This is a genomic window from Sorangium sp. So ce426, from assembly GCF_051475585.1.
GTDB lineage: Bacteria > Myxococcota_A > Polyangia > Polyangiales > Polyangiaceae > Sorangium > Sorangium cellulosum_B.
In genome coordinates this window covers 4,579,623-4,637,293 of sequence record NZ_CP150341.1, presented here as the reverse complement: position 1 = coordinate 4,637,293, position 57,671 = coordinate 4,579,623, and the positions used below count along the sequence as shown (strand labels likewise).

The following is a 57,671-nucleotide window of genomic DNA, read 5'->3' as shown; positions in this document are numbered from 1 at the left end:
AGCGCCACGATATCGATGCGCGCAGGCCGCTCACCCGCCGACGCCCCCAGATCGACCGCGCCCTTCGCATGGGTCACCCACCTCTGTTGCGCGTCCTCGGTCTGGATCTCGAACCGCAGGGAGCCCGCCTCCTCGCGGAGGACGACATCGACGCTCCTCGGCTGCTCGTCGACGATGACCGGCTGCAGCCAGACCACATCGCGCAGCGCGTGCGGATGACCGGGCGCGGCTTCGGCGACGGCGGCGCGCGCCATCTCGAGGTAGCCCACCCCCGGCAGGATGGAGCGTCCCCGAACCTTGTGATCCCGCAGGAGCGGCTCGGCGGACACGAGCGCCTTGCGGAACACGAGCCCGCGCGTCTGCTGCAGGCTCCGCGCCGGGACGATCCGATCGAGCAGCGCGTGGAGCCGCGCGCCAGTGCCTGACGCCGAGGACGGTACCTCGGGCAGCCAGTGCCGCTCGCGAACGAAGGGGTAGGTCGGAAGCGACACCCTGCGCCCCCTCGCGCCGCCCGCGCTCCGGCGCACCGCGTCCCAGTCCACCTCGACGCCGCGGACCCAGAGCTGCGCCAGCTTGTCGAGCTTGCGCTGGCGCGCGATGGCTCGGACGAGCTCGGCGCCTTCCTCGCCCTCCAGCAGCAGCTCGGGTCGCCCGGCCTCGCGCCGCGCGCTGCCCACGTACACGGCCGCGACGCCCGTCGCGCCGCGGCCGTGCTGATCGAGCTTGTCGCGGAGCTCGCCCAGCGTCGCGGCGACCACCGCCATCCGCTCCTCCATGACCTCGCGGCCCACCTGGAGCGTGTAGGCGATGTCCGCGAGCGCGAGCCCCTCCCACGCGGGCGCCGTGGTGGACCCGCCCTCGAGCGGCGCCACGCCTTGCGCCACGAGCCCTCGCGCGAGCGCCTGGATCGTGGCCCGATCGGCGAGCAGCGCCGGATCGATCCCGTACGTCTGGGCCACGCGCTCGATGAACAGGGTCAGGGAGACCGGGCCGAACTCGTACTCGTTCAGCGGCTCCTCCGGGTCGAGCTCGGCAGGCGCCACGCCGAGCGCGTGGGCCGCCATTGCGCGCAGCTCCCGCGCGAGAGCATCCGCGTGATCCGCGGCGAGGGGCGCCGCCGAGGCGCCGCCCTGCTCGGCGATCCGCTTGCCCAGGAACGCGGCGAGCTTGCGGGCGTAGGCGTCCAGCTGCTCCGGGGTGCGGGCGGACAGGACGACGACGTGCGGGCCGGGCTGCGGCGCGACGGCCTCGGGAGATGGCGCGACGTACTCTTCGAGGATGACGTGCGCGTTCGACCCACCCGCGCCGAAGGAGCTCACGCTGGCCTGCCGCGCGACGGCGCGCGCTGCGCCGCCGTCATCGATTACGGGACGGGACCAGGGCTCCAGCGTTCGCTGCACGTACAGCCCTGCATCCTCCAGCGCGAGGTGCGGGTTCAGCCGGTCGGCATGGATCGAGGGCGCGAGCGCGCCGTGCTTCATCTGGAGGAGCACCTTGGTGATGCCCGCGATGCCGGCGGCGGACTCGAGGTGTCCGATGTTCGATTTCACCGAGCCGACAGGGCAACGCCGGCGCCGGGAGGCCGGCGCGCCGAGCTGCTCGAATGCCGCCTGGAGGCCGGCGATCTCGATGGGATCGCCGAGCGACGTGCCCGTCCCGTGCGCCTCGATGTACCCGATCTGCTCCGGCCGCAGCCCCGCGTTCCGCAGCGCACGCGCGATCACCTCGGCCTGCGCGGCGGGGTTGGGCACCGTGTAGCCGTTCGTCCGGCCGCCGTGGTTGATGGCGGTGCCGCGGATGACCGCGTAGATCCGGTCGCCGTCGGCCTCGGCGGCGCGGAGCCGCTTGAGCACGATCGCGCCGACCCCCTCGCCTGGCACATACCCGTCGCCCCCCTCGCCGAAGCTCCGACAGCGCCCGTCGCTGGAGGCGAACTTTCCCTGGCTGAGGGCCAGGTACTTGTTCGGATGGAGCGAGAGGTTCACCCCTCCGGCGAGCGCGAGCTCGCACTCGCCCCGCAGGATGCTCGCGCACGCGAGGTGGACGGCCGTCAAGGACGAGGAGCACATGGTGTCCACGGCGAGGCTGGGGCCGTGGAAGTCGAGGACGTAGGAGACGCGGTTGGCGATCGACGCGTGGATCGAGCTCGGCGTGAAGCCCGAGCCGCGGTGGGCAGGCTCCAGGCTGAGCAGCTGGTACTGGGCGTACATGACGCCCACGAACACGCCGACGAGGCTGCCGCGGAGCGCCTCACGCGAATGGCCGGCGTCCTCGATCGCTTGCCACGCGATCTCCAGGAAGAGCCGCTCCTGCGGATCCATGATCTTCGCCTCGCGTGGCGAGATGGCGAAGAAGAGGGGATCGAACTTGTCGACGTCGTCGAGGAAGCCGCCCCACCGGGAGTAGCTCTTGCCCGCCTTGCGCCGATCGGGGTCGTACCATGCGCGGTGATCCCAGCGATCCGCGGGGATCTCCGTGATGCAGTCCGCGCCCGAGCGGATGCGCTCCCAGAACTCGTCCAGGTCGCTTGCCATGGGGTAACGGCCGCTCAGCCCGATGATGGCGATCCCCTCCTGCGACGGGTCGTCCTCTCGGCGCCACGCCGGCAGCGCGGCCGCCGCACTCGGGGGTCGCGCTGCTCCCACGGCGGCGGCCGACGCGGCGGCCGCCGCGGTTGCGGACGGCGCGCCGGCCGCGGCCCCGGGGGATGCCGCCTGACCTAGCTTGGCCGCCACGCGCGGCAGGCAGCGCTTGAGCAGGTAGCTCGCGAGCTCCGCCACGCTCCGGTGCTCGAACAGCAGCGTCTTCGGCAGCTCGCCGAAGTCGCGCTCGAGCTTGCGGGTGATGTTCATCACCATCACCGACTCGATGCCGTAGGTCTCGAACGCGGCCCGCGCAGAGATCTTGTGCTGCGGCAGCTTCATCTCCGCCGACAGCAGGGCCTTGAGGTGCTCCTCCAGGCGCGCGCGAAGCCCCGGCTCGTCCCCCTGAGCGACCCGGGCATCGGGCGCGGCGCGCTCGGCGGGCATCGCCTCGGGCGCGGCCGGCTTCAGCCCCGACACGATCCGGCCGTGATCGCCGGAGAGCACAAGGATCTGCGGGTGCGCCGATCGCAGCGCCGAGGCGAACGCGGCGAGTCCGTCGCGCGTGGCCAGCGGTGTCCATCCGAGCGCCTCCCGCATCCAGTCCTGGACCGCCTCGGGGACCTTCATGCCGCCCTCCTCCCAGAGCGGCCAGTTGATGGAGAGCGTCCTGCCGGACCGTCGCTCCTCCGCGCGGAGGCGCTCTCGCTCGACCGCGAAGTGATCGAGGAAGCTGTTGGCGAAGGCATAGTCGCACTGCCCGGCATTGCCGAGCGCTGCAGCGGCCGACGAAAAGAGGACGAACGCCTCGAGGGGTTCGTGCCGGGTCGCCTCGTCCAGCCAGAGCGCGCCGTACACCTTGGCGGCCAGGCATGCCCTCACCTCCTCGACGGTCTTGTTCGCGAGCAGCGCGTCGCGGACGTGGCCGGCCGCATGGATGACCCCGCTGAGCGCGCCGAAGCGGGTCCTCGTCGCAGCGACGAGCCCAGCCACCTCCGCGCGACTCGATACATCGGCCTGCAAATAAACGACCTCGGCCCCGCCCTCGGTCAGCGCGCGGAGGCGCGCTGCCCGCGGCGCGCTCAAGGCCGAGCGGCCGGACAGGACGAGCCGCGCCTCCAGCGTGCGCGCAAGGTGCTCGGCGAACGCGAGCCCCAGCTCTCCGGCGCCCCCGGTGATGAGGTACACCCCGCGGCGCCGGAGCGGCGCGGGCTCAGGGAGGTCGCCGTGCGCCGATGCGACCTCGTCCCAGGCCCTCTCCCACCGCCGGCCGTCTCGGTCGTAACGCACCTCCGCGCTCCCGTCAGCGGTACGGAGCTCGATCAGCAGGCGATCGAGCTGGTCGGGCGACAGGCAGGCGCCGGTGGGCTCGAAGGCGGGGATGGCCACGGCTTTGATGGCCAGTCGCGGGTCTTCGTGCCGGACACTCTTCGCGAAGGCGGCGAGCGCGCCGTAGGCGGGCCGGACCCCGGTCCCCTCTTCGGCGTGGACAAAGGCGAGCTGCACGGGCTCGGACGGGCGCGTCGCGGCGAGCGCCTGCGCCAGCGGCAGGACGGACAGGATGCCGCGCTCCAGCTGCACGGTCGTGTCGCCTTCGGGATGCTCGCGCGACCACAGGTGCAGCACTTCGGCCGGGCGCAAGCCGCGGCGCTCCAGCGCCCGGAGCAGCTGCCGGTAGTCGTCGAGGGCCCCGGGGCGGACGGAGAAGCTCCCATCGTGCCGCTCGGCGAAGCCGCGCCCGGGGACGACGAGCAGCGCTGGGCGCGCGGCGCCCGCGGCGTCGCTCCGCTGGCGCGCGGCGTCCACGAGCTCCCCGCCGAGATCGAAGATGAGGAGCGCGCCGCCGGGCGCCGCGTCGCCGGCGCCCGACGGCGCGGGCGGGCGCTGCCGCCACACCGGGCGAAAGAGCGAGCAGCTGGCGCCCGTCGCGGGCCGCGGGAGCGCCGCGCCGTCGAGGCGCTTCACCGCCAGGTCCATCATCGCCGCGAGCGGCGAGCCATCCTCGCTGTAGATCCGGATCTCGAAGCGCTCGATCGTCGGATCGGCGGGCGCCGCGCTCACGGCCCGGCGGGCGTGCGCGTACGCCGCGCGCTCGACGGGCCCGAAGAGCTCGAGCGTGCCGAGGGCGAAGGGCACGTAGGTGTCGCCCGAGGCGGCGCTCCGCGCCGCAAACAGACCGAGCAGGGCCTGAAGCGCTCCGTCGAGCAGCACCGGGTGGAGGACGCAGCGCTGAAGCTCCGGCGAGAGCTCCGCCGGCAGCGCGAGGCGCGCGAGCGCCTCGTCCGGCCCGAAGGCGAGCTCCTGGATCGACTGGAAGGCCGGCCCGTAAATCAGCCTGCGCTCGCGGAACTGCGCATAGCAGGTCCCCGCGGACCAGCGCGCCGGGCAGCGCGCCCGGATGACGTCGACGTCGACCCGCGGCGACGCGGTCGCTGGCTCGTCGCGCATCAGCTTGCCCGACGCGTAGACGTGCCTCGCGCCTCCCTCCAGCGCGCCCCACACCTCGTATGCGACGGTGTCGTGATCCGCCGCGAGGCTGACGCTGACCTCGGCACCCAGCTCAGGATCGACCGCCAGCGCGCTGGACCAGACGGCCTGGCCGATCCGGCGCACCGGCGGGAGCCCGGCGAGCTCGCCGGCGGCACGCGCCATCTCGAGCACAGCCACGCCCGGCAGCACGCGCCGACCATCGACGACGTGATCGGCGAGGAACGGCTCGTCGCCGCGGAAACGCGTCGTGAAGCGCGGCTCTCCCAGCAGCGACGTATTCTGCCCGATCAGCGGATGCAGCCGCGCTGGGGGCGCGCCCCCGGCGAGCAGGGCGCCGCCGGGGCTGCCGATCCAGCAGCGCTCCTTCACGAAGGGCCGCGGGGGCAGCGAGATCCGCCGCGGCTTCGAGGGAGCCGCGAGCTGCGCCCAATCGATCTCGACCCCCGCGACCCACAGCGCGGCCAACCCTCCCAGGTCGCGCGCGGCGAGCGCCGCCGCGCGGGCGTCGTCCGGAGCAGCCGCCTCCAGCGCGGCCGGCCGAGGCACGTCGGCGGTATTGCCCTGATACAGCCTCTCTACGGGCTGGCGCGTGACGTACGCGTCGAGCTTCCCGATGAGCTCCTCCACCGAGGAGGCCACGAAGGCGAGCCGCTCCGGCATGGGCTCCCTGCCCACCTGCAGCGTGTAGGCGAAATCGCGGAGGTAGCCGCTGCCATGAGGCGCTTGCAGGCGCGCCAGGCCGTCGCGCAGCGCCGTCGCGTACGCCGCAAGGCGCTCGCGATCCCTCGAAGACAGCACGATGAGCACCGGGGCCTCCGGGCTCGCGGCGGCCGGCGCTGGCGGCGCGTCGTACTCTTGAAGGACGATGTGCGCGTTGGCGCCGCCCGCGCCGAACGAGCTGATCCCGGCGATGCGTGGAGCGGCGACCTCCTCGCCGCCCTCTCGCAGCACGGGCTGCCGCCACTCGCTCAGCGTCCTCTGCACGCGGAACGGCGAGCCTTCGAACGAAATGTTCGGGTTCAGCCGCTCGGCGTGCAGCGAGGGCGCGAGCGCCCGGTGCTTCATCTGGAGCAGCACCTTCGTGATGCCGGCGACGCCCGCCGCGGACTCCAGATGTCCGATGTTCGACTTCACCGAGCCGATAGCGCAGCGCTGGGCGTCGTCGCCGCGGCGCAGGTCGCCCCCGGCCTGGAACGCCTTCGTGAGCCCGGTGATCTCGATCGGATCGCCCAGGGCGGTGCCGGTGCCGTGCGCCTCCACGTAGCTCACGCATCGGGGGTCGACCTTGGCCCTGCGAAGCGCCTCGACGATCACATCACGCTGCGCGTTGGGGCTCGGCACGGTCAGACCGTTGGTCTTGCCGCCATGGTTGAGCGCGGTGCCCTTGATGAGCCCATAGATGAGATCGCCGTCCGCCGCCGCCTTCCGCAGCGGCCTGAGCAGCAGCGCGCCGACGCCCTCCCCCGGCACGTAGCCGTCCCCGCCCTCGCCGAAGCTGCGGCAGCGGCCGTCGCTCGCGGCGAATCGGCCGTGGCTCAGGATGAAGTACTTGCTCGGGTGAACCGTGAGGTTGACGCCGCCGGCGATGGCAGCGTCGATCTCGCCGCGGCGGATGCTCTCGCACGCGAGATGGATGGCCGTGAGCGAGGACGAACAGAGGGTGTCGAGCGCGATGCTCGGGCCGCGCAGGTTGAGGTGATACGAGACCCGATTCGCGATCGACGCGAAGAAGGAGCCTGGGGCAACCACCTCGGCGCGGAGCGACTCCTCGAGGGCGATGAGCTGATAATGGGAGTACATGACGCCCACGAACACGCCGACCCGCTCGCGCGCGAGCCGGCCCCTCGTATGCCCGCCGTCCTCCAGCGCGTGCCATGCAGCCTCCAGGAAGATCCGCTCCTGGGGGTCCATCAGCTCCGCCTCCCTTGGAGAGATGTTGAAGAAGAGCGGATCGAACTGATCGACGCCGGAGAGGAATCCGCCCCACTTGCTGTAACTCTTGTCCCGCCGATCCTTGTCGTGGCTGAAGAAGGAGCGGTGATCCCAGCGGTCCGAGGGGATCTCGGTGATGCAGTCGCGACCTGCCCGCAGGTTCTCCCAGAACACATCGAGGCTCTCGGCCATCGGGTAACGTCCGGCGAGGCCGACGACGGCGATGGTATCGTCCTCGGTGAGCTGCTCGGTCGTCGGGCGGCTCCGCTCCGGCGCGGCGGCGGGCTGGGCGCCGGGCGTCACGGCAGCGGGCCACCATCGCGAGCGCGAGGGATCCCTCTCCGGCGTCGGCGCGGCCGGCTCCGGCGTCGGCGCGGCCGGCGCCTCCCCGCGGGCGTCGTCGCTCAGCCTGTCCGCGTGGTGCTCCGCCAGATAGCCGGCGAGCTCGGAGACGCTGTTGTACTCGAAGAAGAGCGTCTTCGAGAGGACGCCGAACCGCTCCTCCAGCGCGCGCGTCAGCGTCACGATCAAGATCGAGTCGATGCCGTAGGCCTCGAACGGCTTGCTCGCGTCGATCTTGTCAGGAGGCAGCTTGATCTCGGCGGAGAGCACCGCCTTCACGCAGGCCTCCGCGCGCTCGCGCGTCGCGCCGCCCCCGGCACAAGGCGGCGCCACCGACGCGACGCTCGCGCCGCCGACCGGGGAGCTGAACCCGAGCGCGGCCTTCATCTTCGGCGCGTCGCCGGAGAGCACCGCGACCTGCGCGAACGGCCCTCGCAGCGCGGCCTCGAGCGCCTCGATCCCGGCCCTGCGCTCGAGCGGCTCGAAGCCCATGACCTTGCGCGCCCACGCGATCGATCCCTCGTCGGCCGTCATCCCTCCGTCGCGCCAGAGCGGCCAGTTGATCGCGACGGTCCGGCCGGCGCGCGCGCCCCGCAGCCGCAACGCATCGCGGTGCGCCGCGAAATGGTCCTGGAAGCTGCATGCGAAGGCATAGTCGGCCTGACCCACGTTGCCCATCACGGCGACGATGGAGGAGAAGAGGACGAAAAGATCGAGCGGCTCGGCCTGCAGAACCTCGTCGAGGTACACGGTCCCATGCACCTTCGGGGCGAGCACCTCGGCCATTGATGCCCTCGTCTTGCGCGCGAGGAGCCCGTCCTGAAGCGCACCGGCGCAGTGAAAGACGCCGTGGATCCCGCCGAACTGGGCCCGGATCTTGGCCGCGAGCGCCTCGACCGAATCCCTCCGCGCGACGTCGGACGTCACATAGACGGGCTGCGCGCCGAGCGCGGCGAGCTCAGCGAGGCGGCGCTCCTTGTCGGCGCTGAGCGGGGAACGCCCCGTCAGGATCAAGGTGACCCTGGGGCACCGCCGCGCCACGTGCTCGGCGACCAGACCGCCGAGCCCTCCGAGGCCCCCTGTGATGAGATACACGCCGTCGGGGCGGAAGGGGTTCTCCTCGCCTGAAGCGAACCCGGGCGCGAGCTCGCGCGGCCGCCGCACCAGCCGGCGGCCGCCCTCGTACAAGACCTCTGCATCGGTGGCGGGCGCCCCGAGCTCTTGCCGCACGGCCTCCGACCAGGCGAAAGGATCCGCTGCGACGACGCCCACGGCCTTTCCCGCGAGCTTCGGATTCTCCAGGCGCAACGTCCGGAGCAGGGCGCCCGCGCCCGCGTAAAGCGCCGACGGCCCCGGCGCGCTGGCATCGTACAGATACAGCAGCGCAGTCTCCTGCGTCGGCCTGCGATCGAGGAGCGTCTTGCTCAGGCCGAGCAGCGAGTACGCGCCCTCGTCCAGCCGCGCGTCGATCCCCCCGACGGCGCCCACCGCTCCACCGCGCGACCAGGCGTGGACGATCACCGACGGCGAGAATCGTTGCCTCTCCAGCGCTCGGAACAGCCGCGCATAATCCTCGTCGCGCCCAGGATGGATCTCGAACGCGTGCTCTCCACGCTCATGAAACCCGTCCCCTGGCGTCACGAGCACGGCAGGCGCCGCGCCGTCGAGGCGAGCCTGGAGCGCGCGGCGGATCCCCTCGCCGGTGTCAAAGACGAGCGTGGGGCCGGCGTGCGCAGCGGCGGGCTCCGCGGGCGATGGCTCCCAGACCCATCGGCAATACATCAACGCCTGCGCTTGGTGCGCGCGCTCGGCGGGGGCGGCGGCGCGCTGCCGCTCGGCGTATAGCCGGAGCCCCTCCTCCGGAGACACCTGGCCGGACTTCACCATCTCAAGAATTCGTTTCGTCGCAGGATCCATCTCAACCATCGCGCACACCCGAATAGACGATCGTCTCACGTCACTGCGGAGCGCCCCCGGCCTGCCGTCACCCCGCCTCCACGTCGGCGGACCGAAGCCGCGCCGCTCCTACTCGCTCGAGCCGCGGAGGCGCTGGTACGCCTCCGCCACCTCCACGGTATTTCGCTGAACCTGCCGGAACAGATCGAGAATCGTGCTGTCCTGCGTCGCCGTGCCCGGGGTGCCCGCGCTGGCATCGCGGTGCTGCGGCCGCGCCCTCACCCCGTATTGACGTATCCGGACGAGCACCTGCCCCGCCTCGTCGAACAGCAGCACGTCGAACTTGTGGAGCCCGCCCTGGCTGCCGGCGGGCGTAACCAGCGCGTAGCAGCTCGACGGCAGCGGTCCGGCGATCGTCAGCTCGCCGATGCCGAACGGCATCGGCCGAAGGGCGCCCGGCGAACCGCGCTCGAGCAACCAGAGCGCAGACTGCAGGGCGCCGTCCAGGAGCCCTGGAGTCAAGACGTAGGCGGCATAAGCGCCGATCTGCGCCGGCGGCAGCTCCAGATGGGCGAGCACCGCGTTCTCACCCTGGTACAACCGCCGGATGATCCGGAACGTGGGGCCATAGTCCAGCCCCGCGCGCTGCAGCGCGAGGTAGCACGCCTCGCGGTCCAGCGATGTAGGGAGGCGGTCTCGGAGCCGCGGCAGATCCACCGACTCCAACGCGAGCGGCGCGGCCGCCTCGCCGTAGAGGATCCGCCCGCTGGCCCGGACGTTCCGCGCGGCGCCGGCATCCTCCGTCCACACCTCGTAGCTCGCTTGATCTCCCTGCGGGTGGAGCGAGATGGACAGGCGCTGCCGGCCTCCCGCGGGCACGATGGCGCTCACCCACACGACATCGCGGAGGCCGAGCGGCTTGCGCCCGGCGGAGAGCTCGCCGGCGGCTCGAGCCATCTCCAGAACGATGACGCCCGGCAGCACGTTGAGGCCTCCGACGACGTGATCGCGGAGGAACGGCTCGCCGCCGGAGAGCTCCGTGGTGAACCGCTGCTCCTCGAACGTCGACGTGTTCGCCGCGAGCAAGGGGTGGAGCGATGCGACGGCGGACGGGCCGCGGGCCCCGGCCCCGTGCGCCGCGTGCTCGGGGAGCCAGTAGCGCTCGCCGCAGAAGGGGTACGATGGCAACGCTACCTGCCTGCAGTCCTCTCCCTCGAAGAGCTCGGCCCAGGGGAGGGCAGCGTCCGCGATGTAGAGCGAGGCCAGCGGCTCCAGGCGCGCGCGGAGCTCGCCTTCCGTGAACGTACCGGCGCGAAGCTCGGCGAGCAGCTGCCTCCCGAGCGGCTCGTCGGCCGCGGCTCGCCGGCTCCCGGACGCCGGTCCGCCGCTCGAGGCAGCGCGCAGCTGTTGCACGAGATCCGACGTGCTCCGGGCCACCAGCGCGATCCGCAGCGGGTGCTGGGTGCGGTGGAGCAGCAGCGTCGAGGCCACGTCGCGCAGCCGCGGCGCGGGGTCCGCGCGCTCGATCCAGTCAGCGAGCCGAAGCAGCCTTTGCCGCAGCGCCTCGTGCGTTTTCGCCGACAGCGCCACGAGATACCAGGGCCGCGCGTCCAGGGCCCGCTCCCGATCGGGCACGTCGCTCGCCTCGCGGACGATCACGTGCGCGTTCGTGCCGCTGAAGCCGAACGCGCTGACCGCGGCCTGCCGCGGCGCTCCCGGAGGCACGTCCCAGTCCTTCAGCGTCGCGTTGACGTAGAAGGGGCTGCCGCGGAAGTCGATGAGCTCGTTCTCCCGCTGGAGGTGCAGCGAGGGCACGAGCTTGCGGTGCTGCATTCCGAGCAGCACCTTGATGACGCCCACGACCCCCGCCGCCGTCAGCGTGTGGCCGATGTTCGTCTTCACCGAGCCGATCGCGCAGTACTGGCGCCGGTCGGTGTAGGCGCGGAACGCGTCCGTGAGCGCCTGGATCTCGATGGGGTCACCGAGCCGCGTCCCCGTGCCGTGCGCCTCGACGTAGGTGATCGACGCCGGGTCGATGCCGAAGCGCTCGTAGACGTCGCGCTCCAGCGCCGTCTGCGACGGCGCGCTTGGCGAGGTGATACCGTTCGTCTTGCCGTCCTGGTTGATGCTCGATCCGGCGATCACGCCGTAGACGCGATCACCGTCGCGGCGGGCCGCATCGAGGTCCTTGAGCACGATCGCGGCGACCGCCTCGCCGGGCACGAAGCCGTCCGCCCGCTGATCGAATGTCATGCATCGGCCTTCGGGCGACAGCATCCCCGTGCGGCTTGCCATCACGTGGAACTCCGGCGTCGTGAGCACCTCGGCGCCGCCCACCAGAGCCATTTCATACGCGCCGTTCCGGATGCCCTCGCATGCGAGGTGCAGCGCTACCAGCGACGACGAGCACGCCGTGTCGATCGGCACGCTCGGCCCTTTGAGGTTCAGGAGGTAGGAGATGCGGGCCGCCAGGATGGAGCTCGACGTGCCCATGAACATGTGAGGGCCCGGCGGGACCTCGCGCTCGATGATGAGTCGCTTGTAATCACCGCCCGAGCACCCGACGAAAACGGCGCACCCCTTCCCGTCGAGCTTGTGCTCGGCGCAGCCGGCGTCCTCCAGGGCTTTCCACGACTCCTCCAGGAAGAGCCGCTGCCGAGGATCCATGAGCTCCGCCTCCTTGGGGGAGATGTTGAAGAACAGCGGATCGAAGCTATCGATGTCCGGCAAGAGACCCGCCCACTTGCTGTAGCTCTTGCCGACCGCATGCGGGTCGGCATCATAGAAGCGCGCCTGATCCCAGCGCGCGATCTCCTGCACCGAGTCGACGCCGGCCGCCAGGTTCTGCCAGAGCTCGTGAACGTCGCGCGCGCCGGGAAACCTGCCCGCCATGCCGATGACCGCCACGAGCGGCGGAGCGCTGGGCGCGCGCTGGACCACGCTGAGGCCCTCATCGCGCCGCACGCTCGGGGTGACCTCGGCCGCCGGCCTCCCCTTCCCTGCCCCGTTGCCGCCCCAAGGCAGCTCCTCGGGCAGGTGTGCCTGGTGTACCGCACCGCCGCCGTTGCGCCCCGGGCTCGCGGACAGGTGCTCCAGCGTCCGGGGCTGCCCGCCGCCGCTCGACCCGTTCGTGTGGCTCCCATCCCCTGGGCTACGGGCGGAAGCCTCGCTGGCGCGCTCGACAGCCGGCGACCCGAGCCGGATCGACGCGCCGAAGCGCTCGATCATGTGCGCCGCGAGCTTTCGCACCGTCGGGTAGTTGAACAGGTCGGTGCTGCGCAGCGTGATGCCGAACGCCTTGTTCAGCCGATCGACGATCGCCACCGACTGGATCGAGTCCACCCCCAGGCTGGTGTACGGCGCGGTCGGGTGGATCTCCTCACGGCCCACCTCGAGCACCTGCGCAAGCGTCGTGGTGGTCGTCTCCTCGACGCGTGCCCGGAGCTCGCTCTCCGTCAGCTGCGGGGGGCGCGCGCCCAGCTCGGCGTGCGCCGCGCGCGGGGCGGCGGATGCGCCGGCGCCCTTTGCCGCGGGCGGGGCGGCTGCGCCGCCGTCCTTCGCCGCGGGCTCGCTCTTGGCGGTCGCTGGCGCCGGCGACGCGCCGCGGGCGACGGCGCCTCCGAAGGTGTCGAGCATGTAGCCGGACAGCCTGCGCACCGTCGGGTAGTTGAACAGGTCGGTGCTGCGCAGCGTGATGCCGAACGCCTTGTTCAGTCGGTCGACGATCGCCACCGACTGGATCGAGTCCACCCCCAGGCTGGTGTACGGCGCGGTCGGGTGGATCTCCTCACGGCTCACCTCGAGCACCTGCGCCAGGATGTCGACGACGGCGCGCTCGATCTGCGATCGTGGGCCGCCGCCCGGGGCCGCGCCGGCGAGCGCGGCCTCCGCGGGCGCCCCCGGCGCCTCGCCACCTGCAGCGGCCGCTGGCTGCACGGCGCCGAGGAGGCTGCGGGCCTGAAGCGCCGACGCAGCTCGCGGCGCCTCCCGCCGCGACCCCTCGGCCACAACGCGCCGGACCAAGCCGTCGCTCTCGGCGACCAGCACGCTCTGCCCGAGCCCTCGGCCGCGCGCATCCGTCTGCCCGAGCGTCACCACGTGCGCAAACCCCTCCTGTCCCAGTACCCTGCGCCATGCCTCCGCGCTGAGCAGGGGCGAGGCCGGCAGCCGGAGCGCGTCATCTTCGAACAGCCACCACCCTTCCAGCAAACCGAAGGTGAGCGTCGTGAAGTCCTGGACCTCGGTGACCTCATTGAGGACGAGCCACCCTCGCGCCCGGAGCAGCGACTTGGCGTGGCCGAGCGTGCGCGCGATCTGCCGCGTCGCGTGGAGAACGTTCGTCGCGATGACCACATCGAAGCTGCCGGCAACGAAGCCCTGCGCTTCGACCTCGCGCTCGATGTCGAGGACCCGGAACTCCATGAACGGGAGCGATGCCACAAACCGCTGCTGGCCCTGGTTGATGAAGCCGGGCGAGATGTCCGTGTAGACGTACCGGAGCCGGTCGCCGTGGGCCCGGATCGCGTCGAGCACAGTCACGCTCGTGCCGCCGGTGCCCGCGCCGAGCTCGACGATCTGGATCTTGCGGCCCGCCGGGAGGAGCGGGATCTGCGCTTCCAGATAGGTGAGCACGCTCTCGGCGACGATGCGGTTATAGTAGTTCGACGTCGTGTTGCCCCCATACACGGGCGCGACCAGCTCGGTCGAGCCGCCGGGGAACAGGATCTCGGTCGCCGGGATCTCGCCACGCAGGATCTCGGGATACCGCCTCAAGCACCTCCAGAGGAGCTCCAGGTACGCAACCCGCTCGGGGAATGCGGCAGCCAGGCGCTCCTTCTCCGCGCTCAAGGTGAGCTCGTCCCCCGCCGCGTCGATCGACATCGTGACCACGTCGGGGCCCTCTAGCCGCACGATGTCGGCCCTGGACAAGACGCCGAGGAGCGCGTTGAACAGGCGCGCGTGCGCCGGGGCGACGCCGAGCGCGCCCGCGAGCTCGTCCCAGCGTCGCCGCTCGCCCGCGACCCGAAGCGCGCCCATCTGCCGGAGCGCAGCCAGCAGCATGCGCCTCGCGAAGCGCTCGACCTCGTCGAAGGCCCGGACCGACTCGGCGAAGGAGTGGAGTGGCAGGCTCGTCGGACGCCGATCGAGGGCAGCCGCGCGCAGCATCGGAGGCACTTCGGCCGGATGAACGCTGAGCTCCGCCCCCAAATCGACGCCCATCTGTGCCAGCACCCGCTCCTCGGCAGAGATGGCCATCACCTGCTCGACCGGTCCGCTCAGCACCCGCTCTATCGCGGCCATCCCCTGCTCGGGACCGATCGAGAGCACCCCTTGCTCGGCCATGCTCCGCCGGTGCCCTTCGGTGGCGACGACGCCGACCGTTCCCCAGTAGCCCCAGTTGATGATCCTCACGGGATAGGGCAGGGTCTGACCAAGGTACCGCGCGAAGGCGTCCTTGAACGTGCATGCCGCCGCATAGTTGCTCTGCCCGACATTGCCCGTGAACGACTGCGCGGACGAGAAAAAGAGCAGGAAGTCGAGCGCCTCGCCTCGAATCGCCCGGTAAAGCGCGACGCTGCCGCGCGTCTTCGGCGCGAGCGCGGCGCGAAACGCGGGCTCGTCCATATTCTCGAGGAGCCTATCTCGCAGCACCAGCGCCGAGTGCACGACGCCGTTGATCGCGCCGAACCGCGCGCGCGTCTCCGTGATGGCGCGCCCGATGTCCTCGGGGTCCGTCAAGTCGGCGCGGAGGTAGATCGCCTGGCCGCCCAGCGCCTCGATCCGCGCGAGCGTGTCTCGCTGGGCGGGGCCGAGCACGGTGCGGCCGACGAGCGCCAGCCGCGCACGCGCGGTGGTCGCGAGGTGCAGCGCGAGTTCGAGCCCGATGCCGCTGGCGCCGCCGACGATGAGGTAGACCCCCTCGGACCGGAACGGCGGGAGATCGGCCTTGGGCATCCGTATCGGCGTGAACACCCGCGCGTACCTCCTGCCATCGCGGAGCGCGACCTCGGCGCCGTCCGGGTGACCGATCTCGGAGACGATCGCCTTGACGAGCTCTGGGTGGCCGATCTCGTCCCGCCGAACGTCGAGGCAGCGAACGGACCACGCGGGGTGCTCCCGCGCGAGCGAGCGCGTCAGGCCATACAGCCCCGCAGCGAACGGCGAGATCGATTCCCCCTGAAGGACGCTGTTCACGTCATTCGTCACGACGGTCAGCTGCACGGGAGACGCGGAAAGGCTGCGGCGGCGCAACGCCTTGATCAGCCGGAAGAGCGACAGCACGCCCCGCTGCTCGCAGGCGTCGAGCGCGCCGAGATCGCCGTGCTCGACCGGCGTCGCCTGGAGCCCGCCGAGGAAGTAAATCCTGCCGACGCTCGGGAGCCGATCGAGGCAGGTCGCGATGGCGTCAGGATCGCCGGCGGGGACCTCCCAAACGCGCGCCGCTCGTTGCCGCCGCTCGTAACCCAGCCGGATCTCGATGACCTCTTCATCCGGGTGCGCAGCGGCGAGCGCCGCGCCGAGGCCGAGATCCTGGGGCGGCGCGACGATGAGCGTCGCCTGCCGCGCCGCGCCCGCCGCGCTCGGCCCCGCCGCGTCACCGGCGATCGGCGCCTCCCGCCAGCCTGGCCGGAAAAAGAACCGCTCGCGGGCGGGCGCGTCCTTCGCCTCGCGCATGGCGACGTCGTGCAGCTTCACGCAGGCGCGCCCCTCCTCGTCCGAGATCACCGCGTGGAACTGGAGGTTGCCCGCAGCCTGGACATGGAGATGGCCGCGCTGGCCGAGCGGCCGGAGCAGCTCGATCCGGTCCACCGCGAACGGCAGCAGCGCCGCGTTCCCGCCGCCTCCCCCGACGATGGACAGCGCGCCCATGGTCTGCAACGCAGCGTCCAGCAGCGTGGGGTGCGCCGGGTACAGCGCCGCCTCGTCGGCGAACTCGGGCGGCAAGCGAACGGCGGCGAGGGCCTCGCCGTCGCCGATCCACGCTTGCTCGATCGTCCTGAAGTACGCGCCGAGCACGACGCCGGTCGCGCCGAAGGCCTCGTAGAGCGCCTGCTGCCCCATCGCCCGCCCGCAGCGGGCCTTGATCGCCTCCACGGGCAGGCGCGCCGCCTCGCCCTCGGCGGCCGCCGCGGCGCCGAGCGCCCCCTTCGAGTGGACCGTCGCGCCGCCGTCTCCCCCGGAGCGCACCTCGTACTCGAGCGCGCCGCCGTCATCGCGGACGACGACGCGCACCTCCCTGGTGTCCTCGTCGATGACGAGCGGACGCAACCAGGCCACCCGCGTCAGCTCCATCGCGGCCGACTCCTGCACCTGCGCTCCCGCGGCGATCGCCATCGCCAGCTGACCGACGCCCGGGAATACGAGCCGGCCACCAACCTCATGGTGCGCGACGAGGGGCTCGGAGCGCCGGAGCGTCCTGCGGAACGCCACGCCCTCGCGCAGGCTCAGCCCGAGGTCGATGCCGTCAAGCAGCGGGTGCGCCAGCCGGAGGTCCGCGGCCGCTCGTGTCGCGGACTCGCGCCGGCCCTTGGGGATCCAGAACCTGTCCCTGGCGAAGGGATAGGTCGGCAGCGAGATGCGCCGGGGCAGCTGGGCGGGATACAGCAGCTTCCAGTCGACGTCGACGCCGGAGATCCAGAGCTGCGCGAGTTTGTCGAGCCGGCGGTTCTCGATGAGCGTCCGGACGAAGTCCGCGCCCTCTCCTCCGTCGAGGAGGGCCTCCAAGCGCCCCTCGTCGCGCACCGCGTTGCCGCACCACAGCCCGTCGACGTTGTCCTTCCCCTCGTGGAAGGCGCGCAGCTTGGCCGCGAGCTCATCGAGGCTCGACGCGGCGACGACCAGCCGCTCCTCCATGGGCTCGCGGCCGATCTGGAGCGTATAGGCCAGGTCCATCAGGTCGAGGTCGCTCCGTGCGCCGCCCTGCGACTCCGGGCCGGGCGCGGGGCCGAGGCGGCGGGCCACGGCGTCGTGGTGCGCGTCCAGCAGGTGCCACGCCAGCGCGCCGAGGCTCGGCCAATCGATGAAAACCGACGGCGCGAGCGGGACGTCGAGCCGCTCTCCGACACGGCGCGCGAGCTCTGCCGCGTGCACGGCGTCGAGCCCGAGCTCCGCGATCGGTTCATCCAGCGAGACGTGCGCCTCGGCAAGGCCACCCACCTGCACCGTGAGGGCGACGAGCTCGGTCTCGAGAAGCTGCGCGAGCTGCTCGCCATACGACACCGGGGCCGGCGCCCCGGCGCCCGACGGCGCAGCCTTCTCGATGAAGCGCGTCGTCCTGGCGACGTACTCCAGCAGCCGCTCCTTCGTCTTCGCCGACAGCGGCACGATGCACGGGGCCCCGGCGGATCCAGCCGGCCTGGACGGCGGGACGAACTCCTCGAGCACCACGTGCCCGTTCACGCCCCCGAAGCCGAAAGAGCTCACGCCGGCGCGGCGCGGGACCGTACGCCCGTGCTCGTCCTTGATACGCTCCCATGGGCGCCCCTCGGTCACGAGAAAGAAGGGGCTATTCTCCAGCTGGATATACGGGTTGATCTCGGTGAAATGAATGGTCGACGGGATGCGCCCGTGCTTCATCGCGAGGATCACCTTGAAGATCCCCGAGATCGCGGCGGCAGGCTCCAGATGGCCGATGTTCGATTTCACGGAGCCGACGCCGCAGTAGCTGCTCGACGGCTGCGGCAGCCCGCGCCGCCGGAACATCTCTTTGAACGCCTTCTTGAGCCCGTTGATCTCGATGGGGTCGCCGAGGCTCGTGCCCGTGCCGTGGGCTTCCATGTAGGTGACGGTCGCCGGATCGATCTGCCCCTCCTCGAAAGCGCTGGTGATCAGCTCGGCCTGTGCGTTCGGGTTGGGCGCGGTCATGGTGTTGACCTTGCCGCCGTGGTTGACCGCGCTGCCGCGGATGACCGCGTGGATCTGATCGCCGTCCGCGAGGGCTCGACGGAGCGGCTTGAGCAGCAAGGCGCCCGCGCCCTCGGCGCGCACGTAGCCGTTGGCCCGCTTGTCGAACGCCTTGCAGCGCCCGTCGAGGCTGAGCATGCCGGCCTTGCTGAACGAGACGAACACCATCGGGTGCAGCAGCAGGTTGATCCCGCCGGCGATCGCCACGTCGCAGCTCCCGGCCCAGATCGCCTCGATGGCCTGTCGTATCGCGACGAGCGAGCTGGAGCACGCCGTGTCGACGGGCACGCTCGGACCGCGCAGGTTGAACAGGTAGGAGATCCGGTTCGCCAGGATGGAGTGGAACATCCCAGTCGTCGTGTACGCCTCGGTGTCCACGCGGTTCTCGCGGAGCAGCTCGGAGTAGTCGAGCAACGACACACCCGCGAACACGCCCGTTCGGCCTTTGGCCAGCTCCGACACGCGGTAGCCCGCGTCCTCGATCGTCCTCCAGACGACCTCGAGAAAGACACGCTGCTGCGGATCCATGAACTCGGCCTCACGCCGCGAGATACCGAAGAAGCGGGCGTCGAACTTGTCGACGTCCTCGATGAACCCGCCCCATTTGATGTTCGTCTTGTTCGGCTCGGTCGCCGGATCGCCGAACCAGGCTCGCCAGTCCCAGCGGTCCTTCGGGATCTCTGTGATGAGATCGCGCCCCTCCGCGAGGTGGCGCCAAAACGCTTCGAGATCCTCGGACTGCGGCATGATGCCGCTCATCCCGATGATCGCGACCGGCTCGCGCGCGAGCGCGCCTGCCTGGCCGAGCGCCGCCATTCCTTCCACGCTCGACCCATACGCGCCTCCCGGCGCCGCCGGCTCGTCGGCGCCGGCCCAGGTCGCCCCCGCCGCGCCGCCGCGCTCGGCCGACCCGCGCATCTCTGCCGCGGCCGCGGGCTCCGCGGCGCCGCCGCGGTCGTCTGCGCTCATGCCGTAGCGCCGGGCCAGGTCGCCGCCGTGCTCCTCGACGAGGTGATGAGCGAGCCCGCCCAGCGTCGGATGCTCGAAGAAGATCGCGGGCGTGATTTCGAGGCCGAGCTGCGCGTTGATCTGGTTCGACAGGGTCATCAGCGCAATGGATTCGATGCCGTACTCGGAGATGTTCTGATCGAGGCTGATTCGGCCCTCGGGGAGCTTCAGCATGGCGGAGAGCATCCGCCGGAGGTCGCGCTGGAGCGGGGCGATCAACGCGTCGGCCGGCACGGGGTGGGCGGGGCCCACCGGCGCCGGACCGCGCCCGCTCGCTGCTGCGGGCGCGGGCGCCGGCGCGTCGGGCGCGTCGGGCGCGGGCGCGTCGGGCGTGGTCGCCCGCGCGACCCGCGCGATCTGCTGCGGCTCTCCCTCGATGACTGCCACGTGGGCGGCGCCAGTCGCGAGCGCGAGCTCGAACGCGCGGAGCCCCGCCTCGGTCGACATCGGCCGCATCCCGAACGACGTGAGCAGATGCTGCTCCGTCTGCGCGTCCACCCTCATGCCGCCGTCGCGCCAGAGCGGCCAGTTGATCGAGATCGTCTTCCCGACGCGCTGGCCGGCCGCACGGAGCGCCTCACGTCGCTCGGCGAATGCGTCCAGGAAGCCGTTGGCATAAGCGTAAGCGGCCTGGCCCAGGTTGCCGAGGAGCGCCGTCGTCGAGGAGAAGAGCGCGAAGAAGTCGAGCGGCTGATCGCGCAGCGCCTCGTCCAGGTACATCGCACCGAGCAGCTTCGGGCGGATCACGGCCGCCGCGTCCTGCAACGTCTGGTTGCGGACGAGCGCGTCCCGGATCACCCCCGCGGCGTGCACGACGCCGTGGATCGAGCCGAAGCGCGACCGGGCGGCCGAGACGAGCCGCTCCACGTGATCGCGCTGGGAAACGTCAGCTCGGATGTAGTCGATCTCGGCGCCGAGGCGCCGGAGCTGCTCGAGGCGGGCGGCCTTGCCGGAGTCGAGCGACGAGCGCCCGACGAGCGCGACGCGCGCCCGGACGGTGCGCGCGAGGTGCTCGCAGAAGATCAGGCCCAGGCCGCCGAGCCCGCCCGTGACAACGTAGACACCATGGTCCCGCAGGGGTGCCGTGCTCGCATCGACGCGCATGGCCCCGAGGTCGAGCTGCTGCAGCCGGCGCATCCACCGCTGCGAGCGCTCGTACCGGATCTCCGTGGCCACGGCGCTCTCCGCGCGCAGCTCCCGCGCCACGATGTCGGCGAGGTCCCCCGCTGCCATCGTGGAGAGGTCGTCCCCACGGAGCTCCAGCGCCTTGAAGCGGAGCCTGGGATTCTCGAGCTGGAGCGTGCGGCCGAACCCGCCGATCGCCGCATGCCGCGGCAGGGCCCCCCCGGGGCCGCTCGCGTAAGCGTACAGCATCTGCACCCGGTCTTCCGTGCCCCGCCGGACGAGCGCCTGGCTCAAGAGCAGCAGCGCGTAGACCCCTCGGCCGAGCTGGTCCTCCAGCGCTCCCGGCGCGTCGTCCTGGCGATCGTCCGCCCAGCGATGGACGACGGCGCCGGGCATCCACCCGGCTGCGCGGAGCGCCTCCAGCAGGGCGGCGTAGTCGTCGGGCGCGCCAGGGCGGACCGTGTACCGGCGCTCCCCCGTGCGCTCGAAGCGCGACCCGGGCTCCACGAGCACGACCTGCGGCGCCCCCGCCCCCTCCCCGCCCAGCCTGGCCTCCAGCGCGCCCCGCAGGGCATCGCCGGTATCGAGCAGCAGGACGGGGCGCGACAGCGCCCGCGCCGCCGCCTCGAGCGGCAACGCAGCGGGCTCCCATGTCGTCCCCAGATACACGACCGATCCAGGGGCGCGCGTCGCCGCGAGCTCAGCCGCGGCGGTCGTTGGCCCGGCCGGCTGCATCGGCCGGCACACGAAGTTCTTGATCCGGACCAGCACCTTCCCGGCCTCGTCCGAGATCAGCACGTCGAATTTTTGCACTGCCGACCGGAGCGCTTGGTCGCCGCCGAGCAGGCGGACGTAGGCGAAGCAGACGTCGGGCAGCGGGCCCACGACCTCGTACTCTCCCACGCTGAAGGGGATGTGGATGACCTCCTCGTTGCCCCTGAGCCCCGCGAGCGCGGTCACCTGCTGAGCCCCGTCGACGAGCGCCGGGTGCAGCGCGAAGCGGCGCGCGCCGTCGCGCAGGTGCGGCGGCAGCTCCATGCGCCCGATCGCCTCGAAGTCTCCCGCGCGCACCTCGACGTTGACCTGGTAGCTGGCCCCGAGCCGCAGTCCGATGCGGGCAAGCCGGGCGTAGCCCTCCGCGACGGGAACGCTCCTCGGGCAGCGTCGCCGGACGGCCTGCAAGTCCACGTGCTCGGGACGCTCGTCGCCGCCCGCCGGGGCGTACACGACCTTGCCCTGCGCGTGCGAGATCCGCTCACCGCCGCGAAGGCTGTAGACCTCGACGTCCGCAGCGTCTCCCGCCGGGACCAGGCGCGCGTAGACGTCGACCGGCTCGGCGGCGGCCCGGATCGGGCTCGTGAAGGTCACGTTCTTGATCCTTCGCGCCGGCCTCTCGCCAGCGAGCTCGCCCGCCGATCGCGCCATCTCCGCGATGGCCACCCCAGGGAGCACCAAGCTCTCCCCCACGCCGTGATCGCGCAGGAAGAATTCGTCGCCCGTGAGCGCCTTCTTGAACCTGATCTCGGTCAGCGTGGACACGTTGGCGTCGATCAGCGGGTGCAGGCCATCGCCTGCCGGCAGCACGACGGCGGGCGGTTCCTCGCACAGGACCTCGCGATCCGAGATCCACACGCGTTCGTTCAAGAAGGGATAGGTCGGCAGCGACACCCGCCGCCGCTCCCCGCGCGCGGGGAGCCGGTGCCAGTCGATCTCGGCGCCCTGGACCCACGCCTCCATCAACGGCTCGAGCCGCCGCTCGCGAACCCAGAGCTGCACGCGCTCTGCCGCTTCTGCCTCTGTCCACGCGCGCCGCTGCGCTCGGGTGACGTCGCCGCGCGCGGCACGGCCCGGCGCAAGCTCGCCGCGCAGCGCGCGACGGAGCGCACCCGCGGCCTCCTCGACCCCCCCGGCGAGGATAGCCAGGCGGTGATCCATCGCCTCTCGGCCGATCTGCAGAGTAAAGGCGACATCCGCCAGGACGTGATGGGGAGCCGCGGCGCTGGGCCCCTCCAGAAACGCGGCCAGCCGCTCGGCATAAGCCATGAGCTGTTCGTCGCCCTTCGCCGAGAGCACGATGAGCTCCGGCTGCGGCCGGATGGCAGCTCGATCATCGGGGGGCATATCGTACTCCTCGATCACCACGTGCGCGTTCGAGCCGCCCGCGCCGAATGAGCTGAGGCACGCCCGGCGCGGCGGGGCCGCTCCGCCCGCGGGCACGGCCGCGATGGTCTCCCAGGGAGCAAGGCCGCGCTGCACAAAGAAGGGCGTCTGCTCGAAGTCGATGTTCGAGCTCAGGCGCTCCGTGTGGAGCGACGGGACGAGCGTCCGGTGGCGCATCTGGAGCAGGATCTTGGTGAGCCCAGCGATGCCCGCCGCGGCTTCGAGGTGCCCGATGTTCGATTTGATCGAACCGATCGCGCAGTACTGGCGTCCCTCGGTGTTCTCCCGGAACGCCTTCGTCAGGCCGGCGATCTCGATCGGATCCCCGAGCGCGGTCCCGGTGCCGTGCGCTTCCACGTACGTCACGGTGCCGGCGTCGACATTTGCGTTCCGCAGCGCCTGCAGGATGAGCGCCGCCTGCGCGTTCGGGTTCGGCACGGTGTAGCCGTTGGTCCTGCCCCCGTGGTTGCTCGAGCTCCCCTTGATGATGCCGTGGATCGGGTCGCCGTCCATGAGCGCGCGGCGCAGCGGCTTGAGCAGCACGGCGCCGACTCCCTCCCCTGGCACGAAGCCGTCGGCGCCGGCGCCGAAGGCGCGGCACCGGCCCGTGGGCGACAGCATTCGCTGCTGGCACATCCACGCGTACTTGGAGGGATGCAGCGTCAGGTTGACGCCTCCGGCGAGCGCCAGGCCCGACTCGCCGCGGCGGAGGCTCTCGCACGCGAGGTGAATCGCGGTGAGCGACGACGCGCACGCGGTGTCGAGCGGAACGCTCGGGCCGTGCAGGTCGAGCACATAGGAGACCCGGTTCGCGATCGACCATGGCATGGACATCGGGATCGCGTGATTGCCCGCGCGCCATTCGCTGGGCCCGAGGAGCAGGTACGTGTTCGTCGTCACGCCAACAAAGACCCCGACTTCTCCTCCGCCCTCCTGCGTGCGCTCACGGAGCGACTGCCTCGTGTATCCGGCGTCCTCGAACGCCGCCCATGCGACCTGCAGGAACAGCCGCTCCTGAGGGTCCAGCGTCTCGGCCTCTTTGGGGGAGATGTTGAAGAAGAGCGGGTCGAACTTGTCGACATTCTCCAGGAAGGCCCCCCACTTTGCGTAGATCTTCCCCTTGCTCGCGTGCTTCGGATCGGGGTCGTAGTACTTGCGGTAGTCCCACCGGTTCGGCGGCACCTCGGTCACGCAGTCCCTGCTGGACCTCAGCGTGTCCCACAGCTCGTCGATGTCCCTGGCGTTGGGATACCGGCCGGCCAGGCCGACGATCGCGATGTCTTCATCGCGCAGCACGTCCGCGCCATCGCCTCGGGTCGCGCGCGCGGCGGACGGCGCCGCGGCGCCGCTCTGCGACCGCGACTCGCCGTCTCCACTCTCCCTGCCGTCTTGCATGCGGAACATCCCTGCGAGCGCCGTGGCATGATTGTTCACGAAGAAATCCGTAAGCTCCGACAGGTTACGCGTCTCGAAGAGCAGCGTCTTCGACGTGGCGCCGAGCAGCCTCTCGATCCTCGTATTGAAATGGTGCACGAGCAAGGAGTCGATCCCATACGATTCGAAGTCCTCCCGCGGATCGATCTCGACGCTCGGAACACGCGTCTCCTCGGCAAGGATCTGCCTGAGCCACCGCTCGGTCTCGAAGCGCAGGGCCTTCCTATCGATGTCGAGCGCCACACCGCGGGTCTCCGGGGCGGCGCTGACAGCAGGCGGCGCGGCGTCGAGGCCGAGGAACACGCGTACCTTCGAGCGATCGCCGCAGACGGCCAGACACTGGTGCCCGGCGGCGCGCGCGGCGAGGACGTCCCAGAGCTGCATGCCTTGCTTCGCGGTCAGCAGGACCAGGCCGCTTTGCTCGGCGTAGCGACGGCGCTCCTCGTCCGAAGGCAGCATGCCCCCGTCCTCCCAAAGAGGCCAGTTGATCGACAGCGTCCTGCCGGCGCGCCTTCCGGCCGCTCGCAACACTTCCCGGCGCTCCGCGAAATGATCGAGAAAGCTGTTGCTGTACGCGTAATCGGTGAGACCGGCGTAGCCCTTCAGGGCGGCGAGCGAGGAGAAGAGCACGAAGAAGTCGAGCTCGGTGGACGCCAGAGCCGCGTCGAGGTTCAGCGTCCCGTACACCTTGGGGGCGAGGATCGCCTCGATCTCTGTCGGCCCTTTGCGGATGAGGGGCGCCGGGCGGTAGACGCCCGCCGCGTGGAAGACTCCGCGGATCGGGCCGAATCGCGGAGTCACATCCCGAACGAGCGCTTGCGCCTCGGCTGGCCGCGTGATGTCCGCACGGATGTAGGTGACGGCCGCCCGCCCGATGGCGTTCAGCCGCTCGATCCGGGCGCGCCGCGCATCGGTGAGCTCGGACCTGCCGACCAGCACGAGCTGCGCCCGCTGCTGGCGCGCGAGGTGCTCGGCGAAGAGGAGGCCGAGCCCGCCCGCGCCGCCGGTGATGACGTACACGCCGCCGTCGCGAAGGGTTAGCGACGCCGCGCCGGCGTCCGTCGGCGCTTCGAGATCTGCTTCACGGAGGCCACGCACGAAGCGGCGGCGCCCGATGTAACGGACCTCGATCCCGGCCCCCTGCGTTTCGCCCAGCTCCTGCGCGAGCGCCCACCACGCGTCGCTCCGCGCGTGGAGCGCTCGCGGCTCGATCGCGCCCCGCAGCTCGACCGTCGTGCAGCGCAGCGTGCTGGTCTCCTCGGCGAGCGCCCGCACGAGCCCGCCGACCGCCGCATGCTGCGGCAGCACCTCGGAGCCGGCGGCAAAGACGTAGAGCGACCGCACCGGCGCACCAGCCCGCTCGGCGAGCAGCGCCTGAGAGAGCGTGATGAACGACAGGGCGCCCTCGTTGAGCTGCTCTCGCAACGCCTCGGCGCTCTCAGGAAAGATGGGCAGTGACCAGGCATGGACGATACGGCTGGGCCAGAGCCCCCGCCCTGCGATCTCGTGTATGAGGCGCTGGTACTCCCCCGCGGCCCCGCCTACCTCGTAGGTCAGCCCGCCGAGATCGCGGAATCTTGCCCCCGGCAGCACGAGGACCACGAGCGCGCCGGGCACCGCGAGCTGCTCCCGTGCGGCGGTCCGCGTCTCCTCGTCGCGGGCGAACAGCAACAAAGGGCGGTCCGGCTCCCCGCCGCGCGCGACCTGCGCCAGCGGTCGCTCCTCCCAGGAGGCCCCGGCATAGATCCGATCGGCATGGACCTCCGGCGCCGGCGCAGCGCCTTCCGCGACACCCACCGCCGCTTCCGCCGGCAACCAGTACGAGCGGCCCTCGAACACGGTGACCGGAAGCGAGACCTTCTTGAACGTCCCTTGCGGAAATAGCCGATCCCAGGCCAGCTCTGCACCGCTCAACCACAGCCTGAGCGCCGCCTGCTCGGTCGACTCGGAGAGATCCCCGGCCACGGCGATCTCCGCGATCGCATCGGGCGAGGACAATCCATCCACCTTTCCTAGGCGCAGCGCGACGCGACCGGACGGCGGCGCGCCGCCGCGATCCAAGGCATCGCGCAGCCATGCCCCCGGGTCGGGGATCTCGACGATCGTCTGGCTGTGCTCGCGCAGCAGCGGATAGCTCCCGTCAGGCCGCAGATGCTGCATGCGGCGCTGCAGCGCGGCCGAGGCGCTCGCAACATCTGGGCGCTCGTCCAGGATCAGCCCGGCCGCAACCTCAATGGGCAGAACGCCGTCGATCACCAGCGCGAGGAGCTCCAGGAACGACGCCCCCAGGCGAGGCTTCGGCGGCGTGAGGTCCCATTTGCGGCTCAGCTTGCCCATGGCGCTCAGGACGATCAGCATCAGGAGCACACGGCGCTTCGACGCGCGGCCCTGGGGCGCGTCCACGAGCAATGCGTCCTCGGACAGCAGTCGCTCGAGGGACTCCCCGCGCGCCCGCAGGGCCGGCGCCCACTCCTCCAGGAGCTTCCTGTACGTGAATTGCGAGCGATGGAGCGCGCGCGCCTTGCGCACCTGCGTCGCGAGGTCGTCCCCCGGGTCCGAGAGCCCCTCGACGAGCAAACGAGCGTAGCCCTCGTCGAGCGCATACGGCAGCAGAGGCAGCCCGGCGACCGGATCGTATACGGTGATCTGCGGGCGCCGGAGCGCTGGCAAAGGCGCGCGCCCGCTGAGGGCGGCGAGCGCCGCCTCCAGGCCGAGCGCGCCGCTCGCGGTCAAAATACCCCACATCCCCTCGCCTTCACCGACGAGCAGCGCCGGCGTGAAGGCGCGGAGCAGCTGCGACAGGTAAGCATGCCCGACGAGAAGTCGAAAGCACGCGTCTTCCCCCGGAGCCCACGTGTCGCGCCACAGCGCCTGGCCGTCCGGCGCGCCCGGTCCCAGCTGCGCCAGCGCCTGAAGGCCTTCCTCCACGAGGGGGCCGAACCCGGGATCGCGCTCGGCCAGCGAGCGCACCGCCGCGCCGCCACGGAGCGTCACCGCCGCGACGCGCAAGGCCTGTGGTGCTTCGGCGCGATGTGAAGGCGCAGCCCGCTCGGCGGTGATGAGCCCGCGCAGCTCGTCCCGACTGCGGATCCAGCCGCCGAGGCGGAAGGGATGCGAACGCCGGCCGGTCGCCAGCGTCGCGCAGATGTCGCGCAGGCGACACCGGGAGAAATCCTCTGTCTCGACGAAGCCTCGCCAGGCATCGCGCAGCCGTTCCAGCGCGCTCGGCGACCTGGCGGAGAGCATGAATGGGAAGCCGTACGGCTCGTCGGCAGGAGCGGCCGCCCCGGCGGTCTCGGCGACCACGTCGCCGTGAGACTCCATCAGCACGTGAGAGCTCACCCCGCCGAAGCCGAACGAGCTTACGCCAGCGCGCAGCGGCAAGCCCGCTGCTCGGCTCCGCCACGGTTGCCGCGCGACGACCACGGCGAAGGGCGAGCCCGCGAAGTCGATGATCGGGTTCGGCTCGCGGTGGTGCAAGCTCGGCGGGATCTCACCGTGACGCATCATCATGAGCACCTTGATCACGCCGGCGATGCCCGCCGCCGCGTCGAGGTGCCCGATGTTCGTCTTCACCGATCCGAGCCCGCAGAACTGGCGCTCCGCGGTGAAGCGACGGAACGCGCGCGTGAGCGCCTCGACCTCGATCGGGTCACCGAGCGAGGTACCAGTGCCGTGAGCTTCGACGTACGTCACCGTCTCCGGGCTGAAGCCGGCCTCTTCGTAGGCCGCGACGATCACGTCGTGCTGCGCCTCCACCGTGGGCGCGGTGAGCGAAGGGGACGCGCCGACATGGTTGACCGCGGCGCCCTTCACCACGCCATAGACGTGATTGCGCATCGACTCGGCGTCCCGCAGCCGCTGCAGCAGCAACACGCCGACGCCCTCGCCCGGCACGTACCCGTCCGCGCTCTGGTCGAACGCCTTGCACTGCCCTTCCGGGCTGAAGAAGCGTGCTTTCGAGAACGAGATGTACTTGAACGGGTGCATGTGGAGGTTGACCGCCCCCACCAGCGCGTAGTCGATCTCTCCTCGCTCGAGCGCGCGCTTGGCATGATGGATGGCGACCACCGACGAGGCGCACGCCGCGTCGATCAGCAGGCTCTCGCCGTGCAACCCGAGCACATACGATATGCGGTTGGCCAGGATGCAGCCATAGTTCCCCTGCGCCGCGTAGCTGTCGATCGAGCCGCCGGGAGCCGCGATCTTGAGCTGGTAGTCCTGGTTCATCGTCACGGCGTACACCGCCGTTCGCTTCGCCTGGAGCTCGGACAGGGGCATCCCCGAGTCCTCGACGCAGCGCCACGCCTCCTCCAGCAAGAGGCGCTGCTGCGGATCCATGCTCATCGCCTCGCGAGGAGAGATCTGAAAGAAAGCGTCGTCGAACCTGTCGATGCCGTCGAGCGCGCCGAGCCACTTGCCCGTGCTCCGGTTCGGCGCGGTCACATCGGGCGAGTAGTGCTCCGACAGGCTCCAGCGCTGCGCCGGGATCTCCTTGATCGAGTTCACTCCACGCAGCAAATTATCGAAAAATTCCCGACTGTTCGCAGCTTCGGGAAACCTCCCCGAGACACCGATGATGGCGATGTCCGCGGCGCCCGACGGGGCAGCGCCATTCTTCCCATTGCGGCTCAAGATCCCGTCTCCTCGAAGCGAGCCTCCAGCGGGCTCCGCTCGCGCTCCTCGGCGAGCCCCAGCCTGGTCCCCGCGGCCTGCGCGACGCTCGCCGTCAGGACCCGAAGCCGCTCGCCGAGCAGCTCGGCGGCGCCGTCCATGAGCGTCTCCGCGATCACATCGACATGGCGATCCTCCCAGCGCTCGAGCGCCGAGCCTTTCACCCAATGGTTGAACCCGCCCATCGACGGATCGCAGTACACCTGATAGTCGACCCGGCGCTCCTCGTCGCCGCGCGCCGCCAGCATGGAAGCCTCCTCGAAGTAGCGTTGGAAGATGAGCCCCATCTTGTGCTTCGGGCTCCGCTCCGCCTTCTCGATCGCCTGGGGGCCGCGGCGGCCGAGCGCCGCCATGACGTCGCCGTAGACCTCCTGAAGGCTGCGACGGAAGATCTTTTCCTCGACCTGATGCCTGTCGCGGGCGCTGAGCTGGTCGAACGCGTCGTGCTGGCGGTAGAGCTGATACAACTTGTTCGCCCGCGCGGGGAAGAAGAGCCCCTTGCGCAGCGCCTGCGTCCTGGCGCCCGTCTCGAAAGCATGGCCGGCGGGGACGCACTCGCTGTCCTGCACGCCTGCGCGATCGAGCAGCTGCTTGGCGGCGTCGCTCAGCCGGGCTTCGTGCGTGCACTGGTTGATCGCGCCCGTCATGACGAAATCCGCGCCGTGGAGCATCGCGGTCGCCACCGCGCCGGGCGTCCCGATCGCGCCGACCCCCACGCGCACCCGCCGCGAGTAGCCGAACCTGCCCCCAGCCGCGTCCCGGAGCGACTGGACGACCGGCAGCAGGACGAGCGTATCGATATTCAGGATGGAGTCCGGCACGAGGCACACGTCGTCCACCATAGCCACCTTGCTGGCCAGCTCCGCCTCCAGCGCCGTCACCGCCCCGGCGGCGAGCAGGCCCTTGACCACACGCTCCGGCGCTGGGCTCATGAAAGCCTCCGCGAGCTCGGGCCGGGATACCCTGACCAGCACGCGGTGCTGTACGGAGACGCCTGCGCCGCGCCCCGCGCGCAGCCCCTTCAGCCGGTAGCGCACGAGCGCGGGCGTCACATGCAGATAGTCCACGAGCTCTGTGTTCGTGACTCCATGCCGCAGCAGCAGATCGATGCTCGCCTCCTCGGCCTCGTGCGCGCTCGGATCCCAGGCCAGGCTGGCGCCGTACGGCTGCCCTTCGACGAGATGGCCGCGAATTTCGGCCAGCGCGGCATCGAGCTCCGACGACGTGAGGCCGCCCGTTCCCAGGAAGCCGAGGAGGCCGCGCTGCGCCAGCCTCACCACGAGCGCGGGTGAAGTGATACCCCGCGGCAGCCCGCCCGCAGCATACGCATGCCGCACCCCATACTCTCGCTTGAACGCCGCATCGCCGAGCGCGGAGGCGCGGCCCAGCCACCGGAGCGTCGCCGCTCGGGCGGGCCGCCCCGGAGCCGCCTTGCCGTCGACCGGCATGGGCGCGACGCGCTCCGGCGTGCCCCGCTCCGCCGGCGCCGCTTCTGCCGCCAGCGCCGCGCCGTTGGTCGCCTTCGGCGCCTCGTGGCGGGCCATGGCGAGCGCCTGCGCCGCCGGACGGGCCGGCTCGCGCTCCGGCGCCACCAGCGGGAGCGGCTCGCGCTCCGATGCCGCCGGAGGAAGCGGCTCTTTTCGGATCTTCTCGATGAGCTTCGTGAGGACGTTGCCCGGCCCCGCCTCGACGAACTCGGCCATCCCCTCCCGAAGCAGAAACTGCACCGTCGCGGTCCACCGCACGGGCTGCGTGAGCTGCTTTGCGAGCAGTTCGACGATCCGATCGCGCGTATACAGCGCCGCCTCGGCGTTGGACACGACGGGGATCCTGAGGTCCGCATACTGGAACTGCCGCAGGAAGGCCGTGAGCTCGCCCTCCGCGGGCTCCATGTAACGCGAATGGAAGGCCCCGCTCACCGGCAGCTGGATATACGACTGAGCTCCGGCTGACTCGAAGACGGGCCTCGCACGCTCGACGGCGTCGCGCCGCCCGGAGATCACGATCTGACGCGGCGAGTTGATGTTGGCGAGGTCGATCGCCTGGAGCTGGTTCTCCTCGATGACCCGCTGGACCATCGCCTCGGACAGGCCAATCACCGCGGCCATTCCCCCGCCCTCGACCCTGGCCATGAGCTCGCCGCGGCGCTGGACGAGCCGCAGCCCGGTCTCGAAGTCGAAGGCCCCCGCGGCGAATAAGGCGTTGTACTCACCGAGGCTGTGGCCGGCCACGAAGGCCGGCGCGTCGCCGGCCTCCTGAGCCAGCCGCAGGTACGTCAGCGCGTTGACGACGTAGAGCGCCGGCTGCGTGTACTGGGTCTGGCCGAGGCGATTGTCCGGGTTCTCCAGGCAGAGCTGCCGCACCGAGTATCCGAGGATCTCATCCGCCTTGGCCACGAGCTCCGGGAACTGCTGAAAAACGCCCTCGCCCATCCCTTTACGCTGAGAGCCCTGCCCAGGAAATACGACCGCCCTCATCGCCCTCGTCTCCTTTGCATCTAGCGCTGGCCTGTGCTCGGCGGGTCCGCGCGCGAGCTGACCCGTCACGTTCTCGAAATTCTTGTGATCTTGCGCGAAGGAGGTGATCACGGGAAAGACCTTCGCCGACGATCCCTTGCCGAGATTGTATTTGACAAAATTCGCGAGCGTCCCCGAAGGCCCGAGGTCCACGTAGACGAGGTCCTCCCGTCGCTCCTCCAGGGCCACGATGGCCTCGCGCAACAAGATGGGCTTCCGCACCACGTCCCAGAGGTAGCCGTCACCCATCTCGGTGATGATCCGCCCGTGAAAGCAGGACGCGAGCGGCAGCGCGGGCTTTCGAAGCAACTTCGTGCGGAGGAACGTCCTGTATCTCTCCTCCGCCGGGTCCATGAACGATGAGTGAAACGCGTAGGGCGCCGGCAGCTCCTGAAACAGAATGTTCTTCTTCCGGAGATATTCACAGATGCGCTCGAGCCCCTCGCGGCTGCCCGCGACGACGAAGTGCTTGGCGTAATTGATGCCCGCGATCTCGCTGTTTTCACGCAGGATCGCTGCCTCCTCGTACAGCGCCGGATCATGCATGATCGCGAGCATCCCGCCGCCGGTGCAGCACGCCTCCAAGATGTCAATTTGTCGAAAGATCGCCTCAAGGGCGTCCTCGGCGCTCATCGAGCCCGCGACAGCGCAGGAGGCGTACTCGCCCATGCTCGCCCCGAGCAGATACGCGGGCGTCACGCCGCTGTCGATGAGCACCTGCGCAAGCGCATACTCAATCACGAAAATCGCCGGGTGGCTGAACTCGAGATGCCCGCAGAACTCCCCACGCGGCTTATGCTCGGCGTAGAGGTGCTCGAGCAGCGATCGCCCCCTCATCCCGCGAACCATGTCATCGAGCTCACTGACTCGCGCACGGAACCCGGCATGGCAGTCGAAGAGATCCCTGCCCATCTGATAGTACTGGGATCCCTGGCCCGAGAACATGAAAACAATGCTTGACATAGTCGCCTAGCCGCGCATGAGGACCTGACACTCAACCCTAATCGATGGCATCAAGGATGGCCGCGTCTGTCAATCCCCCAGCACACCTCCGCCCCTCGTAAACAACAAGAACTGGGGAATATGGTCGAAACAAAGCGAATTCCGACACATACGAAACACCATCCGGCAACAATCATGGACGTCCGACGCCCGATGGACCGGGGCTCGGATGCACTGCGATACTTTGGCCCTGCCAACGGCGTAAGGCGCCGGTGCCGTCAAGGGCTCAGCGCGCGGCTCCGACGGTGCGACCGCGCCGGTGCCTGGCGGTCAGCGCATCGTCGCGATCCACCTGCCCCTCGAACGTCATGAAGAAGGCTCACCTGACGGACGAGACGCCATCCCCGAGCTTCCTGATGACGCAGGCATGACCTCCGCGTAGCCGCACGGCGCCTCCCGCGGGAGCGTGCAGCCGGCTGGCCAGCTCGACGCGCGCCGCGCTTGGCCCGATCTCGATCCACTCCTCATCGCGACGCACGGAACGCTGCAGGTCGACCTCGCGCTCGGAGCTCCCCGCGGCGGCGGCACGATGCCAATCCCTGGTCCGGGGCGAGCACGCCATCACGCCGGTACCTGCGAGGCCTGGCGCCCGGTCACCGGCCCGCTGGACATCGAATCGGCCGACGTCTGCTGCGACTCCTGCACGGGCTGTCGCCCGGGCCGCCGCAAGCCCAGACGCATCGCGGCCTTGCGCAAGGCGGTGTCCACAGCGTCGAAGCCGTACATCACCCCGAAGAGGGCGATGGTCATCACGCCGGCGACCCGGAGCATCACGGGAGATTCTTCGGTACCCTTGATGCGCATCCACCCCGGCTCGTTCTTGATGCTCCGCGGGCTGATATCCACGAATTTTTGCTCGCCCGGGAACATGAACTGCAGCACCTTCGGCGCGGTCGCCGCGGGGCGCAAGATCGAGCGCATCGTCGGCACCGCGACGCCATGATCGCGGCGCCAGAGCGCACGATCCCGCAGCTGGCGCTGGAGGTGAGCCTGGAGCCGCGTCACCTTCTCCGGCGGCAAAAGCCTCCAGGGGAGGGCTCTCGTGAAGAACAGGTTACGCCTGAGCTCCCCCCGCAGCCGCTCGTGGACCGGCTGCTCGCGCTCGACGTAGCCTCCGGTGTCAACCAGCCATCGGTTCAGCTGATGCCGCGGGATGCTCAGCCCGATGACCATGCACATATCGAGCCAGTGAGACAGCATGAAGAACCGGCCGTCGGAGATCGCAGAGGTGTATTTTTCCTTGATCGTGTTCCTCATGAGGTGCCAGTCTTGGCGACCGTGCCGATTGATGTGCTCGATGTACTCCCTGTCGAGATGCTTGCGCTTGATGTCGTCCTCGATGACGTTGGTGATGTGCCAGCTCTTGGCCATCGCCAGGGACATGCCTTGGCTGTAGTATGCATCGATGATCGACGCGGCATCCCCCACCATCGCATAGCGATGCTCGTGCACAAACGTGTCCGTCATGTACTGGACGTTCTTGTACATCTTGAACTCGAGCAGGGTTTCCTCGAAGAGGACCTTGTCGAAGATGGGGTACTTTCCGATGATCCCCCAGAACTGCTCCTTCGGCGTTCTGCCGGGCAAGGGCTTCCGCTGATCGTAGGTCACGCCGACGCTGATGCGGCCGCTGTCGAGCCGTATCACCCAGATCCAGTATCCGTCGCCCCAGAGGTGCAATGTCGTGAGATCCGCGTGCTCGTCGTACTTGACGCCCTCGTCTGCTGGAATTTCCCACTCTTGGTCGAACATGTCGTCACGGATGCCCGAGAACTGGCCCCATATCGCAGTGGTCTGGAATCCGTCGTTCATCTCCCGATGCTCGGAGGCGTGACCGCGCAGCTTGGCAAGCTTGCGCGCCCGCCCCGTGCAGTCGACCACCCAGCGTGTCCGCACGACCCCAGACCCGTCGCTCCCGGACGCCTGCCACTGAATGACGTGCGGCGTGCCATCCTCATGGATGTCGACCTCCCTCACGCGCGCCGTGTCCATGAAGGTGATGCTCGGATGCTTGCGGGCGGTGTCGGCCATGAGGGCCTCCACCTCGTGCCTGACGAGCTGCACGTCCTTCAGCTGACTGCGGTAAAATAGCGGATTCTCGAACGCGTCGATCCATCGCTGCGGGATCGTGTGCAGGAGCGCCCACTGGTTTTTGTCCTTCATCGACGTCGTCCCCTCCATCCCCTCGATGAAGGCGACCCCGATCTTCGGCTGGCACGTGCTCGTGCAGTACGCATCGAGCTCGCCGATCGTCCTGATGAACCCGTTCGTGAAGACCAACGTCGACTCGCCAACCTTAAAGGTCTGCTTTCGCGTGCCGATGTCGTCGATGATGGTGACCTTCAGGCCGCGCTTCACGAGCTGAAGCGCCGTGATTAGCCCGACGATGCCCGCGCCGGCCACGACGACGTCAGTATCGGCCACATCCGAAGGCTCAAGATTCACAATGAACTCCTCCACGCCCTGGCGAGCACAGACATTCTTGTCATCATAAAATGGTTTCCTATCAGGGAGAGCCTGTCAAGGCAAATACTGCATGGCAATCCTCTTCATCCCGTCGACCCGGAGCCGCGTGCGCTTGCGCTTCTCAAAGGGAAACCGGAGCGAAAACCTCACAAATGGACGGAGGCGAGAATCTTACAGGATGGTGGCACGGCCGGATCATGGCATGGCGGGCTCGCGGCACGCCTAGGGGGCGTGTGCGCAAACGCGCGCGACCAGAGGCGGATGGCCGCCAGCTTGCCCATGGTCAGGTACTGTTCGCCTCGTTGCTCGTACCGGGTCGCGACGCGGCGGAGCTGCTTCAACCTGTTCATCAAGCGCTCCCCCGGTTGCGCGTTCGGCAAATGGCGCGAGCGAACCACCGCGAGCACGGCTGATCGCGTCGGGTCGGAGTGACCGCACGGATCTGGCGAAGGCGCAGCGAGGCGCGCGCGCAATGTTTCATTCACGTTTCGCAAAAGGGGTCCCCTCGCGCACTCCCAGCTCCCGCCGACGCCTGGCGCCACGCCTTCACAGCGGGATGGGAGAGATGCCCAGATAGAGTCGGATCGGGGGACCGCGCTTGTCGCCACACAGCCCGACCCCGACGCAGGCCGCGGCTTCGTTGCCGTGTGGACATAATCACACGACGCCCGGCCCCGTCGTGACGAAGCCCCCCGGAGCCTCGTCTCACTGCAGGCGGAGTGAGCTGAGATCCGGGTCGACGATGGCCAGCGCCCAGCCGGATCTTCCGGCCATCAGGCCGCCCGCTCGGTCACAGTCGGGCTCGTACCGATCCGGCCAGGAGGCGACCAATCACCTCATCGGCGAGCGACGCGGCGTCGGCGGGCTGAAGGTGCGGTGTCGTGTAGTGGAAATTGAGAAAGATGCGCCCGTCGAACGTGTGGGCAACGAGGTTATAGGGGTTCGAGTGGATCGCTGTGGCGGAAAAGGAGAACTGCAGCTCATCAAGGTGCAACGGACCGTAGTCCGAGGGGACGTCGAGCTGGCCAAGGTTGCTCACGACGACTGCATAGCTGTCCGCTTCGGCGAGCTTGAGCACCAGGGCACCTGGCGTCATGGTCGCCGGCACGACCTTGCCGCTGAGGCGCACCGCGACGAGCGGCTCCTCGCGGGCGAGCGCTTGTGTTATCTTGCTGCGCACGTCGCGCGCCAGGTCCCAGAACCGCGTGCCGGCATCCAGGCGGTGCACGGTATTCGCGGCGGCGACATAGAAGCCGATCTCGTCGCCGAGTGCCGGCGAAAACTGCCGGCGCATGCTGATGGGCGAGCGCTGGCTGATGGTCATGGGCTTGCGGAGCGATCCGCCTGCGATGCGGTGGGCGACGGCGTCAAGCATCGCGGCGCAGAGGGCACCGTGGACGGTGGTGTTCTCCTGGCGGCAGGCGTCGATCAGGGCCGAGGTCTCCGGCCGATCGAGCTTGCGAAACACGACACGCGCGGCGCGCTCGCTCACGGGCGCCACCCGGAGGCACCCGAGCGTCTTCGGGCGATGCACATGGCGAGCGGCGGTTATGCGTGCCACGAGCGAAATGGCGCGTGCAATGCCGCGGAGACCGCGGACGCCTTCCGGCAGCAACGACTCGATGGGCGGCCTCTCAGGACAGCGCGCCGCTGGTAGCGAAGCACCGGTGAGGATGCGACCCAGGGCATCGAGCAGATCGCGCATCGCGTAGGCAGCGGACGTGCCGTCACCGATCGCGTGATGAAACGAAAACAGCAGATCGCTGCTGTCAGCGCCTTGCAGGAGTAGAGCGCGCGCCAATGGACCCGTGCTGCACGGGATGGCCTGCGCCACGTCACGTTCCATCTCGTCTCGCCAGGCGTCGTAGTCCGCCCGTGCCCTGACACGAAGCGGGATCGGGGGCACGTCCCGCGACGTGAAACGCGGCTTGCCGTCAGCCATCTCTATCCGCACGGAAAGCAGCGGGTGCCGCGCCTGGACGTGCGCCAACGCCTGCGTGAGCGCCTCCTCCTCGATGGATCCGCGCACGCGCGCGACCACAATGAAGTTGAACGGGGCGACCTGATCGATGAGCCACATGAGCCGCTCGCTGTCGCCGAGAAGACGTTCCATCACCGGGTCACTAACAGCTAATCCGACGCGTCACAAGCGCAAAGCCATCTCGTGCCCGCGGCCATGACCGAGGCCGTTCGTCCGACCCCACCGGGGGGCATTGAAGGGGAACAAGGGATGTGCACGTCCAGCGGGAGACGCGATCCGCTCGGCCCACCCGGTGGCGATTCATGAGGCCAAGGCGTCACAAGTTTGTTTCGAGAAGATTGCGCAGGACGAGGAGGCCCTCGGTCGACAGGAGGACCTGATCGGCGGGCGGAGCTCTCCGTCTTCAAGCGGCGTGGCGCCCGCGCACTAGGTGCCGATGACAAAAGTAACTTGATAGTTACCAGAGATGCGCCTACAGTGCGCAACGGTACTCATGTCTGCATCTGTACGAAACGCGGAGCGCACGTGCGACAGGATCCTTTCGACCGCACTGGAAGAGTTCTCGTTGCACGGCTTCTCAGGCGCGCGCGTTGACGTCATCGCGCGCCGGGCCTGCATCAATAAGCGGATGCTGTATCATTACTTCGGGAGCAAAAAGGGCCTCTACCGCGAGATCGTGCGACGCAAGTTGGCCGAAAAGGACGAGTTGCGGTGGAACGACCCGGACGACCCGAGGCAGGGGCTCCCATTCTGGTACGATATCGCGCGCAACGATGTAACCTGGGTACGCTTGATGCAATGGGAAGCGCTCGACAGCGGCGACGGCGAGGTCGTCGGCGAGCCCGAGCGCAGGCTTCGAATCAAGGCGATTTGCAAGGCGCTGCGCGCGCGTCAGGAGAAGGGGTTGCTGCCGCGCGAGCTCGAAACCGAACCGCTGCTGCTCATGATGATCGGGCTCAGCATCATGCCGACCGCCTTCCCGCAGGTGACGCGAATCGTAACCGGCACATCTCCGGATGACGAGATGTTCCAGCGGAGATGGATGACGTTCCTGAACCATTTTGCCGAATATCTGACGCCTCGCGAGAAGAAGGGAGGTAGCCCGTGACCGTGGACGCCACCGCTTATGGCCACCCCGTAGCTCACCGTCGAATCAACTGGCGTCGTCTGCTCGCCGTCTTCCTGCTGCTGCTAGGGTGCGGCGGTTACGTGGCCTACGCGCACAAACAGGCGCGCAAGCCGTACGAGTGGAGCGGCACGGTGGAGGCCCGCTCGATCGCGATCGGCTCGCGCACCGGCGGGCGTGTCAAGCAGGTGCTCGCTCGCGAGGGCGATCGGGTCGAGGCCGGCCAGCCGATCCTCGTGCTCGAGCCGGGCGATCTCGAGGCGCAGCTGACGGTCGCTGAAGGACAGCTCGCGCAGGCCGAGTCGGAGCGCGACAAGCTCGTGAAGGGGGCGAGACCCGAGGAAATCATGCAGGCCAAGGCGCGCGCCGCGGCTGCGGCCGCGACACTGGAGGAAAACAAGCGCGGCGCGCGGAGCGAAGAGATCGCGGCAGCCGAGGCGCGGCTCTCAGCCGCCGAGGCGGCGCTCGAGAAGATCCAGCGCGACGCCGAACGCTACAAGGGGCTCGTGGCGAGCGGCGCGATCTCGCGGATGGAGGCGGAGGCCGCCGAGAGCGATCTCAAGCAGCTCCAGGCCCAGCGCGACGCACAGAAGCACGCCCTCGACGAGCTCGTCAACGGCACGAGGCGCGAGCGGATTCGGCACGCCGAGGCACTCGCGATGGAGGCGCAGGCGAGCGCCAAGCTGGTCTCTGCGGGCACGCGCGTCGAGGACCTGCGGGCGGCCGAGGCCGCGGTGAAGATCGCGCAAGGCCGGCTCGACGCGATCCGCGCGCAGATGGATGAGCTCACCGTACGAGCCCCCGTCGCTGCGAGGCTCGACGCGCTCGACCTCCGACCCGGCGACATTCTCCACCCGAACGCGACAGCAGCCACATTGGTCGAAGATGACGCCCTCTACGTGCGCATCTATGTACCCGAGACCCAGCTCGGGCTTGTTCGCGTCGGTGATGCCGTTCCGATCACGGTGGATACGTTCGGCGATCGCTCCTTCCAAGGTGTCGTACGGCACATCAGCAGCGTCGGCGAATTTTCGCCGCGCAACCTCCAGACGGCAGACGAGCGCGCCAACCAGGTGTTCGCCACGCGAATCGACATCACCGAGAATCGGGAGCTCCTGCGCGCCGGCATGAGCGCCCTGACCAAGGTGCCCAGGCCATGAGAACCGGTGCACCCGTCCTCAGTGCGCGGCAGGTGACGCGAAAATTCGGCAGCTTCACCGCGCTCGATCGCGTGGACCTGGAGGTCTACCAGGGCACGATCTACGGTCTGCTCGGGCCGAACGGCTCCGGGAAGTCGACGTTGATCCGCATTCTGTGCGGGCTCCTCATCCCGACGGCCGGGACGGCGAGCGTCCTCGGGCTCGACGTGGCGCGCCATGGGCAGGAAATCCGGACGCGCATCGGCTACATGAGTCAGAAATTCTCCCTGTACGAGGATCTGACGGTCCGCGAGAATCTCGATTTCTACGCGCGTATCTACGGCCTCAGCGGTGCGCGGCTGCGGCAACGCTGCGACGCGGCGATCGCGCTCACCCACATCGAGCCCTACGTCGATCGCCGGGCTGGCCTGCTGTCTGGCGGCTGGAAGCAGCGCCTCGCGCTGGGTAGCGCGCTGCTCCACGAACCGCAGGTCATGTTCCTCGATGAGCCCACGGCAGGCATCGATCCCGTCGCGCGTCGCGAGCTGTGGGATCTGCTGTTCAAGCTCGCGGCGCAGGGCATGACGCTGCTCGTGACGACGCACTACATGGACGAGGCGGAGCGCTGCGGCGAGGTCGGGTACCTGTACCTCTCCAGGATGATGGTGAGCGGTACGCCCAACGACCTGAAGGCGCTGCCCGTGGTGAACAAGCCAGGACAGCGTCGGGTCGAGATTGAGACCGGGCAGCCGGCGCGGATGCTGGACTGGCTCCAGCGGCAGCCCTTCTGTCGAGCGGCCACGATCTTCGGACAATCGGTGCATGCGATCATCGAGGAGCGCCTGGCCGATGACGTGCTGCGCGACGTGCTGGGACAGGGGGGCTTCGGCGCCCCGGCTGTGCGAGAGATCGCGCCTTCGCTGGAGGACGTCTTCGTGACACTCACAGAGCACGCCGCCGGGCAGGCTAGCTCAGCCGCGCCTTCGCCGGTGCCCGCCCGAGCCGGGGGACAGTCGTGACCGGCGCGAACGAGGCCCGGAGGATCTGGACCTCCTTCGTCGCGATCTGCGTGAAGGAGTTCCTGCACATCCGCCGCGATCCCATGGCGCTGCGCATCGCGCTCGCCATCCCCATCCTTCAGCTCGTGCTCCTTGGCTTCATCGATCAGACAGTGCGGAACTTGCCCACCGTCGTGGTCGATCAGGACTTCTCTCGGTCCAGTCGCGACCTCATGGACCGGCTCCGCGCGACGGACACGCTCGAGATCACCCGCGTCACGACAAGCCCGAAGGAGGCGCGGGAGGAGATCATCTCGGGCCGGGCGAGGGTCGGGATCGTCATCCCTCCCGACTTCCAGGACAGTCGAGTTCGGGGGAAGCAGGCGAAGATCCTCGTCCTTATCGACGGATCGGACTCGAGCGCCAGCTCGCAGGCGCTCGCCAGCGTCACCGGCCTCGCCGCGCATGTTACCCTGGAAGAGATCCGTAGCCAGGCGCCTAAGGGAGAGCAGGGTTTCGGGCTCTCTGTGCAACCTATCATGCTGTTCAACCCTGACGGCAGGACTGCGAACTACATCATCCCTGGCCTCATCGCGTTCGTGATCCAGACGATCGGCATGGTGATGACGGCGCTGGCCATCGTCCGTGAACGCGAGCGGGGCACGCTCGAGCAGCTCCTGGTCACACCGGTGCATCCGCTGGGCCTCATGCTGGGCAAGCTCGCCCCCTACCTGATCGTCGGGGTGGCCGAGAATCTGCTCCTTCTCTTCATCATGCGGTTTGGGTTCGGCGTGCCCATCCACGGGAATTTGCTGTTCCTCTTCGTCATCAGCACCATCTTCCTGTTCGCATGTCTCTCGATCGGCCTCTTTATATCGACGCGCGCCCAGACGCAGCCTGAAGCTCAGCAGATGGCGCAGCTGTTCACATTGCCATCGTTCTTCTTGACCGGGTATCTCTTCCCCGTGGCAGGGCTGCCGCTCGCATTGTATGTCCTGGGTCGCTTGCTGCCGGCTACGCATATGATCGAGGTGATGAGGGGCGTCGTGCTCCGCGACGCCGGGCCCCTCGATCTCCTTTCGAACGTCCTCGCGCTCGTCGCCATGTGCGTCGTGCTCGTCTGGGGTAGCGTGCGGCGTTTCCGGAACCTCATCCTCTAATCCTACCAGCCGCCTCCCGCGAGGCGCGGCGCTACCCCACCATGGCGGCCAACTCCACGAGGCGCCCGGGGCGTCTCGTGTCCCCGCACACCTCGCGGCGGGCTCGATTTTACATCGAAGCTTCGGCCCTTCACTCGTCGGAGCGTCAACTCTAACCAGAGAGAATGAACAGTATGGAAGAGCGCTCATCGCAAGCCGACGTCGTGATCATCGGCGCGGGCATCGTCGGCCTACACAGCGCGATTCAGCTCGCAAAGCGCGGCTTCAAGGTCACGCTGGTCGACAGCGTTCGAGATCAGAAGCGGAGTTTCAAGGTAGGCGAATCACTCCTGATCTTCAGCAACATGTTCCTCCGAAACATCTCGGAGCTGGACGACTTCATCGACACCTCCTTCCCGAAGCACGGCGTGTGGTTTACCTATGGAATGGAGGGGACCACGAGCTTCGAGGACAAGCCCGAGTGGTCGGTTCAGAGCAGCATTCCCGCGGCGATGCGGGACGCCTACATCGACGGCAGAATGCTGAAGGGAATGATCGACGACGCGCAGATCGTTCGCCCGGAGGCCGAGGATCGGATGCAGGAGCTCGCTCGCGCGCATCCGAACGTGACATTCCTCGACACTGCGCGCGTCAAGGATGTCCATCTGGGGCGCGACGGAGGTATCCACGAGCTCGTCTGGCAGTGCCGCGCAACCCAGCGCTCCGGCACCGTCCGAGCGAAATGGATCATCGATTGCTCCGGCCGCGCGCGTTTCCTCGCCAAGCGGCTGGGCCACGCCGCGGAGGACGTGGAGTTCAACGACGGGTTCCGGAACAGCGCGGTCTGGGCCCAGTTCTCGGGCATCAAGGACGAGATGTTCGGCGAGAACTGGCGGTACGTGTTTGGCGACGGCGCGGTGACCTCCCGCGATCTCAGCACGCTCCACCTCTGGGGAGACGGCTACTGGATCTGGGTCATTCGACTCAATGAGGAGCGCATCAGCATCGGGGTTAGCTACGATCAGAAGCGCGCGCCGCCGGGAAACAACTACAAGGAGAAGTTCTGGAACGTCATCCGGCGTTATCGGTTATTCGATGACATGCTGCGAGAAGACAACGTGCTGGAGTTCAACGTCTTCAAGAACTGCCAGCACTGCACCGACACCTACGTGAGCAACGAGCGATACGGCATCGCGGGCGACGCGGCCTCGGTCATCGATGCATATTACAGCCAGGGCGTCTCGCTGGCGCTCGTCACCTCGTGGCACATCGCGAACATCGTGGAGAAGGACCTGCGTGACGGCCACCTGGATCGTGATTACATCGAACGAGTGAACCGGTACACGAAGCAGGATTGGCACATGATGCGGAATATCGTGAAATTCAAATACACGGCCGCGATCATGGATCCTCGCTTCTTCCTGCTGTCTCATCTCCTCGACACGGTGATGTTCAGCGGCGCGGGCAGCGCGCGTTACAAGCTGTGCAAGTGGCTCGTCGAGACGGGAGGCGCGACCGCCGGCGAGACGCCGCGCCACAAGGCGCTCCGGGAGAGCTTGAGCAAGAGCCTGTTCTTCTCGAAGAACCCCTTTGTCTCGCCGGAGACGATCCGCAAGCTGCAGCACCGGTGGCAGGAGAAGCTCGCGGAGAGAGCGCAGTGGCGGCTGGCGCACGGGCTGAAGGTGTCCGGGCTGCGCTCGATCGTGCGCACGCCCGGCGGCCTGCTCCAGTTCTGGAAGCTCCCGTTCCTGAAGCCAGACGGCTTCGCCGACATCTCGCCGAGCGCGCTCAACGGGCTGCCGAAGGCGCTGTCGATCACGGGCGAGGAAGCGGACCCGGCGGTGCTTCACGCCGCGCCCCTGCTCATGGCCTGGGTGTTCATGAACATGTACGTCTATGATGGACTCTCGACGAGCGCGCTCAAGGCGCTCGTAGCGCTCGGGCTCGTCAAGGGCGAGGCATCGGCGCAAGCTTCCGGAACAACACAGAATGCGCCGCAGGGCATGGACGCGAGATCGAGCGAGTGCCCCGCCTCTCCCGGAACCTGACGGCCAGCCCGCTGCGCTGCGCGCGGCGGAAGGAGCCCGTCCGATGACCGCTACGCGCCGAGTCGACTGGAACACGCCCGGCAATGCGGAGCAGTATGACCGTTATGTCGCCGCCCACCCGATGTACCAGGTGACGAGCCGCGCGCTCGTCGCCCTGTCCGATCTCGGAGCCGCGCGAACCATCGTGGATCTCTGCTGCGGCACCGGCGTTACGACCGAGGTCGTGCTCGAGGCGGCACCGCACGCGCGGGTGATTGCGCTCGACGCCTCGGCGAGCCAGCTCGCGCTCGCGCGCAGCCGGATCACCGACCCGCGCGCCAGCTTCGTCGAGGCCCTGGCCGAGGAGGTCGCGACGATCGTCGCGCCGCGCGTCGATGGCGTGGTGTGCAACGCCGCGGTCTGGCAGCTCAAACCGGCCGCGATCCCGGCTGTCTCTTCGTTGCTCGGCGCGGGAGGGCGCTTCGCCTTCAACTTCCCGGCGCCGTTCGCCCCCGAAGCCGTACGCGCGGCAGCCGCCGCCGAGGGCGTCGCGCCGCCGAAGGTCAGGTTCGAGTCGTCGCTCGAGCGCGCGATGCTCGACGAGGCCCGGCTCCGCTTCGGCTACTCCCCGCCGCCGAGGGGCAGCGCGCGCATCGCGGGATCGAACCCGGCATTCGAGCACGGATTCTTTGCCGCGCTCGACCACGCCGGACTCGAAATCGTGGCGCGCACGCTCGCCGCGATCCAGATCTCCCCCGAGGCCGCGCTCGACTGGTATCTCGTTCCCGTGTTCCGCACCAATGTCCTACCCACGATGTCCGCGGTCGATAGCGAGGCGGTCCTCCGCGCGGCTTACGCTCGATGGCGCCCGGGCGCCGAGGAGACCACCGCGACCTGGCTCAATTGCCTCGCCGTGAAGAAACACGCCACGGGAGGAAATGAATACCCAGGTCGCAATCCTTGACACGCAGCCGTGCCTTGACGGGCATGGGAACAAGATGCTTCGATGCCATCCTGGCGTAACCAGGAGGTGGTCCATGCAGGTGAACGTCGAGAAGTCCGAGATCGTCGAGGGCCCTCGAGACGAGATGCAGCAGGACGAGAGCTTCGAGCTCAAGCTCGTCGACTGCGGCACCAACTACCAGAACGAGATCCTCCCTGACCGGAGCCTCCCGAGCTGTCTGAGCTGCTTCTGCGGCTCGGGGTGCTTCTGCGGCTCGTAAACCCGACCGACGGCCTCTGCGGGTACCCTCCAAAGCTCACCCCTCCTGGTCCGTGACCCTCCGCGAGATCCCAACGCTCGGAATCGGCATCGGCTACCGCAACGAGCTCCGCTCGTTCTTCGACGCTCACGCCCGCGAGATCGACTGGTACGAGCTGGTCGCGGATCGGTATTTCAGCTCGTTCCCTGAGAGCGCGGACTGGATCCATTCGTTCCGTGACGAGCACCGGCTCGTCCCGCACGGCCTCGATCTGTCGCTCGGCACCGACGAGCCGCTCGACCCGCGCTACAGCCGCGAAGCGGCGGAGTTGATCCGCCTGGTGCGCGCGCCCTACTACAGCGACCACCTGTGCATGACCCAGGCTGGAGGGATCCAGCTCGGGCACCTCACGCCGCTGCCCTTCACCCGCGCGGTGGCGCGCCGGGTGGCCGACAAAGCCAAGGCCATCCAGCAGATCCTCGGCGTCCCGCTCCTGCTCGAGAACATCGCCTATTCCTTCGTGCTGCCCGGCGAGATGTCGGAGGTCGCCTTCGTCTCCGAGGTGGTCGAGCGCGCCGACTGCGGGGTGCTCCTCGATCTCACGAACCTCTACATCAACGCGACCAACCACGGATACGACCCGTACGACTACCTCCGCCGGCTCCCGCTCGAGCGCGTGGTGCAGGTGCACCTCGCCGGCGGGGAGCGGCACGGGGGCCGCTGGGTCGACACCCACAGCCAGCCCGTCGATGTGCACCCCGAGGTCTGGGCGCTGCTCGAGCGGGTGGTGAGCTGCGGCGCGCTCAAGGGTGTGCTGCTCGAACGCGACCAGAATTTCCCGTCAGATCCGGAGGAGATCGTGAAGGACCTCCGCCACGCGCGGGAGATCTTCTCGCGCGCCAGCGACACGGGCGCGGCCGCGGGCCGGGGGGCCGCCCCGGCGCGGCATACGCCCGAGATCGGGCGTTCGCTCGATCAGGGCGATCTCCTCGTGGGCTCGCCCGGCGCCGCGGATCGGATCGCATTCCAGGTAGCGTTCGCCCGGCTGCTCGTCGAGCCGCAGCTCCGCGCGCGGTTCCTCGCGCACCCCCACGACGTCGCGCGAGAGCTGGGGCTCCCCGAGGACGCCGTCGAGGCGCTGTGCCACCCGGGCCCGGACGGGCTGGGGGCGTTCGCCCACCAGCTCGAGTCGAAGCGTTTCCGGCTGATCAGCCGCCTGTCTCCCGCGCTGTGCAGGCTGCTCGAGCGCCTCGGCGCGATCGCGCACGTGCAGCGCGAGTTCTCGCGCCGCCGCCCGCCCGTCGAGTCGCCCGAGCACGCGAGCCGCACGATCCGCGACGCCTACTGGGTCCAGGAGGTCGCGCTTGAGCTCGTGCAGGAGGGCGGGATCGAAAGCGAGCTCGTAGAGGACGTTACGCGGTTCGAGCAGGCATTGCTCGAACTCACCACGAACCCGGATGCCGTCGCGTCGGCCCGCAGCTGCGATTCGCTCCGCGCCTCCGCCCAGGAGCTCTCGACGGCCGGGCTCCTCGACGGGTACCCTGCGGCCGGCCGGCACGCGTTCGTGCGTCGCTTCGCATCGCAGATCATCTGGGTCATCCGGGCAATCATGGAGGATCAGCCGCTCGACGCGCCGCCGCGGCACCCGACGTCGGTGCTGTTCGTCAAGCAGGTGGGGCTGCGGAACGTGCTTTACTTCGAGATCAACGCGCTCACCGAGCAGCTGATCGCGCTGTGCGACGGCGAGCGCACGACGCGCGAGATCATCGCGCGCCTCGGAGAGCGCTTCCGCTCGCTCGCCGGCCCTCCCGGCGCCGACAAGACGGTCGACATGCTGCGGCAGCTCGTCGCGAGGAATGCGCTCGTGGTGCGGCCGTCGCTCGAGATGTGAGGCGCCCGCGGTGAAGCTCTGTTTGCTCATCAAATACCCGCCCATCCAGGGGGGAGTCAGCGCGCAAGGCTACTGGATGGCCCGCGCGCTCGCCGAGCTCGGGCACGACGTGCACGTCGTGTCGAACGCGGACGAGGTCGAGCCCGAGTACCGCATTCAGCTGGACCCGGAGGACCGCGCGCGCCTCGAACCGGAGGGCGGGCCCGGGCACGTCCAGCTCCACCCGCCCGAGGCGATGTCGCGCAAGCTCGCCCATATCCCGCAGGCGAACCCGTTCGTGTCGAAGCTCGCCGGACGCGCCGTCGACGTGATCCGGCGCCACGGCTGCGAGCTCGTCTTCGCCTACTACTTCGAGCCGAACGGCGTCGCCGGTCACCTGGCCGCGACCTGGGCCGGCGTGCCGCTCGTTCTCCGGCACGCCGGCAGCGATCTCGGCCGGCTGATGCTCCAGCCCGATCTCGCGCCGACCTACACGGAGATCGTCCGGCGCGCCGATGGGATCATCAGCGGCAACCGGTTCCCTTTGCTCGCCATGGGCGCGCCCGCCGAGGCGATCTACAGCGTGCCCCCGTACTACCTGCCAGCCGAGCACTTCGGCCCGCACGTGCCGCCGCTCGACGTCGATGCGACCGTCGCGTCGCTGAAGCGGCTCTCGCCTGCGGTGATCAGCCCCGGCCCGTACGATCCGGCGGTGCCGACCGTCGGGATCTACGGCAAGGTCGGCGAGCTCAAGGGCTCCTTCGACCTCGTCGCGGCGCTCTCGTCCCTCAAGCGGCGCGGCCGCGCCTTCAACTTGCTGGCGCTCACGCAGGGGCGGGAGCTCGAGCCCTTTCGCCGCGCGGTCGTGGACGCGGGGCTCGCCGATTGCACCTGGATCCTCCCCTTCATCCCGCACTGGCGCGTCGGGCAGTTCATCCGGGCCTGCACGGCGGTCTGCTTCCTGGAACGTGACTTTACCATCTCCTTTCATGCGCCGTCCGTGCCGCGCGAGGTGCTCGCGTGCGGCACCTGCCTCGTGCTCTCGGGCGAGATCCTCGAGAAGCAACCCTGGAAAGACCAGCTGGTGGACGGGGAGAGCTTTCTCCTGGTCCCCGACCCCAAGGACATGCACCGCCTGGCCTCGGCGCTGGATCGCGTCGTCACCGATGCCGAGGGCGCCCGGGCGATCGGCCGGCGGGGCGGAGCCGTCTCGGTCCGCCGTGCGTCGGCGGAGGAGCTGGGGAGGGCCTACGAGCAGGTCTTCCTCGACGTCCTGAGGCGGCGCGCCGCCGCGCCGGTGGCGCCGCCGCCGCCCGTGGAGCTCGTCGAGCAGGTCGCGGATCTACGGACGATGCTGCCGATGCTGCCCAAGGTCCTCGGCGACGAGCCGTTCGCCGCGCTCGCCGCCGAGGTCCTCGCGGGCCGGCCGGCGACCCGGCCGGCCCGCGCCGAAGCGGACGCGTTGCTCTCGGCCGCGGCCCGCGCCCTCGCCGGTTCGCCGCTCGGCGAGGACGCGATCGCCTTCTCGCGGCACCTCCTGTGGATGGGCTGGCCCGTCGACGGAGAGCCGGTCGCCCGCCCCTTCGGCGAGCACGCCGACGCCCTGGTCCTGCGTGGTGAGCGCTCGGACATCCTGGTGCTCCGTCCTCTCCGGAGCGCGTGCGCCAAGGTCGTGCGGTTCGAGCATCTGCCCGAGTCGCACGTCTCGCCCAGGGCGACCCGGCAAAGCGGCCCGTCCGTCGTCCTGTTCAACAAGCAGGCGAACTTCCTCGGCCACTATTTCCTCGTGAACGACCGCGTGGGCGCGCTCCTCGATCGCTGCGACGGCAGCGCCACGGTCGCGGAGCTCTGTGCCGCCGAGGCCGCCGCGCGGGGACCAAGGGAGGCGACCGCGGAGGCCCAGAAGGCCGTCCTCGGCGCGCTCCGGCGCCTGTACCGCAGCCGCGTCCTCCTCTTCCTCGATGCTCCCGCGCTCCCTCCAGCGGCGGAGGCCTAGGGCGTCGCCGTGTGCGGGGTGGTCGCCATGTTCGGCTCCGCGGATCGCGCCGCGCTGGTCGCGATCACCGACCGCCTGCGCCACCGGGGCCCGGATGATTTCGCCGTGCACGTCGAGGGCTCCGGAGGGCTCGGCCATACCCGGTTGAGCCTGCTGGATTTTGCGGGCGGAGCGCAGCCGCTCCGCAGCCCCCGCTCCGGACGCCTCATCGCCTACAACGGGGAGCTCTACAACCACGAGGAGCTCCGCGATGAGCTCCGGCGCGCAGGCGCCGAGTTCGCCTCGCGCTGCGACACCGAGGTGGTGCTCGCCGCCTACGATCACTGGGGTCCGGCGTGCGTCGAGCGGTTCGACGGCATGTTCGCCTTCGCGGTGCTCGAGCCCGATCGCCTCGTCGTGGCCCGCGACCGGTTCGGCATCAAGCCCCTGTTCGCGTACACGGCCCCGGACGGGCGGTTCGTGGTGTTCGCTTCCGAGGCGCGCGCGCTCTTCGCGCTCGATGCGGTCTCGACCACGCTCGACCGCGCCGCGCTGCTCGAGACGGTCGTCCTCGGCCATCCGCTCGAGGATCGGACGCTGTTCCGCGATATGAAGCGGTGCCCGCCGGGCCACGTGATCGAGGTCCGGCGCGATCCGGAGTCGGGGCGCATCTCCACCGTGCTGCTCCATGCGCTGCCCGATCCGGCGGCGGACGGACCGTGCGCGGGCGAGGACATCGATGTCTCGCCGGTGGTAGACCGCTGCGTCGAGCTCCTGGACGTGTCTGTCCGGCAGCAATGCGTCGCCGATCACCCTGTCGGGGTGCTGCTATCAGGCGGGCTCGACAGCTCGATCCTCGCGGCGCTCGCGGCCCGCCATAGCCGGCGGCTGGTCACGGCGACGATCGGGACCGAGGAGGACGAGGAAACCGCCGCGGCGGCCGCGGTGGCGCGCGCGCTCGGGAGCGCGCACCGGACCATGCTGCTCGGCTTGGGAGACTGCCTGACCGGGCTCCCGACGCTGGTTGCGTCGCTGGCTGCCCCGACGGGGTACTCGCTGCTCGAGTCGGTCTGCCCCGCGATACGGCGGGAGGTGAAGGCCGTGCTCTGCGGGGACGGGGCGGACGAGCTGTTTGCCGGGTACCTGGTGCATGTCGCGCCCGACCGCTGGCGTGGGTTCGCCCAGGGCCGGCTTGACCACGTGGCGGCCAGCGGCGCGCTGCCCGCCGCGGAGCGCGGGCCGCTCGACCGCTTCCTGGCGGGTCTCGAGGCCGCCACCGTGGAGGAGCGGCGCTCTCGCGTATACGAGGCCTACTTGCGCAACCAGCTCAGCGTGGGTCACCTCGAGCGGTGGGATCACCTCAGCATGGCGGCGGGCCTGGAGATCCGCGTGCCGTACCTGTGCAACGGCCTCTCGCGGCTGCGCCGCGAGCTCGGATGGCCGGCGCTGCTCGACGGGGCCGAGCAGAAGCGGCTGCTGAGGGAGGTCGCGCGCCGGGTGCTGCCGCCGGAGGTCGCGCGGCTCGTCTTGGGCCGCCGGAAGCGGCCCTTCTGGGAGGCGTCCCGCGGCGTGATGCCGGCGTACCACGCCTTCGCCGAGCGCCTGGTCCCGGCGGAGCTGCGCCGCGCGCACCCGTTCGCGCGCTACTTCCACGGCGTGGAGGCGCAGCTTCATTTCGATCTGTTCGTCCTGCTCTTCGTGGGCCACCGCGGGCAGGTGCCGGCAGGGTTCGAGCTGCAGTCGCTCTACGAGGAGCGCTCCGGGCTGCGCGAGATGCTCGCGGCGGCCTCGGCCTGATCCTGCAGCGTGGCAGCCGGCGGAACCTCATTTTTGGGGCCTGGCCTCCGGCGGGGTTGGCGCCCCATCGCCTTGAGGCGACGGTCCTTCCTGGGCGGGTTCGAGAGCCCCCGAAACGGGGGAGCGACGACGGCGTGTCCATGGCGTGCGCCTCGGACAGAAAGGGATCGTGGGGGCGCTCGGAGCGCGCCCTCGTTCGCCTACTCGCGCAAAAGAGCCCGCGGGCCCGACACCTCATCGGTCGATTTTTCCTGTGCCGTCTCGTGTTGACGGACTTGCTGTCGCGGGAGCAAGGGCGCCTGTTGCTGGGCCGCCAAAACGTCGATGGTAAGGCCGTCACCAAGCTGAAGCCGAGCAAAGTTCTGGGCTACGAGGAGCTCCCAACGACGCGGCGGCTTCCGAGGTTCGCGGCTCGACATTCGACGGAGTCACGTTCGAGGAGGCGACGAAGCTCGACGCCGAGATGATCAAGGAAAGGTTCTCAGCATCGAGGCGGCGGACGTGCAAGCGACCATCTGGTCGGCTCTGCGGGCGGCACCTGGCGACCCCCCAGATCTACGCCACGTCATCCGGGAGGACCTCGTAGCCACGATCGGCCTGCTCGGAGGCGACGGTAACAGGACGATAACGCCTCTCCGAGCACTCGCTGATGTGCTCTTCTCGGCGAGCGAAATCTTCAACGATTTCGCTGTGGTGGGTCGACAGGGACTCGAACCCTGGACCTACGGATTAAAAGTCCGCAGCTCTACCGACTGAGCTATCGACCCGATCCAGCGGCCGCGGAAGCTAGCAGAAGCCCCTCGCAGGTTCCACCTTTCCGTTCCCGCCGCCTCCCTGCTCTCCGCTCCCTCCGCCCCCGCCCCTGCTCTCCGCCTCCCTCCCCGTCCTCCCGCCTCTCCCCTCGCTTCCCGCTCACCGCCGCCTTCCTCGCGCCCTCGCCTCGCGCTATGAGGTCGCGCCATGTCGTCGTCACGCCCTTCCGCCGCCTCCAAGGAATCGTTCGCTTCGCTCTTCGAGCAGTCCGAAGGAGCTGGCAAGCAGCGCCGCCGCCAGTACCACACGGGGGAGACCGTCGAGGTGACCGTGGTCGCGATCGCTCGCGAGGCGGTCTTCGCGGATCTTGGCGGCAAGCAGGAGGGCATGTTCGAGCGCGTCGCGCTCGCCGACGGCGACGGCAAGCTCCGTGTTGCGGTCGGCTCGCGCGTCTCGGCCGTGGTCGCCGGCGTCGACTCGGGCACCGGCCAGGTGCGCCTCACGCCGGTCGTCGTGCGCGCGAGCGACGACGGCGACGGCGGGACGTCCCTCGCGGTCTCCGCGCCTGCCGCGGGCGGCGCGCCGCTGCTCGTCGAGGGAGCGCGGGTCAAGGGCAAGGTGACGGGCATCGAGCGTTACGGCGTCTTCGTCCAGATCGCGGGCACCTCGGGCCGCTCGGGCCGCGGCCTCGTCCCGACGGCCGAGACGGCGACGCCTCGCTCCGCCGACCTGAAGAAACACTTCACGGTGGGGCAGGACGTCGAGGCGAAGATCCTCAACGTGGACGAGTCCGGCAAGATCCGCCTCTCGATCTCCGCGCTCCGCGTCGACGAGGAGCGCGGCCAGTTCGAGTCGTACGCCAAGGGCGAGCGCTCCGGCGGCGGCAACGACAAGGGCGCCAAGCCTGCGCCTCGCAACTTCGGCACGCTGGGTGACCTGCTCGCGAAGAAGGTCAAGCGCTAGCGCCTCGTCCCCCCTCGTCCGGTCTCCCTCTCCCCCGCCCGTCTCCCTCTCCCGCCTCTCCTCTCCCCCTCCTCACGCCGCCGGCAGGAGATTGCATCTCCCCCTCGGTTCAGCCTACACCTCGCCCGCTCAGCCCTCGCGGCTCCAGCTTCGGCTTCCCGTCGCCCGCTGGCTCGCTGGCCCGCGCGCCTTCGCACCTCGGGCCTGGGTGTCCCTGCCTCCGCCTTCGCGTCGATGCCTTCCCTCGCTCGAGCCTCCGCCCCCGCGTCGCTGCCCGCACCGCAGCGCGCTCCGCGCACGCGCGCGCGCCCCCGCGTCGGCTCTCGCGCCACGGCGCCCTCCCGCTCGCTCTCCGGCGCCCTGCTCCGCGCTGGCGCTCTCGCTGTCGCCTTCGCCGGCGCCTCCCCGCTCGTCCTTTCGGTCACGGCCTGCTCTCCGTCCCAGGATCCGCCCGGCAGGGCCACCGACGATCACCGCTCCGGCGCCGCTCAGGCAACCGCCCCGCTCGCCACCGGTGCCGCCCTCGCCGTCCCGGGTCTCCCGTCGGCCGAGCCGCTGGCCCCCTCTCCTGGATCCGCCGCGCCGGACGCCGTGTCCCCCGCGTCGCTCGCGTCGCCGGCCGCCGCATCACCGTCCTCGAAGGAGGCCACGCTCCCGGGCCGGGGCGCGAAGATCGCCAGCATCGCGATGCGCACCTGGATCTACGTCGCTCCCGACGAGCGCTCGACGAAGCTCGGTTACCTGCGCGCCGGTGCGGTCGTCGATCGGGCCGAGCTCCCGGCGGGCACCGACGGATGTGCCGGCGGCTGGTACCGGATCGCGCCGCGCGGTTACGTCTGCGTGGGCAAGGGCGCGTCGCTCGCGCTCGAGCACCAGGTGGTCGCCGCCGCCGTGCGCGGCCCGCGCCGGGGTGCGCCGGTACCTTATCACTACGTCATGTCGGGCTCGCCCCCGCCGCACCTGTACTTCCGGCTCCCGACCGTCGAGGATCAGCGCCGCGTCGAGGGGTCCAAGCTCGGCGTCCACCTCGCCCGCGCCGCTGTCGCGCCCTCGTCGTTGCCGCTCGATCCCGTGCCGGAGTTCCTCCTCGCCGGCCGGGATCTCCCCAAGCCGTACGGCGCGGAGGAGAAGCTCCACTACTCGGTGCACACGGGCCGCACCAAGGAGAGCTCCGCCTTCGGCCTGATCACGACCTTCGAGTGGACCAACCGCCGCTTCGGCCTCACGACCGAGCTCGACCTCATCCCGCTCGATCGCACCCGCCCCGCGCGCCTCAGCGCGATGCGCGGCGTGATCATCAAGGATCTCGACGCCGAGGGCGCCGAGGTCCCCGCGAGCGCCTCCGACACGGCATCCCCGGCCGGCGCGGCGTCGTCAGCATCCCCCACGCCCTCGGCCGCCCCGACGCCCGCCGCCGCTCCACCGGCCGACTCCGCGAGCTTCTCCATCGCCGAGCTGCCCGCCGACGAGCTGCCTCCCGCGCCGCCCGGCACCGATCCCCGCCCCGATCCCGCCTTGAAGGGCGCCCCTGCCTTCGTCCGCGTCCACGGCACCACGCGGCAGCGCCCCTCCGCGTCGGGCCGCGCGCTCGTCAACGCGGGCCTCGCGCCGCACCGCTCGGGGTGGGTGCTCACCGGCCGCACGCGCGGCGGCGCCAAGGGGCTGGTCGAGACGACCGAGGGCTCATGGCTCGCCGCCGACCACCTCGTCATCGCCGAGCTGCGCAAGGACCCTCAGGGGTTCGCGCGCGGCGGCAAGAAGTGGATCGACATCTCGATCCGCCGCCAGATGCTCGTCGCTTACGAGGGCACGCGCCCCGTGTTCGCGGCGCTCATCTCCAGCGGTCGCAGCGGCATGGCCGATCCCGAGGAGACCGACGCCACCGTCCGTGGCTCGTTCTACATCCACGCGAAGCACGTCTCGACCACGATGGACGGCGATGACGAGGCGTCCGAGGCGGCGTTCGATCTGCGTGACGTGCCGTACACCCAGTACTTCCACGGCGGTTACGCGCTGCATGGCGCGTACTGGCACGACGAGTTCGGCAAGGCGCGCAGCCACGGCTGCATCAACCTGGCCCCTGCCGACGCGGCCTGGCTCTTCGAGTGGACCGAGCCCGCCGTCCCGCCCGAGTGGCACGGAGCGATGAACACCGAGGGCGGCGGCACGCTCGTCTATGTGCATGGCTGACCCGGCCCAGCTCGCCAGGTGCATCTGGCAAGCTGGGCGGGGGGCCTGCTCACCCGCCCGCTGCTGACCCTCCCGTCCGTCCCGTTACTGGCAGGACGCCGGCATCTGCGCGCCGACCAGGAGGCCGCGCAGGGTCGAGAGCGCTTGCCGCCCCTGCGGCGAGTTCGCCAGGCCGTCGCACGCCGAGGCGGCCGCGAGGTAGCCGCCCTGCTGCTCGGGCGGGGCCGACTTCGCGTTCTGGCGCAGCGCCGCGCAGCACTTGCGGATCCCGCTGGGATCGCCCGTGCCGACCACCTTCTTTCCAGCGTCCGCGTCCGCCGCGTCGGCGTCCGCCGCAGCCGCCCCGGCGTCCTCTTCGGGCATGATCTGCGTCGTGGGGGTCGGCGTCGGGGCCGGCGTCGGCACGACGGGCGCCGAGGGCACCGGCGGCACGTCGTCCTCTTCCTTCTTGGGGCACCCGCTGGTGACCAGAGCCACTGCAAGGGGGAACATCAGCGCCCCCAGAACCGTGAAGAGCCGTGTAGGTTTCATCTCACCTCAAGTATACGATTCGCGTTTGCGTGGGAACTTCTGTTCGACGAGGAACGCCCCGATCGCAACCAACTTCCCTGAGCGCACGCGGTCATGAGGCCCGCCGGCTGCACGCCCTCGGCGATCCGAGCGGCCAGAGTATGGGCGTCACGTGCCCGCTCGCAAGATCGCGAAGGCCGCCGACGGGCGCGCTTCAGGTGCTCCCCGACCTCGGTAGCAGGCGCGTGCGTCGCGGCGAACACGGCGAGCGCGACGGACGCGAGGCACACGGCGAACGCGGCGAACGCCGGCGCGCGCGCGGGGCGGAATCACTCGCGACGCTCGGCGACGGCCGCCGATCAGCGTGCGCCGGGCCCAAGCACGCGCGCGTGTGCATGTCCAAATCTCGAAAGGACACGCCGACCGGCCGGCGCAGGCGCGCGACTCCAGCGCTCGACCGATACGGCTGAAGCGGGAGCAACCATGAAGTACACGCAGCACGAGGAGTGGACGAACGAACCGCGAGCCGCCTCCACCAGCCCCGGAGAAGACACATCGGTCTCGTTCTCGGTGGACGCGCCCTCGCTGGACGCGCCCTCGCTGGACACGCCGGCTATCACGGAGGACGCCGCCGTCACGACCCCGCCCGCGGCGCGCGCCGCGCGCGAGGAGCGCGACGTGTCCTCGGGGCAGATCGACCTCACCGCGCTGAAGGCCGGCGAGGAGGGCGCCCGCCCCCAGGTCCTCGACCTCTTGCCGATCTTCCCGTTCGGCGAGCCGCCCGCGTCCGCACCCGTGCCCGAGGCGCCGGCGCTCGACGTGCCGGCGCACGCGTGGCGCGCCCGCTCGATCGCCGTCCTGCTCGCAGGCGCAGCCGCGATCGCGGCCCTCACGGCGGGCATCTCTGCCCCGGATGCCGCCGCCACCGGCCCTCGCGCGGCCGCCGGCCTCGCCGCCGCCGCCCGCGCGGTCGAGGCGCGGTTCCCGCGCGTCGAGGCGCCGCGCGTCGAGGCGCCGCGCGTCGAGGCGCCCGCCGAGCGCGCGCGGATCGCGCCTCCTGCCGAGCGCGACAGCTCTGGCTTGACGCCCGACGGCGTCGCCGCCTCGCAGCGCGCGCCGGAGAAGCGTGTACGGGCCACGGGCGCAGCCGCGCCGACGCGCGCCAAGCCAGGCCCTACGGCGCCGAACACGACCGACCGCCGCGCACCCACCGACCCGTGCCGCGGCGACCTCCTCTGCGCGATGCGCCGCGCCACGGGCGGCTGATCCGCCGCCGAGCCCCTCGGCGGCTCCACGGCGGCCTGGGTCGGGCCCATGCCGGCGATGCCCCCGCTCAGACAGCGCGCCGGGCTCACGCCCGGCGAGACCCCGCTCAGATAACTCGTTCAGGCAACGCGCCGGGCGCGCGCCCGGCACGACCCCGCTCAGGCGGCGCGCCGGGCCCGCGCCGGGCCCGGACCCGCTCAGGCGGAGGCCGGGCTCGGGCCGGGCGGGCACCCCGCGTGCGCCGCGATCGAATCGAGCAGGCGGTTCAGATCGAACGGCTTTGCGACCGACGCGCACGCGCCCACCTCGCGGGCCCAGGTGCCGGCGTCCACAGCGGCCGTCATCACGAGGATGGGCGCGCGCGGACCAGGACACGACGCGTACGCGCGGGCGAACCCCCAACCGTCCATCACCGGCATGCGCATGTCGAGCAGGATGAGATTCGGCCGGTTGCGCTCCAGCAGCGCGAGCGCGGCCTCGCCGTCGCTCGCCGAGAGGACGTCATAGCCCTCCTCCTCCAGCGTGATCTCGAGCATTTCCCGGATCTCCTGGTCGTCGTCCACGATCAGGATCTGCTTGCGCCGTGTCACGCGGCTCCTTTCGGTTTGCAGCTTGGCCCGAGGCTCGGCGCTCGCCGTCCCCTCCACTCCGGTTCCACAGTACCCGTCTGCCACGATATCCCCCCACACGGGCGCTTCCCATGCGCGAACACCACTCAGGCAAACGATGTCACGCCCGCGTCCCATGTCGCACGCGACGAGCGCAATATCGACTGCGGAGCCCGTTCGGGTCAGACGCTCACGCCCGCGAACGCGCCCCGGACGGCGAGGGCGGCGCGACATCACCCGCGATCTCCATCCTGGGCAGAAGCGAGGCGTCGATCTCGGTTCTCTCTCCGCTCGCGAGCTGCTCGATCACGCCTGCTGCGCGGGTGATGTCGTCGACGAGCAGCGGGATCGCCAGCCCGCCCATGCCATCCGGCGTGCTTGCGAGCCGAGCGCGCGCCTTGTCGAGCAGGCGCAACGCCCCCGGTGGGCTCCGCATCCTCGTGAGCTTGTGCATGGCCGCGGCGACGAGGATGAGCCCCTGGAGAAACGTCTTCCTCACCGGGTCCGGCTCGCCTCGCCACCCGGACTCCCACAGCTCGTGCGCCTCGAAGAACCGCCCCGCGCGGTAAGCCTCCAGCCCGCGTTGGACGATCGCTTCGAGCGCGGCGTCGGTGGAGGAGCTCATGGCGCAAAGCGACAGCGGGGAGCGGAGCGTACCACCGTACCACGCGCCCCGGACGCCCGCGCTCCGGCGCTCCGGTGCTACGCTCGGCGCGTGCAGCGGTGGATCCTCGTCGCGGTGATTGCTGGGCTCCACCTCCTGGCCTTCGCGATCGGCCTCCTCCTGCGCCGCCGCAGGCGGCGGCGGCGGCTGGAGGTGGAGGCCGACGAGGCGCGCGCCATCGCCGCGCACGCCGACGCCGCGCGCGCCCGCGCCGCCCGCCCGCGCTGATCCCGCTCGCCCGCGCCGAGGCCACGCGCGCCCGCGCCGGCCGCCGCCCCGTCAGCGCGCGAGCAGGCTGCGCAGCCGATCGAGCGCCGCCGCGTGCGCCCGCACCGAGAGCCGGCCGCCGACGTCGTCGTACTCCTCCGAGAGCACGCGCGCGTTCTCGTAGATCTCCCCGATGAGGCTCTGCTTCGCGTACGGCAAGAGCAGCTCGGCCTCCACCATCGACTGCTCGAAGAACGCGATGATCGCCTCCCGCAGCGCCGCCACGTCGTCCGGGATCTTCGCCGACAGCTGCGTCGCCTCGGGGAACTCGAGGCGCAGCGCGTCCCGCTCCTCCTCGGAGAGCCGGTCCACCTTGTTCAGCAGGAGCCGGCTCGGCACCTCGCTGGCGCCGATCTCGGAGAGCACGCCGCGCGTCACCGCGAGCTGATCGCGGAACGTCGGATCCGACGCGTCGGCCACGTAGAGCAGGAGCGACGCCTCGAGCGCCTCGTCCAGCGTCGAGCGGAAGCTCGCCACGAGATCGTGCGGCAGCTTCTTGATGAAGCCGACCGTGTCCGAGACGAGGATCCGCGGGCGCACCTCCGGGTGGAGCGCGCGCACCGTCGTGTCGAGCGTCGCGAACAGCTTGTCGGCGACGAGCACCTCGCTGCCCGTCAGCGCCCGCATCAGCGACGACTTGCCCGCGTTCGTGTAGCCGACCAGCG

General features: G+C 70.0%; 23 protein-coding genes and 1 tRNA gene (2 of these 24 cut by a window edge). 14 read left to right on the top strand and 10 right to left on the bottom strand.

Translation table 11 applies throughout. The features are described from left to right. From WMF44_RS17145 to WMF44_RS17125, 5 genes are all read right to left on the bottom strand, one after another. Positions 1–9,233: the 5' end (the start) of an SDR family NAD(P)-dependent oxidoreductase gene (locus WMF44_RS17145; RefSeq protein WP_437300181.1), read on the bottom strand. 12,439 nt of this gene lie to the left of the window's left edge; 9,233 of the gene's 21,672 nt are visible here — the first part of the coding sequence; its start codon is at positions 9,231–9,233; its stop codon lies off the left edge, out of view. Between the two features lie 138 nt (positions 9,234–9,371). Continuing rightward, positions 9,372–28,508, bottom strand: coding sequence for an SDR family NAD(P)-dependent oxidoreductase (locus tag WMF44_RS17140; RefSeq protein ID WP_437301574.1), 19,137 nt, complete (start codon positions 28,506–28,508; stop codon positions 9,372–9,374). Continuing rightward, positions 28,505–32,026 (bottom strand): ACP S-malonyltransferase, encoded by a 3,522-nt coding sequence (gene fabD, locus WMF44_RS17135; protein WP_437300180.1) that lies wholly within the window; start codon positions 32,024–32,026, stop codon positions 28,505–28,507. The genes WMF44_RS17140 and fabD overlap by 4 nt, the downstream gene beginning before the upstream one ends. A gap of 600 nt (positions 32,027–32,626) precedes the next feature. After that, the gene (locus WMF44_RS17130; protein ID WP_437300179.1) at positions 32,627–34,510 is read right to left on the bottom strand and encodes an NAD(P)/FAD-dependent oxidoreductase; all 1,884 of its coding nucleotides are present in this window, start codon (positions 34,508–34,510) and stop codon (positions 32,627–32,629) included. A gap of 811 nt (positions 34,511–35,321) precedes the next feature. Continuing rightward, positions 35,322–36,644 carry a condensation domain-containing protein gene (locus WMF44_RS17125; protein ID WP_437301573.1) on the bottom strand — a complete coding sequence of 441 codons (1,323 nt, stop codon included), beginning with the start codon at positions 36,642–36,644 and terminating at the stop codon, positions 35,322–35,324. A 361-nt stretch (positions 36,645–37,005) separates the two neighbouring features. On the opposite strand from WMF44_RS17125, the gene WMF44_RS17120 reads away from it, so the two are divergent. The 10 genes from WMF44_RS17120 (at position 37,006) to asnB (ending at position 49,785) form a co-directional block, all read left to right on the top strand. Beyond that, positions 37,006–37,620 (top strand): TetR/AcrR family transcriptional regulator, encoded by a 615-nt coding sequence (locus WMF44_RS17120; protein WP_437300178.1) that lies wholly within the window; start codon positions 37,006–37,008, stop codon positions 37,618–37,620. Then, positions 37,617–38,798, top strand: coding sequence for an HlyD family secretion protein (locus WMF44_RS17115; RefSeq protein ID WP_437300177.1), 1,182 nt, complete (start codon positions 37,617–37,619; stop codon positions 38,796–38,798). Before WMF44_RS17120 ends, WMF44_RS17115 begins: the two co-directional genes overlap by 4 nt. Next, on the top strand, positions 38,795–39,796 hold the full coding sequence (locus WMF44_RS17110) for an ATP-binding cassette domain-containing protein (protein WP_437300176.1): 1,002 nt from the start codon (positions 38,795–38,797) through the stop codon (positions 39,794–39,796). The genes WMF44_RS17115 and WMF44_RS17110 overlap by 4 nt, the downstream gene beginning before the upstream one ends. Then, positions 39,793–40,935: an ABC transporter permease gene (locus WMF44_RS17105; RefSeq protein ID WP_437300175.1), complete on the top strand. Its 1,143-nt coding sequence runs from the start codon at positions 39,793–39,795 to the stop codon at positions 40,933–40,935. Before WMF44_RS17110 ends, WMF44_RS17105 begins: the two co-directional genes overlap by 4 nt. A gap of 173 nt (positions 40,936–41,108) precedes the next feature. Continuing rightward, positions 41,109–42,962 carry an NAD(P)/FAD-dependent oxidoreductase gene (locus WMF44_RS17100; RefSeq protein WP_437300174.1) on the top strand — a complete coding sequence of 618 codons (1,854 nt, stop codon included), beginning with the start codon at positions 41,109–41,111 and terminating at the stop codon, positions 42,960–42,962. Between the two features lie 43 nt (positions 42,963–43,005). After that, a complete protein-coding gene (locus WMF44_RS17095) occupies positions 43,006–43,905 on the top strand; it encodes a class I SAM-dependent methyltransferase (RefSeq protein WP_437300173.1) in 900 nt (299 codons plus the stop codon). A gap of 73 nt (positions 43,906–43,978) precedes the next feature. After that, positions 43,979–44,164, top strand: coding sequence for a hypothetical protein (locus WMF44_RS17090; RefSeq protein ID WP_437300172.1), 186 nt, complete (start codon positions 43,979–43,981; stop codon positions 44,162–44,164). Positions 44,165–44,216: 52 nt separating this feature from the next. Then, positions 44,217–46,034 (top strand): DUF692 domain-containing protein, encoded by a 1,818-nt coding sequence (locus WMF44_RS17085; protein ID WP_437300171.1) that lies wholly within the window; start codon positions 44,217–44,219, stop codon positions 46,032–46,034. A 10-nt stretch (positions 46,035–46,044) separates the two neighbouring features. Further along, a complete protein-coding gene (locus WMF44_RS17080; protein ID WP_437300170.1) occupies positions 46,045–48,009 on the top strand; it encodes a glycosyltransferase in 1,965 nt (654 codons plus the stop codon). A gap of 9 nt (positions 48,010–48,018) precedes the next feature. Beyond that, complete coding sequence (gene asnB, locus WMF44_RS17075) at positions 48,019–49,785, top strand: asparagine synthase (glutamine-hydrolyzing) (RefSeq protein WP_437300169.1); 1,767 nt, start codon at positions 48,019–48,021, stop codon at positions 49,783–49,785. Between the two features lie 691 nt (positions 49,786–50,476). On the opposite strand, the gene WMF44_RS17070 is transcribed toward asnB, so the two are convergent. After that, positions 50,477–50,552, bottom strand: a tRNA-Lys gene (locus WMF44_RS17070). A 193-nt stretch (positions 50,553–50,745) separates the two neighbouring features. Here WMF44_RS17070 and WMF44_RS17065 point away from each other — a divergent pair. Further along, positions 50,746–51,501, top strand: a complete 756-nt coding sequence (locus tag WMF44_RS17065; protein WP_437300168.1) for a S1 RNA-binding domain-containing protein — start codon at positions 50,746–50,748, stop codon at positions 51,499–51,501. Positions 51,502–52,092: 591 nt separating this feature from the next. Then, positions 52,093–53,691 (top strand): L,D-transpeptidase, encoded by a 1,599-nt coding sequence (locus tag WMF44_RS17060; RefSeq protein ID WP_437300167.1) that lies wholly within the window; start codon positions 52,093–52,095, stop codon positions 53,689–53,691. An 84-nt stretch (positions 53,692–53,775) separates the two neighbouring features. Here the strand turns inward: WMF44_RS17060 and WMF44_RS17055 are convergent, their stop codons facing one another. Next, positions 53,776–54,222 carry an acyltransferase gene (locus tag WMF44_RS17055; RefSeq protein WP_437300166.1) on the bottom strand — a complete coding sequence of 149 codons (447 nt, stop codon included), beginning with the start codon at positions 54,220–54,222 and terminating at the stop codon, positions 53,776–53,778. A gap of 462 nt (positions 54,223–54,684) precedes the next feature. On the opposite strand from WMF44_RS17055, the gene WMF44_RS17050 reads away from it, so the two are divergent. Beyond that, positions 54,685–55,467 carry a hypothetical protein gene (locus tag WMF44_RS17050; protein ID WP_437300165.1) on the top strand — a complete coding sequence of 261 codons (783 nt, stop codon included), beginning with the start codon at positions 54,685–54,687 and terminating at the stop codon, positions 55,465–55,467. Between the two features lie 197 nt (positions 55,468–55,664). Here WMF44_RS17050 and WMF44_RS17045 read toward each other — a convergent pair whose 3' ends face one another. Both WMF44_RS17045 and WMF44_RS17040 read right to left on the bottom strand, forming a co-directional pair. Continuing rightward, entirely contained in the window at positions 55,665–56,057 is a 393-nt protein-coding gene (locus tag WMF44_RS17045; protein WP_272098384.1) for a response regulator, read from the bottom strand. A 208-nt stretch (positions 56,058–56,265) separates the two neighbouring features. Beyond that, the gene (locus tag WMF44_RS17040; protein ID WP_437300164.1) at positions 56,266–56,700 is read right to left on the bottom strand and encodes a DUF309 domain-containing protein; all 435 of its coding nucleotides are present in this window, start codon (positions 56,698–56,700) and stop codon (positions 56,266–56,268) included. A 90-nt stretch (positions 56,701–56,790) separates the two neighbouring features. Between WMF44_RS17040 and WMF44_RS17035 the strand changes: the two genes are divergently transcribed. Continuing rightward, positions 56,791–56,967 (top strand): hypothetical protein, encoded by a 177-nt coding sequence (locus tag WMF44_RS17035; RefSeq protein WP_437300163.1) that lies wholly within the window; start codon positions 56,791–56,793, stop codon positions 56,965–56,967. Between the two features lie 51 nt (positions 56,968–57,018). Here the strand turns inward: WMF44_RS17035 and hflX are convergent, their stop codons facing one another. Continuing rightward, on the bottom strand, positions 57,019–57,671 hold the final stretch of the coding sequence (gene hflX, locus WMF44_RS17030; RefSeq protein WP_437300162.1) for a GTPase HflX. Its footprint extends 778 nt past the window's final position; the window shows 653 of its 1,431 coding nt (coding positions 779–1,431); its start codon lies beyond the right edge, outside the window — the gene reads right to left on this strand; it ends in the stop codon at positions 57,019–57,021.

Excerpts from the sequence above, each read along its gene's own strand:
- fabD (WP_437300180.1), bottom strand. The coding sequence starts at position 32,026 with ATGTCAAGCATTGTTTTCATGTTCTCGGGCCAGGGATCCCAGTACTAT.
- WMF44_RS17125 (WP_437301573.1), bottom strand. The coding sequence starts at position 36,644 with ATGGAACGTCTTCTCGGCGACAGCGAGCGGCTCATGTGGCTCATCGAT.
- WMF44_RS17120 (WP_437300178.1), top strand. The coding sequence starts at position 37,006 with ATGTCTGCATCTGTACGAAACGCGGAGCGCACGTGCGACAGGATCCTT.
- WMF44_RS17110 (WP_437300176.1), top strand. The coding sequence starts at position 38,795 with ATGAGAACCGGTGCACCCGTCCTCAGTGCGCGGCAGGTGACGCGAAAA.
- WMF44_RS17100 (WP_437300174.1), top strand. The coding sequence starts at position 41,109 with ATGGAAGAGCGCTCATCGCAAGCCGACGTCGTGATCATCGGCGCGGGC.
- WMF44_RS17095 (WP_437300173.1), top strand. The coding sequence starts at position 43,006 with ATGACCGCTACGCGCCGAGTCGACTGGAACACGCCCGGCAATGCGGAG.
- WMF44_RS17090 (WP_437300172.1), top strand. The coding sequence starts at position 43,979 with ATGCAGGTGAACGTCGAGAAGTCCGAGATCGTCGAGGGCCCTCGAGAC.
- WMF44_RS17065 (WP_437300168.1), top strand. The coding sequence starts at position 50,746 with ATGTCGTCGTCACGCCCTTCCGCCGCCTCCAAGGAATCGTTCGCTTCG.
- WMF44_RS17055 (WP_437300166.1), bottom strand. The coding sequence starts at position 54,222 with ATGAAACCTACACGGCTCTTCACGGTTCTGGGGGCGCTGATGTTCCCC.
- WMF44_RS17050 (WP_437300165.1), top strand. The coding sequence starts at position 54,685 with ATGAAGTACACGCAGCACGAGGAGTGGACGAACGAACCGCGAGCCGCC.
- WMF44_RS17040 (WP_437300164.1), bottom strand. The coding sequence starts at position 56,700 with ATGAGCTCCTCCACCGACGCCGCGCTCGAAGCGATCGTCCAACGCGGG.